This window comes from Nitrosomonas sp. Nm132, from assembly GCF_900100485.1.
Lineage (GTDB): Bacteria > Pseudomonadota > Gammaproteobacteria > Burkholderiales > Nitrosomonadaceae > Nitrosomonas.
Genome location: NZ_FNDH01000004.1, coordinates 115,344 through 155,868, shown reverse-complemented (window position 1 = coordinate 155,868; position 40,525 = coordinate 115,344). Strand labels below are relative to the sequence as shown.

Below are 40,525 nucleotides of genomic sequence, written 5' to 3'. Positions count from 1 at the left end.
ATGTTTCACCCCAATTTTTTCAAAATCGGAATGATCGCTAACGATTGATCTGGAATTCAAATCATGGACACACATAAATGACGACGATCCACTGTGAATCCACGTTTCAATAAGTTATGCAGCAGATCAATAATCGACATAAATTTATCCTTCCAGGTTATTATTTTAGAAAGAAATTTTATGCTCAGACCGGCTTGATCTTATTTTTATCTGAATTCCATCCAACAATATTGTTTTTTAATGATATTTTGTGGGGATACCTCAGGGACAGACCACTGTTTTACTGACAGGCAGAGGACTTACCGTAAGCTGTCCGTTATGAACTGGAATCGGGGCTAGTGGATGAAATCCGGCGGGCAACGCATGGCACAACGCGCTGGGCAATGAACGCTTCGCGGCGCAGGTATCGGCGGTCTTGGGGCAACGGGCAGCACTCGGCAAGTCTGGACGGCCGCGCAAGGTTGTAGAACCAGAATCCAGTCATCTGTTTCTCACATAACTGGAAACCGTAGTCTGTCCTCTATTCTGTTATGGCATGTGATCATAAAAGTCTCATCTGTCAGCTATAATTCTTGTGTGGCAGCATTCAGCACCAGGAACACAAAGTCTGCTTCCCTCTACCACGCAAATTCACGCTACCTGTTTTGCTTCGGCCTGGCGGTGTAACCTGGGCCGCCTGGGGCAATCGTAAGAATGAAGGGTAGAGGCAATTTCCCAATAGTAGCTGGGCATATTTAGATTCTATCAAGACCAGCAAATAGAGCGGCTTTGATTCCTTTCATGGAAAAAGATCACAGTGCACACTTTCCTGGATTAAAACAAATAAACTATTAAATAAAATTTTTTACCAATGACCGAGATTATGTAATGAGAAAAATCCTTTTTGCTGTTTGTAGTTGTTTAATACTATCTTCCTGTACATGGGTTAAGGTTACTTCGAAAGGTGAAGGCGTGCGTTTGGTGCAATCAGCCAGAGCAGTCGAGCCATGCAAAAAACTAGGAAGAGTTGAAACTAAAGTAGTCAGTAAAATAGTTCTTAACCGTGATCCAGAAAAAGTTGCAGGTGAACTTGCGGATCTTGCGCGTAATGAAGCGGCTTTGATTAACGGCGATACGATTGTTCCTGTTTCAGGGATTAATGAGGGAAGACGCAGCTTCAATGTCTACCAATGTTTTCCAGCTAGAACGTAATGATTGACACATTAATATCGATAATGTGTGGCGGTAACAATAAGAATAATAGGGGACAGACCATGGTTTTACTGGCAGACAAAGGGCTTGCCGCAAGCTGTTCCGTTATGAATTGGAGCCAGGTCTCTGGCAGATGAAATCCGGCGAGCGGCGAATGGCACAACACGCTGGGTAATGAACGTTTCGCAGCGCACGTATCGGCGGCCTTGAGGCGACGGGCAGCGCCCGGCAAGTCTGGACGGCCACGCAAGGTTGTAGAACCAGAATCCAGTCATCTGTTTCTCACATAACCGAAAACCGTGGTCTGTTCCTTATTCTGTCCGATGAATAGGATATAGAAACCTGTTTCTGAGCAATAACTCAATATCTTATAACATTATGACTGGTAGAAAAATATTTTCGTTCAAGAGCAACGACTTAGGTGTTCTAACGTTTGAATTGAGCGGCCTGCGCGGCCTTTCGCGCAGGTCCGCTCGAATGATGGGTTGGGCGGCATGCCGTCATTTCATCGCCCATAGGTCCAGAGCACCATATCGATCCTTCTCGGCGTCCATGCAGAAGTACCAAATGATTGGTTGTTTTCGTTCGCCTTTCGAGTGAGGATGCCGACCAGTAGGACGCCATCGGAGATGCTCAAATTTTCCGGATTCATCCTGGCAAGAACCGCTGCTTCGGGGAGGCCAGGAACCAACCGAAGCGCCTTCACAACAAACTGATCGACCGTTGCGAAGTGCTCGGGGTACATCAGTGAAAGTAAGCCAGATGCGCCGGCCGTTCCCAAGCCGCGAATTTTCTTCGCTGTTGTTATCCCTCTCCGAATGTCATTGCGATCGAGGCTCAGCAACTGTTGCCGCAAACTTTCCAGTTCATTGATTTCGCCACCGTCGAGGTACTTCCTAAGCTGAATGGTGGTAGTTGCGTACCGATTAGGAGCGGTGTATTTCCAGCGGAAGTACTCGTCGTGAAGAAAATTGTACCAACCCTGAGGCGTGAGGCTACAAAGCCTATTCACATCCAGCGCATCAAGCGCTCGCTCAAGTTCAACATTTCGCGGCTGAACAAATTGCCAGTAGCGCTCAAGCGAACGCTCCCACGCTTCGGATTCAGAGGACCGCCACAGATCAGCGATATTCATTGTGGGAGCGAAGGTGTCGGACACGGTAGGCTTCATGACGTCCAACGCCCGCGTAAAAGGCGCGAGCTTGCGAGTGTCCTATTTGACGCGTTTGTTAGCTGTCTTATCACCGAAATTTCTCCAGAAATTCTTGTAACGCTTTCTGAGGGTCATCTTCTTTTGAAGCAATCATATTAATACCCCACTGATCCAGTATTGCCTCTTGTATTGGATTTGGCCTATGGGTGAAAACATACGATCGAGGCTGGACGCCACCGCCATTATTAGTTTTCCACAGTTTGGCTAATTTATAGAATAAAAATCTCAGATTTACGTCGGCTAAGCTGTAACCAACAAATAAAACTGATTTACCAAGAACATCAGACCTAAGCTTTATGTCCAAAGGAGTTTCAAATTCAAGCCTTTCGTAATAGCTAGATTCATCCAAGACAATCGTATCGTCGTTATCGAAGTCACCATGAAATTTTATAATCTGCGTAACACCATCCTTTATTAAAGGAATATCAGATACACCTGCTATTTTTGTAAATCGCTTTTTATATAGTTCAAACGATTTTTCAATCCACCGATCATAGTTAGTTGTGTAGATAATCGGAAACTTTGAGTTAGCAATCAACTTGTGGATTTCCGAGCTAGCCAAGTTAACCTTATCTGAGTGCCAATTTGTATCCATCCAACTTCTGAGTGGACCGATACTACCTTTTTTAACTCGGTAGTATTCCGCCAAAGCTAAGCTTTCCCCAAATGACTTATATATTTCGGGGTCGTATCCGAGTTCTTTCGCAATATGATCAATTAACTCTGACCAAGTTGGGAGCCCAAGGTTTTTGGATACCCCAGCACCAACGAATAAGATTACGTTTCTTTCTCGATAGGAAGTAATTAGCTCATTCATTACAAGACCTCCCTCAACAAGAAGTCTCGAAACCTATCAAAAGCAATTTTCCTCATGGATATTTCGTTTTTCTTTTCACCCAGTTCAGCGAAAGTTTTGTCATACCCTTTTGGGATAAACACACAATCCCATTGGAAATCTCTATTCCCTCTCGGTTCGGCGGCGATATTCCCTTCTACTTCACCTTCAAAGACATGAATTTTCTTTGAATCACAAAAAGCAATAACCGTTTTTGCTGTTAATTCAGTATCGTCAAGACTGCCAAGCAGTTTTGAAAAGTTATCCGCTTTCAATTTATCCCAGAAAACCTGCGTTAGTCCGCCAGGAAACCCTTGCAAGCTACTAATATAAAGCCCTGTGTGCTCGATAAAAACAGGTCTCCCAATCATGTTAAAAGCCTTCAAAACCTTATCCCTGACAATGTCCTGGATGTCTTCGGTTTGAATCTCATGAATCTTTAAAGAAACATCCACTATTGAAACGCCTATGTCACCGAGAATTGCCTCAACTTCTCTGGCTTTGTGGGGATTCTTCGTGACAAATCTTATTTCCATTATCTCGCTCGATGTGCGATTTGACAGCTAACTAGAATTAGACGTCTGAAATGACGCAATCTATCACGTCAGAAACGAAATCTATTACGGTAAAGATCACGATATCTCCATAAGTTTTATGAAATTAGATTGATTTGGTTGCCATCATAACAAACCCTGCTATATCCACAAATATGTTGAATCAATCACGTCATTAGCATCAGGAATAAGACAAAGTCAGATTCATCATTCCTTTATTCTGCCAGCCGGCATCACAGGTTCTCAATCGGCACAGGCGCCATCTCTTCGGCCAGTTCAAACTTGAAGATGCGCGAGTAGAAATAGAACTCTGCCTCGAGCGCACGCTTGTTGTTCTCTGCTTTGACGAAACCATGCTGTTCTCCTGCAAAGGTGACATAAGCCACCGGCAATCCGCGGGTGCGCAGGGCGTCAAACATCATCTGTGATTGATTGGGCGGCACAATGGGATCATCGAGCCCCTGGATGAGGATCAGCGGGCAAGCGAGTTGCTCGATGTGATGAATGGGCGAGCGGGCGAGGTAAAGGTCGCGCCGTTCTGGATAAGCGCCAACCAGACCATCCAGGTAGCGCGACTCGAACTTGTGCGTGTCTCGCGCCAGCGCCTCCAGATCGCTGACCCCATAGTAACTGGCTCCCGCCCTGAACAGTTTAAAGAAGGTGAGCGCGCATAGGGTCGCATAGCCGCCCGCACTGCCGCCGGTGATGGCCAGCCGGCTGCCATCCACTACCCCTTGGCTCACCAGATGGCGCGCGCCGTTGACACAATCAGCGACATCTGCGATGCCCCATTGACCTTTGAGTCGCTCACGATAGGCGCGGCCATAGCCGGTGCTGCCTGCATAATTCACGTCCAGTACGGCAAAGCCGCGCGTCGTCCAATACTGAATGCTGTAACGAAAAACCGGTAGAGTAACGCCCGTTGGTCCGCCATGACTCATGACCAATAGCGGTGGCAGCTCCTCCGGCATGCCGATAAAGTCTCGATTTTTTGGTGGATAGAAGAATCCATGCGCGGTAAAGCCCTCATCTGTCGGAAACTCAAGGGGCTGAGCAATCGAGCAATAGCTAGGATCGAGCGTGATCTCCTGCACACGCCGCACAACCTTGATTTGTTCGGTCACCAAATCAAACTGTACCAAAGCGACAGGTTCAGTTGCAGAGCCGGCGATGAAAAAGACCTGTCCGGGTACGACGCGTACATTGCTGATGACGGTGCAGGGAAGATCAAACGGCTGAAAATTCAGGGTGCGCGTATCGAGGGAGGCCAGATGGTAATAGCCCTTTTGGGAATACGCGCAGATTAACTTGTCGGCTGATGCAAACCCAAAGGTAGACATCCCGAATTTCCACTGCGGCTCACCAAATTCAGCCTCCATCGGACACAGCGCTTCCACAGATCCGTTCTGTTCTTGCCAGCGATAGAGATTCCACCAACCTGTTCGGTCCGAGATAAAATACAGCATGCCATCGGGCGACCACTGCGGCTGGAATATCGATTCGGCTTTTCCCCCGGCCACCAAAGTGCGCCGACCCAGTGAACCATCCGCCAGCCATTCCGCGACCCACAGCTCAGTGCCATCCCATGGCATGTTGGGGTGGTTCCATGCCAGCCAGGCTAGCCGGGTGCCTTCCGGATTGAGGCGCGGCGTGGCGTAAAAGTCATTGCCAGAAACCAGAAGCTGCCCTTCGTCGTTACCTGTTGTGCGGATACTCACCAGTGCATTGACCGGCTGGGAAGCACCGGTGGTATGATCTTCGCGCACCACGATGATCCTGCCATGAGCCTCATCCAGGATCGCATCGGCGTAGCGCATGCCTGGCAGGCGGGTAAACAGCTCTGGTTCGGCGCCCGGCACTTGCCGATACATCTGTTGATCCGCGAAGTTGGAAAAATAGATCCCCCCACCCGCAGCGAGGTAGTCACCCCCACCGTACTCATGTACTCGAGTACGCACATTGTAGCCAGCAGGCGTTAGATCCATTGCCTGCTGATCGGATGAGCGGCAGACTATCACAGTGCGCCCGTCTGGGCGAGATTCGCTCCAATACAGCCTATCTCCATCCAGTTGGATGCCTCTAAGGCCAACAGATTTGGCAAACACATCATCCGCTGTGATAGGGGATTTCCAGGAACCATAAGTAGCCATCTGAGATGCCATTGTTGTTTCCTCTCGCTCAAGTGTGCATCGTTACGTTTATGGGGTGGCTGTCCGAGAAAGGGGGCGCTACCCTAAATTATTTTTTATTCTTTGGGCGTCCTGAGGGGCAGGATGCTTCATTGTTTATTTAAATGGGATTCCACCAGCAGTAAATCATCGGCCTTATCGACATCAATACCCGCTTCTGCAAAGGGGAGCCTGATCGCTTGTATCCTCACCCCGGTTCTTGCCGAAATATTTTTCAGCGCTTGCGTCAGCGTTAAATACCCAAACAGGTAACTCAATACGGCTCGCCAGCCAAGGACCCGGGCAATCAGTCGCCAAGGCTGCTTGCGTTGATCTTCAGCCCTTCGCCAAAATGAAATCAGCTCGCGGCCTTGATGATTAAAGGTATACAGGTTACAACCACAAAAATCCCCATCGCGTAAGCGTATGACTGTTTTCTTGCGATTGGGGAAAGCGGCTTTGATAATTTCATGATCGATCACACCCACCGTCACATCGCAATCAGCCGCACTCGATGCGCGCAGAAAATACCGCACAATTTCTGGCGTGAGTAACGCGTGGTCGGCTGTGGTCAGCAAAACGCGGGTCTGCTCATCCACTCTCGCCAGACCTTTTTCAGCACTGCGGCTAGGCGACGGCTCATTGGCGATCCAGGCGACCTGTCCGCTTTCGATACGCCTGACGAGCTCCGGGCATTGAGGCAGAAGCGCTTTAGGCGGGCCGCATAATAGGGTCGGTTGACTCATATGCGTCGCTGCCAATGCATCCAGCACACGAATAATCATCGGCGTGCCGCCAACAGGGGCAAATGCTTTACAGGTAACGCCTGCTTTGCTGGCAACCGCATCGTTTGTTGTGCGATCTGCAGCGAGCACTACAGCAGCATAGGATGTCTCTTGATTCACGCTCTCCCCCCAGTAATGAAGTGTTTTTTCATAAAGCCGGCATCGCTCCTATTCCATGCTGCCATTTAAGAAGCTGAATATTTCATCAAGTGTTTCATGGCAACAAGTTTTTATAAGGACCTACCCGATAATTAAGGTAGAGTATATGCTTGAAGCCATGTTATCAACTGTTACACAGCGGGGTCTACATGGAACGGCACCCTGAAGCACATACCACCCTGAAATGGCACGACTGCAGGATCGCGCTTGCGACCGAGTATAACAGCTCCTTTCGCTGGACTGCTCGCATGTACGGAAAGATACAGAGCCGAAGGCCATCTAATCGGCTGCATGCATGAAACTGCTGCTCATCTTTTCCCGTAGCGATCCGTGGCGCAGCGCGCTGGTGCTCGCAGCATTGGTCCTGGCTGCAGCGGTGGAAGGTTTTGGGTTTTCCACGCTGCTTCCGCTGCTGAGCCTCGCCAGTAACCAGCCGGCCACCGAACACTCAGCGCTCGGCCAGATAATGGGACCCTTGTTGTCGTATGCAGGGCTCCATCCGTCCACACCCGTTCTGCTGCTGGTCATTCTCGCAGCGTTGCTGATTAAGTCAGCGCTGTTGCTCGTCGCCAACCGCCAGGTCGGCTACACCGTCGCACAAGTTGCTACCGACCTTCGCCTGCGTTTGCTGCGCTCCCTGCTCAGCACGCGCTGGGCGTACTTCACGAGTCAGCCCGTCGGGGCGCTTGCCAACGCCTTCGCTGCAGAGGCCGCGCGCGCATCGCAAGCCTATTTGGCGGGCGTCACGATGGTATCGCAACTGATCATCGTCGCTGCCTACGCGATTGTCGCTGCCATGACTTCCTCGTCAGCGACTGCGGTGGCGATTTCGCTCGGCATCATCACCGTCTTGATCCTCAGTCACCTCGTCCGCATAACACGGGCTGCAGGCGCCCAGCAAACGGCACTACAGAAGGATGTCATCACCCGTCTCATCGACGTCTTTCGCGGCGTCAAGTTCGTCAAGGTCATGGGACGCGAACCGATCGTCGCACCGATGCTCATAAGCGAAACCGAACAGCTGAATGCCGCCCTGCGCCGTCAGGTGATCACCAAAGAAGCTGTCGCAGCGCTCCAGGATATGGCGCTCATGTCCTACGTCGCTGTCAGTGTGTATGTATGCATCGTCGTGCTCGGCCTCGACATTTCGCTGGTGTTCATGCTCGCGCTGGTGTTCATTCGCATGCTGACGAGCCTCAACAAAGCGCAGCGGCAGTACCAGGACATGGCCGAGAAAGAGAGCGCATACTGGTCACTGCTCTCAACCGTCGAAGCGGCCGAGGCCGAGCGCGAGATGATCACGGGCAACAAGACGCCGCACCTTTCACGTGGCATAGTATTGCACGATGTGCTCTTCGCTCACGACACGCACAAGGTCCTCGATGGCGTATCCCTTAACATTCCGGCCGGCAAACTCACCGTGCTCGTCGGCCCATCCGGCTCCGGCAAGACCACGATCATCGACCTGCTCGCCCGCCTGGCCAACCCGCAGTCAGGCGAGATCTCTGTGGACGACGTGCCACTCAGCGAGCTGGATGCAACCGCATGGCGGCGCATGATCGGTTATGTCCCGCAGGAAACGGTGTTGTTCAATGAGAGCATCGCGTTGAACGTATCGCTCGGTGATCCCGAAATCCGTCGCGCGGACATCGAAGAAGCGTTGCAGCGCTGCGGCGCGTGGCCATTCATCGAATGCCTGCCGCAAGGCATCGACAGCAGCGTCGGTGAGCTTGGCGCCAAATTCTCGGGGGGCGAGCGCCAGCGCATCGCGATCGCACGCGCGCTGGTGCGTCGTCCACAGCTCCTTATTCTCGACGAGCCAACTTCGATGCTGGATACCGCCAGCGAGAAAGCGATATGGCAGATGGTGGCGGGCCTGCGCGGCCCGGTGACAATTCTCGCGGTGTCGCACCAGCACACCCCGCTCGCCCTGGCTGACCACGCCTACCAGCTTGAGCACGGTCATGCCGTGGTGCTCCGCCCCGGCGAAGCGCTACGAGCCGCGACTTGAGCTGCGAGCACACGCAGGTACGCATCGACGCCGGGATCGATGCGGAAATACTCAGCCCGGCGCAGAAGCTTCGTACGATCCGGTGGCGCTGCGAGAACCGTGAGAATCGCTGAGGCCAGCACGTGGTCGTCATGAACCGGTACCAAGGGGCCGATCACGCCATCTTCGAGAATCTCGCGCGGTCCGCTCGGACAGTCTGTCGACACCACCGGACAACCGCATGCTAGCGCCTCGATCAGTACGCCAGGCAATCCCTCCCACGCCGAGGACAAAACGAGCATCGTTGCCTTCGACATCCACGCGAACGGATTGTCGGTATGACCCAGAAAAGCGACATCAGCATCGAGGCCGAGCTCGCGCACGAGTTTCTCGAGCTTGCCGCGTTGACGTCCTTCTCCGAGGATCACCAGATGCGCTGCACGTCCTGCGTGGATCCGCGCAAAGGCACGGATCAGCGTCGGGTAGTCTTTCTGTACGGTCAGACGCCCCACAGCAAGGATAAGCGGCACGTGAGCATCGGCGGCCCACGCATGATCAACCGGCTGCGCGGCAAGGCGTGCAATATAAGGGCCAACCACGGGGTTGTAGATCGTGGTCACGCGCTCGTCAGGCAGGCCGGTAAGACGCTGCACGTCGCGCGCGACGCCTTTGGATACCGCGATAATGTGGTCTGCCCACGGATAAACGACACCCAGCGTGTACCGCAGTAACCGACGGATCGCTTGCTGGAACAAGGGCCATTCATGGAGGTTAGCCGAGGGATAATTGCTCGCGCGCAGAACAAGGGGCACGTTCGTCTTGGAGAAACGGCGTGCAAAGAGGGCGACCAGATTGACATGACTCGCTCCCGACAGCAGCACATCCGGCTGCTCGTTCCGGAGATAGTGCGCCAACGCCGGAATGGCGCTGGCGGTGAGCAGTCCACGCAGGTTGATACGGCGATTGAGCCGCTCGAACAGGTGATGCCAGCCTTGCTCGAGCGTAATCACGCGCACGCCGGAGTGCAAAGTAACCCCGGCACTCCCGTTGGTGGAGACAACCACGAGATCCACCGCATGCCCCCTTGCGGCGAAGCCGTTGGCGAGCGTGAGGGCGCGATGTTGTGCGCCGCCACCGCGCAGAGAGTAGATGAACAGGGCGATCCTCACCTCAGTCTCCCTGCCTGAGCGCACTGACGCGGCGGAGAACTGCGAGATAGCGTTCTACGGCGGCATCGAAGCCGAACTCCGCTGCGCGTGCGACGGATCGCTCACGCTGCGCAGGTGCTGATAATGCCGCTGCGATCGCAGCGGCCAGCGCCGCGTCGTCTCCTACCGGAACCAGATGCCCGAATGCGCCGTCGGCGAGAATTTCGCGCGGACCGCTCGGGCAGTCCGTGCTCACGACCGTGCAGCCGCAGGCAAGCGCCTCGAGCAGCACGTTGCTTAGTCCCTCCCAGGCCGATGCCAATACGAAGACCGACACCCGCGCCATCCACGCGAAGGGATTCTCGACAAAACCGGGCAGGTAGGCATCGGCTTCGACACCCAGATTTTTAATGAGCCGCTCGAGGCGCGCACGCTCTTCGCCTTCGCCCAGGATCACCAGGCGCACCTCGCGATGCGCACGCACGCGCGCGAAGGCCCGCACGAGCGTAGGATAGTCCTTCTGCCGTTTGAGCTTGCCGACCGCGAGCACGACGGGAGGCGCGCCAACGGCCAGCCATGGGTGCTCGACCGTCTCACGCGACTGGCGAGTCACTCGCTCGAGATCGAGCGGATTATAGATGGAGAATACGCGTTTCCCGGGAATGCCGGTCACCGTTATGAGGTCATCGGCCACGCCCCGTGAGATGGCGATGACTGCCTGCGCCCCGCCATAGGCACGCGCGATCAGCCAGCGCAGCAGTTTCGCGACGAGCGCGCCCCACTTTACGGTCGCCTTCGTGAGGTTAAGATTGGCGGTGATCACGGTGGGCGTGTGGGTGCGCGACAGCGTACGCCCCCACAGCGCCGCCAGGTTAGCGGGAATCGACGTAGCGAGCAGGACGTCAGGACGTGTCGTCGCAAGATATCGGGCCAGGGCAAACAAACTACTTATCACCCACAGTCCCTTGATGCGCCGGATTACCGGCAAGCGGGAGGCACAGGGTTCGAGCGCGAGCAATCGTATGCCGGGTGCGACCGCAGTACGGAACGGGCCTTCAGCATGCACGACGATGAGGTCGACCGCGCAGCCGCGTTCCACGAAGCCCCGCGCAAGCAGCAAGCTGCGCCGTTGCGCGCCACCGCCAGCCAGGCCGGATAAAAATACCGCGACGTGCAGAGATTCACCTGTGCCCATGACCATGAGTCCCCCTTATCTCCCCGGTGCTGGCGCGTTGAACGTATGTGGCGAAGCAGCGCATGGGCTTGAAGCTATCGCTGGGCGATTCCTGGAAATCAAATCCCATAGTGTCTCCGGTACCAGGCCACGAAACGGGGTAACCCTTGATCAATCGTTGTCGTTGCACGCCAGCCGAAATCGCGCTGCAGTGGCGTAGTGTCGACGTAAGTAGTCAGCACATCGCCCGGTTGCATCGGCAACAGATTCATTCTTGGGGCGCGGCCCAGCGTCTGGGCCAGTACTTCGATAAAGCGCAGAAGGGGCTCGGGCTGGTGGTTGCCGATGTTGTAGAGCGCATGGGGAACACCCTCCACCGCCGCTGCAGGGCGATCCAGCACGGCCAGCATGCCGGCCACAGCATCATCGATGTAAGTAAAATCGCGCTGCAACTGACCGTGGTTGTAAACATCAATCGGCTCACCCGCCAGGATCGCACGCGTGAGTTTGAAGGCTGCCATGTCGGGCCGTCCCCACGGGCCATACACCGTAAAAAAACGCAAACCCGTCGCCGCCACGCCAAACTGACGTGCGTAAACCAGCGCCATCAATTCGTTGGCGCGCTTAGAAGCCGCATACAGGCTCACAGGCGCGTCCACACGGTCTTCGACCGAGAACGGCGTCTTACTGTTGGCCCCATACACGCTGGAGCTCGAAGCATACACCAAATGCGTGAACGCCCCTTCGCGCTGCAGATAGCGTGCCCCTTCCAGCACGTTGAGAAAACCGCTCAAGTTAGCATCGATGTAAGCGTGCGGATGTGTCATCGAACAGCGCACGCCTACTTGCGCCGCCAGATGAACGATGCGTGCGGGGCGCAGCCGTGCGAGCAACGCAGGGAATGCCTCTCGATCGGTAATGTCCACACGCTCAAACGCAAAGCCTGGATGGCCCTGTAACTGCGCGAGCCGCGCTTGTTTAAGCGCGGGATCGTAGTAATCGTTGAGGTTGTCCAGCCCCACGACCTGCTCGCCGCGCCCCAGCAGCGCCTGAGCCAGGTGCATGCCAATAAAACCTGCGGCGCCGGTGACGATGACGGGGGCGGACATGATGCCGTGACTAGGGACGGCGTCCCCGCCCCATACCGAAATATTGCAACCCGCTCGCACGCACGAAAGCGGGATTGTAAAGGTTGCGACCGTCAAACAGGGCTTTGCTTTTCAGCGTGGCGGCAAGCCATTCAAAGTCGGGACTGCGGAATTCCAGCCATTCCGTGATGACAGCAAGCACGTCGGCGCCATGACAGGCTTCGCGCGCTGAAGCGGTGAATGCTATGTCCTGAGTGGTCTTGAATATCCGGCGGGCGTTGTCGGTAGCGGCTGGATCGTAGGCGCGCACGCGCGCGCCAGATCGGGTGAGTCGATCGATCAGCGCGAGGCTGGGGGCTTCGCGCATGTCGTCCGTATTGGCTTTGAAAGCCAAGCCCCACAGCGCAATGGTTTTCCCTTGCACATCGCCACCAAAAAATGTTTTGATTTTTTCAAACAGCATGCCGCGCTGCCGTTCGTTGACTTTAATCGCTGCGCGCAGCAAGAGAGCAGGCTCTGCGATGTCATCAGCGATGCGCGCCAGCGCGCGCAGATCTTTGGGAAAGCACGAACCGCCAAAACCCACGCCGGCGTACAGAAAGTGCGGGCCAATGCGTGGATCGGCGCCTATACCATAGCGCACTTCTTCGATATCCACCCCCAGCCGGTCGGCCATATTGGCCATCTCGTTCATGAATGAAATGCGCAGAGCCAGCATGGCGTTAGCCGCGTATTTGGTGAACTCGGCCGAACGCACGTCCATCACCAGCAGCCGGTCGCGGTTACGGTTGAAAGGGGTGTAGAGCGCACTCAGCGTTTCAGCGGATGTTGCATCCTTGACGCCCACCACGATACGGTCGGGGCGCATGAAATCGTCGACGGCAGCGCCTTCTTTAAGGAATTCAGGATTTGAGGCGGTACTCACCTTGGCGTTTGAACCACGCAACTCGAGTTCCTTTTGCAAGGCGGCCAGCACCTGGTCATTGGTACCCACGGGCACGGTAGACTTGACGACCACCAGCGTGTCTCGCTCGATTTTTTGACCCAGGGTGCGCGCACAGGACAGTACACCCGACAAATCAGCCGATCCGTCTTCACTGGAGGGTGTACCCACGGCGATGAAGATGAGCGACGCATGGGCCGCTGCCTCGTCATAGCTCATTGAAAATTGCAGGCGCCCCGCAGTGCTATTGCGCGCGACGATGGCGTCAAGCCCCGGTTCGCGTAGGAAAATTTCACCGCGCCGGAGACACTCGATTTTTTTGGAATCGACATCGATACACAACACGTCGTTTCCCACATCGGCGAAACAAGCGCCAGTAACCAGTCCGACATAACCTGCACCTATGACGGTAACTCTCATGCATTTTCCTTTTTAAGGATTCAATTCCGGCGCCTTCTGAATTGGGCGGGAATTCAATTATCAGCAAATTGGCATGGCAACCGACTTCAATAATATACCCAACCAAGTGAAATATTCGTAAAGCTGGCTATATTGTCCAAAACGCTTTTAAATGATTCACCCAGCCTGCTATTTCACAAACATGACCGTCGCCACTTCATGCCCGCGCACAGCCATTTTGATCTCTCCTTTTTGCCCTGTTTTGAGTGGGCTGATTGTTTGCTCAGCCAGATTCACGCGTTCAGCTTTTTTGAATTCGCGCCATGGCGTGATGGTAACTTCAATATCTTCGTCGCAAAGGTTATATCCGCGCACGAGCCAGCCGCGGCCGTCATCCGTCTCTTTTACCGCGCTGATCAGAAAAGAGGGATGGTCTATGTCGACAAAGGAACCTGCGGAAGAAAGCGGCCCGCTGTGGACATCTGTTGAGACCGCGCGTAATGGGGTATCAAAACTCCATGCCTGCTGAAAATGGTTCTGATGCAAAATGATTGAATAATGGAAATCCCATTCACCCAGCATTTGTGCCTTGGGGGTTTCAAGGAAGGGACCAGCGTGTCCAATGCGTGTGGAAAAATCATCGCGTGACAGCCAGCCGACGCAGCGCAGCAGGGTAATAGCGATTTCATGGCGTGATGTCACTTCCACTTCGGGCAGGCCGCGGTTGGCGATGACCATATCAGCGACAGAGGTAAATGCGCGTTGATGTGTTTCGGGGCGCGGCTCTTCCACCCACGTTGAATCATGAACAGGAATGCCTATTTTTCGTTTGACGATCTCAAAGTGACCATCATATTGGGCAAATTTAATATTTTCTGCGTTTTCTGCGCAGGCAGGAAAATGAACCCGCAAGCGGTGATCCTTGGCACGGTTATCCAGCCTCGTATGGATATCCACACGTGGAACGCCAGTGGTAAGCGTGAGGGTCGTCGCAATGGGAAGCTCCACCCTCTCGCTTGAGCGGGATTGCCTGTCTGCGCTTAGACCTGAGGGAATGTTCAGCACAAGAGAGACCGTCATGGTCTGTTGAAGAGAACCACGTACGATGCTGACATCGCGCAAGACAGGCAGATTCTGTATACCGTCTACCACGGGCGGAGAGAAATTGTATTCGTCGCCGCAGTCGCCGCCATCTACAAAACGGTTCAAACCGCGATACATTTTTCCTGCTGCCTTGTCAGTAACAGTAAATGTCCGGTCGCTCAATTCCAACTCAACGGAAAAGAGGGCGTTTTCGATCACGTAGGGCAGGCGGCATTTTGGCTTGGAATAGCGCGCTATGCGTTTCTGCACGAAAGGTAAAGAAACCAGCGGCGCAAGCAGACGCATGACAAGCGGAACCTTGATTTCAGCGGGAATACTCTCCTTTGCGCGAAGGTAGAAAGTCTTCCATCCCAAAGCAGGGACAGCGTTCGCGATAAAGGTGACATTTGCAGATCCGGCGGCACGCGCATGGATGTGGAAGGTCTCGATGCTGGAATCATGAATGTATTCCTGAAGCGCCTGCACGCTGCTATTCCAGACCTCTGCTTTAGGGAGCGCGCTTTCGGCACAGATGGCTTCGATACGCACGGTTGCACCGTCGCGCTCAAGGTGGATATCCTGTATGGCCAGATTACCGACGCGTCCTTCGTGCACCATTCCAAGCAGGCTGCCGAACTTCTCATGCGGCACACGAACATTGATCAAATCAGTAGTGTTTGCGCTGGCTGATTGGTGTGGCACGATATTCCCCGCTTCGTCAACAATCTCGAAATCAGAGATGCTTGCTGGCAGGATAATGCTTACACTTACGACGTCGGTACGGGAAAAAGAGAGCGGATTAAAGACCACGATGGAGGGTAGATCAGGGTTAACGGATGATGACCTATGGTCGGTTTTGATTACAGATGCCAGCGCTTCGAGACTCTGTTGTGTGATCTCTTCACCGATCTGTTCCACCTGATCGAAGCGCGCTTTCATCTCTTCGTGCACCTGGTCAATGGAACAGCCGCAAATCGAATCGTGAGGATGACACGCCATCAGCAATTGCCATGCTTGACGGACAATGGGCGCGGGTTTGCTAACCATGGTCATGAGTGAAGCGAACAAACTCAATGGCTCGGCCCATTTCTCCAGTAAATGCTCACAGGCGTGATTGCGTTGCTTGATCCACATCCGCGTGGACAACACGCCAGGCAATAGCGGGGAACGTTTGGAAGAGCGTAATTCGCCGATGATGACGGGGATTTCTGATTTCCGATCTGCGATTTCAGTCTGAATTTCTTTGAAATAAGCAGGCAAAGTTGAATGCATCACGCCGTATTCTTCGAGATGTGCATTCGCAGTTTGAATGGCTTGGGCTGTTTCTCCCTGTGGTTCCATGTGATCCGTGCCATACATAACCAGCAAATGCGAGGTAACGGAGTGCGGCGCAAGCGAATCTGCGGCCTGTTTGATTTGCTCAGTAAACTGCATGGGATGATCCGCGTTAAGGCTTGCGCCATTGCTGTAAGAGTCGCGAAGGTACATCATCAGCACACGCGAACCATCCGGAGATTGCCACCAGAACTCGGCAGGCTGATCATCCAGTCCGCGCCACAGGCAGGCGTTATTTATCCCGAATCCGCACAGGATTTGCGGCATTTGCCCGATGTGGCCGAAGGAATCCGGCATGTAACCGATCATCATTTTCTGGCCAAACTTGCGCGCTTCGCGGTCGCCTGCCAGCAGGTTGCGAATATGCGCTTCGGGGCTCACGAGAAACATATCGGGCAGGATATGCCAGGGGCCGATCAAAACACGACCCTTGCGGATATGCTCCTTCAGGGTATCTTCCGCTTCGGGTCGCATGAGCAGGTAATCGTCAAGCGCGATCGTCTGCCCATCGAGCATGAAGTATTTGTAATTGCCATCTTTGGCAAGGATATCGAGCAAGCCGTCCACGAGGTGAACCAGTCTGAGGCGGAACTGCTGAAAGGTGCGATACCATTCGCGGTCCCAGTGGGTATGGCAGATGACATGAATCGTTTTCATTGCAATCTTACCTTTTGTTTGACCAAACTTTGAGCTTGTCCCATGATGACGGGAGAAAGGGGGATCGGCAAGCGATTCTGCAGCGACTTCGCGGAACGCATTAATCAAGTATGACCCTATATGAAATTAAAGTGCGCTTTAGCTCACATATAGGCTAATATTTTTATAGGATAATAATCTCAAAGAAACGTCATCGCAGGGAGAAGAAAATGAAGGACAGAAGACATCCGGATAAAATCATTGCGTTTGTGATGGCGGGAGGCGAAGGTAAACGTTTGAACCCACTCTCGGCGGACCGTTGCAAACCTGCTGTCCCGTTTGGTGCGCGCTATCGGATTGTGGATTTCGTTTTAAGCAACCTGATCAATTCAGGAATAAATTCTGTTTACCTTTTAGTCCAGTACAAATCACAAGAACTCATTGAACACATCCGCAAGGCCTGGGTGATTTCTCCCTTGCTTCCGAGCCAGTTTGTCACGGTGGTGCCACCGGAAATGCACACGGAAACCCTGCAATTTAAAGGTACCGCGGACGCTGTTTATCAGAGCCTCAGGCTCATCGAACTCCATCAACCCGATATTGTCGCCGTGTTTGGCGCTGATCACATCTATCGGATGGATATCAACCAGATGGTATGGTTCCATAAAGAACATCACGCTGATGTCACTATCGCGGCCTTACCGGTACCCTTGGAGCAGGCCTCGAGCTTCGGCATTATTGGCACGGAAACGGATGGAAAAGTAAACGCGTTTCAAGAAAAACCCCAGCTGCCCAAACCTATGCCCTCTGATCCCGGCCGGGCCTATGCCTCCATGGGAAATTATTTATTCAATACCGGAGTGTTGGTAGAAGCATTACGCGAAGCCCACCGCCTTGGCGAGACCGATTTCGGCAACCATGTGTTACCGCGTTTGATGACCAGCCGGCGTTTATATGCGTATGACTTTTCCAGTAATGAAATACCCGGTATCAAGCCTCACGAGGAAGTGGGTTACTGGCGTGATGTCGGGACTATTGACGCTTATTTTGACGCGCATAAGGATGTAATGGGAGAACATCCCCGTTTCGATGCATTTAATCCGCAATGGCCCATCTTTTCCAGTAATTATCAAGGACCGGTGGCAAGGATTCTGGGCGGTGAGATTGAAAATAGCTTGTTTGGGGCAGCCTGCATCGTCCACAAAAACACGCGCATCCGTAATTGTATCGTACGCCGCGAAGCCGTGGTGGAAGAGGGTGCGGAACTGGAGGATTGCATCATCATGGACTATGTCCGGATAGGACGCCATGCCCGGCTGCGGCGTGTCATCGTCGACCGTCATAACACCATCGAAGCCAACACACAACTTGGCTATGATCGTGAAGCGGATCGCCAGAAGTACGTTGTCACATCCGGCGGAACCGTGGTGGTGCCCATGGGCAAGATCAGCTTTTTTGCACGTGATTCACGTGGCCGGGGGCCGGGTTATGCTGAATGATATTCTAAATTCAACCGGCAAAATAGGACGATATTTCACACGAGCCTATCAGTAAAAAATTTTAGTCAGAATCAAAAAAGGGAATAAGGGTTGATCCTGTGGGATTCCTATTGCTTCTCTTAGTGCGTAATTCTATTGCCGTAGAGTGCCAAAATAAACGAAGCGCATTGCACTGGTATTTTTCATTCGGCGCAATAACGATTGTGCCCGGGTGAATACGAAATTCACCCCTACGGCCTGTTTTTCTTGAAATCTTCCGGATCGATGTTCATCACCCGACAGAGCGCGAGCTGTTCTTCCGTTAACGCTTCGTTATTGTTTCCTTCCGGGGGTTTCCCGCCGGTCTGGGTTTGGGTCAGGGCGGTGATCGGCTGGACTGAAGCCAGGTACTGCTTGAGCGATTCCAGGTTTTCGCATCCCAGCTTGCACGCTCGATCTTTTCCGCGCGCAGGCTGGCAACCTCAATCTGCAAGGCTTTCATGGTGGCGACTGGCACAAATTTGGCTGGATCGGGGTGACTGGCTGCCGCTTTGAGGGAGGCAATTTCACTGTTGAGGCTTTGCACCCGCGCGACCAGATTAAAATCAGCCTTGGTGGCAATCGCAGGATTGCTGCCTTTCAACTGGTCGATGGCTTTCTGCAGCTCGGTGACCACTTCATCGACCGTCACCGGCATGTTGAGCAGCCAGCGCAATTGCTCAAGCAATTCGTTCATAGATAATTTCTCCATGTTAAGAAGTTGATATTGGGAAGCGGCAACGGCATCCATGCCATCGAGCGCCGGGTTGTTGGTCAGCGCGGCATGCCGCAGCCGCAAAACCTTCCCGGTCTTCTTGTGATAAGCAAAAACAGGGGAGATGTATTTGTACTCGCCGCCTTCGATCATTTGGGTGGCGCGTTCCGTCCATTCCATATCGATGGCATAGAGGCCGGATTCACGCCACGCCAGCCTGCCGAACCATCCCGCAGCCGGAGCGGATTGGCCGTTTTGGGCGGCAAGCAGGGTTTGGTGTTCATAGTCCACCACGGTACGGTTTGAGCGTGCTTCAAACTCAGCGATGATTTGCGTTGCCAGGGCGGCGTCGATAAACCAATGCGGCACATCATGTGGACGGCCGTGGTCGCGCGGAATTGCTCGGCAGGGAATAGCTGGATTTCATTCGCGGCGGTGACCGATATAGCGCACGCAGCGATGCCGTGAGTGGGATTAAATGATTGAGAGTATTTTCGATTCATGCCGCCATGGTACCGGCAGCATCGGGAGGGATTAAGGAGGTAGTGTTTCCTCCTTAGAACAGAGAGTTAACTGGAATCAGATTAGCACCTGATCGATAAGTCAGTCAAACGAGATCGATAAGTCAGTCAAACGAGAAGCATAAAGAGATGGGGCAGCTAGTGCTGCCATAATCTTCTCCAGAACTGTAGCTGCATATCGTTCCATTTGGGGTGATATACAGTTAGCAAACCTAATAAACTTTACAGTCTTGTTGTCGTTAATATCAAAAGTATGGAAGATATACGGAAACTATATAATTACTTGTTAGGCATAAAAAAATAATCAACTGGAGGGGTTATGGCGAACAATATAGATGAATTAAGAGATGCTCTGTCGAAAGTGGACATTGAGGAGCAAAGAGTGCTCCTAAAAAGATTCATAGAGTCCACCACCGAAGAAAGTGTTTTAGAAGGAATACGCATAGCCAATGAGTCAATTTCTCTTATTCACCAAGAATTTCTTGTCTCTAGTCACGTCAGGGAGTGACGAATATGCCAGCAAGAGCTGAAATACAACAAGAAATAGAATCCACCAGAAACTCCGCTCAAGACACTATCAGAAGGAGGTTCCTTCATGATTTGGCGGAATACACCGGTCGAGACACAATAATTTATATGTCGGGGTTCACGTCTATAAAATCTTCGATGCTTCCTCCTACACTGCAATCAATAACCGTTGAGGATATCCAAGGGTTTATGGCAGCGCTCAACGGATTGAAAAGAAAAGAGCTTGATCTCATCATTCATAGTCCCGGTGGTTCCTTGGAAGCTGCCGATCAAATAGTGCAATATTTGAGATCTAAATATGACCACATCCGGGCAATTATTCCACAGAATGCGATGTCAGCAGCCACAATGATTTCTTGTGCATGTGACGAAATTGTAATGGGCAAGCAAAGCGCAATTGGTCCTATTGATCCACAGATTACATTACCTGGGCCTCATGGCCAATTCACAGCACCAGCACAGTCTATTCTTGATGATTTTGAAAAAGCCAAGTCATCTATATTAGAAGATCCAAGAACGGCACCTCTTTGGATAACTCGTATAAACAGCCTGCCACCTGGAATACTAAATATATGCAATAACACAATAGCCAATTCAAAAACAAAAGTCGCTGAGTGGCTGGACAAATACATGTTCAAAGGCACAGCTGAGAAGAAAGGGAAAGAAATAGCAGAGTGGCTGGGTAGCGCAAGTGAACATAAAACACATGGCCGACCAATCGGTATTACTTTGGCTGATAGCAAGGGTCTTATAGTTAAAGCTCTAGAAGACGATCAAGATTTACAGGACAAAGTACTTTCGGTTTTCCATGCTTCTGCGGTCACATTAGATGTAACCCCAGTAGTTAAGTTTATCGAAAATCATATAGACAAAGGCTGGTTCTTAGACGTTGAAATTCAGCAACAACAAGCGGCAATGCCTAACAAACCCATTCAGCCGACGCGCTGGCCGCGCGCCTGATGGGTAGCGTTGTGCATAAGGAAAGGGCATCGTGACCTTCAACAAAAAAGCAATTTTTGGTGTGATTCTGGCCTTGCTCGTTGGTGGTCTAGGGAATGGCGTGTGGGAGTATGTGCTTAAACCTGTGTTCACTTGGAGCCTGGCTGGAATATTGAACATTGCCACCTTGGGGGTTCACGCATTCAAAGACGACCTTTATCGCGAGATTGCAAAAGGCTTCCACGAAGAGTCAAGCCTTTCTCTGGCAAATGCACTTTACTATTGGGTTGGATATGGAGTGGTCTTCGGTCTCTTCCTTCTTACGCGAAAAACAAAGGACATGGCATCTCGCATCGTAACTGCGAATCAAGACCTAGATAATCTTGAAGCAATCGTCGAAGGTCGTGCGGCTCCAAGTGAGCCCAAGGCAGATTTACAGGTGCGCATTTCTAATCTGCGCACAAGTACTTCAGAATTGGTACCTAAAGTCCAATTGATGCAAAAGGCAGTATATCTCCTATTTGCACTCGGCATTGCCTTCTTCGCATGGATGATCATTGGAAATGCTAAAGACCGATACATCAACTCTGCGATCGTTCATTACGAACAATCCATATCCATCGTCACGCCCATGGCTACCGACAAAGAACTAGCGGCATTTAAGTCTCGTTTTGCGCGGGTCGCGTCGAAAGGTGATTACGAGGCACTGATCTCTGACATTGCGCACGTCGGCGATCGTGATGATCTCAAAGTCCCTGATTTCAAAGCGTGGTGACCACATGCCCAACAAGGCGCTCAACCTGGACGCCCGAAAGCCAGCTTTGCTGGCTTTCGGGCGTCGGTTAGCTTTACGTTACATGGTTACAAATTCGAACTTGCAAAGGGTTCAATATAAAAATGAGAAAAAATACGGAATTATTTATTGGTTTAAGAAGATCAAATGGACAGATTGGTTACTTATCAGAGGGGCTAAAAATTCCTGAGTTCTTTGAACTCATATTGGAGCATGATAATCGAAACCCTGCTCTAGTGGATTTCGCTCCTGTCATTGAGAAATTGCACAATCTACATTGCAAGCAAAATGATGAGAAAACAAGAAACAAGTACAACTCCATCTATAATTATTGGCAAGATGCCAAGACGTACACAAAGGAATCCATCAAGCTGTCGAGAAGCGAACAGCTTTCTTGTGCGTCAAATGAATTGATTAACGAGCTCCAGATTAGACTTCGAGAGAAAAAGAAATGCTTCTATGCCTCTCAAAATGATCAGAAGTTAATCATTGATGGATTGAAAGAAGACTGCGACATGTACATTGATGTATTGCTATGTTTTATACATTCAAAAGCCTCTCTTGAAATTGAATCATTCAGACGTGACAACGTGCTTCGCGCCTATAGTGACTTTTTAGAAGAACTGCTATTCGAATTATTCTCCGAGGTTATTCAGTCGGGGCGAGACGGAGAATCATTCTTCAAGTATCTTGCATTTGAGTCGAATGGAGATCTTCAAACCTATTTGGAACTGATTCATCCAGGAAAGTCAGAAGATCAGTTTTTACTAAGCGTTATAAAAAACTCCAAGCGTAATCGGCACTGGGATGAAAGATTTAGCTATTATAACCAGGTGGTTATAGACTACGAGATTTTCAATCAGCATCATATTGAAATGGCAAGGATTTTAAGGGACTTGCTGTACAAAATTCGCTCCATTAGCAAGCTGTTGTCCTCGCTTAAAGAGAAAAATGTAGAGTGGGCGCCCAACGAAAGCACAGAGCACCTGTTCGCTTTGCTCGAGTAATAATCAATAATGCTGTGCACCCTGGTCAAATAGTCCTTGATGATGGACGGGATATTGCTCTAATTCCAACTCCCGATAGAAATGAAAATAATAATATCAATAATATGATTATATTACAGAGTGTTATGCTGCTTCATAATTACTGTTTCTATCTGTAATTGGAATAAGGCTATTCCATGTACTCAATTTCATTGCTGATGAGATGATTACTAAGCCTAAAGAGCTCGAATTGCTCTACGCCAACGCCGTGCCAGATGAAACGGATGAAAGAGAACAATGGGGTCAGATACCGTCTTGAATTGCAAGTGCTGAATGATATCGACGCTCAAAGATTCCTTTGATTCTTGATTTGCTTATACATTAATCGTTAATAAGCGTTAGTTAATGCCCGTAGCAAGATACGGGCCGCCATCTTGAATGGCGGCTTTGATTTCTCATTCGGCGCAATAATGATTGCGCCCTATCACTTGCTTTTTATGAAGCTGTTCGAACGACAGACTAGCGAACGCCGTGATCTCTTGTTTGAACATAGCGGCTGCTGAGAACACCCGCAAGAAGCGCCAGAGCAAACTTCCCTACCGCATCGAAATAGTGAAGATACCGCTTACTTGGTATTTTGATGGGTTCTCCAAGTTGGAACGAAAGGCCCGGAGCCTCAACACTCGCACGTTCATCTGCGATACCTCCTCGATGCAGAAGGCAGTTGCGTATGTAGTTAAGTTCAGCAAGTGAGTTACTGATCTCAGGAGATAGAGTGAATGAAATACAAAGAGTTGACATCAGGTGGCGATAGCCATCCGCAGCGGAACGATCTCTGCGCGTATGAGCTTCTAGACGCTTATACACACGGCGCGCATCTGTCACGGTAAGTGGCGATACCAATGACTGCGGCAATTTGACGCCGGCATCGGCAACCAATCGGAGGGCTGATGTATCTTTAGTGAGGATGAGAACAGCTGTGTCCTCCACCGCCACTTCAACAGCTACCCATATTCCAATGATTCCATGTCTGTTGATTGAGTCAAAATCTTCCTCTATTAACTCGCTTGCCCACCGGCCAAGACCGTTCCGCTGCTCAGAAATCAGCCTGTCAATCACCTCTACTTCTTTGTTAGCTGACTTAAGACGCTGACGTGCGATGTCAAGCAGCGGATCTAGGTGTGCAAGCGCGGCTATGGCACGTTGTAGCAACGACGCTACCCTGGTTTCCTCAGCGATTAAACTAATGCACTGCGTTGCAGGACCAATTATCCAATTGAGCGCATCTGAATTGGGGATAGTTGATTCACCCTTTTTCTCGATGCACATAATAGTACCTGACCAGATTTAGCTTGTTGTCGAGCTCAAAACACAGCGGCTGGGCGGTCGCGATAGAGAGCTTCATCACTTGCCTTTGCGAGAGGTTGGCGAGTTGCATCATCAGGGCGCGTAATAGATTCTTGTGCGAAACAATCAGTACCCGTTTCCCTTGCTGAATCTCCGGTAAAATCGTTTGTTGCCAGAGGGGCAACACGCGCTGCACGGTTTGTTCTATGCTTTCTGCCAGGGGCAGCAGCGATTTATCGATCCCTGCATAGCGTGCCTGATTGCCGGGAAAACGCGCATCACTCAGCTCAAGGGAAGGCGGCGCGGCGGCAAAGCAAACCTGTGTGCCCAGTACCGGCCAGATGCCAAATTGCCTGACCGCCTGCCAGCGGCGCAACCCCTCCAACGCACCATAATGACGCTCGTTCAGTCGCCAGTCTTGTCGAATGGGTATTCCCTCCAGCCCCATTGTCGCCAGCACAATCTTGAGGGTATCCGTCGCACGCTGCAGCTCCGAAGTAAAACAGATATCAAAGGTATAACCCGCTTCCTTCAGCAAACGGCCTGTTCGTTCCGCTTCCTGTTCACCTTTTGGGCTCAGCGTCACATCACTCCAACCGGTAAAATGCTTATCCTTATTCCAGACACTCTGCCCATGGCGTAAGAGGATAAGTCGTGTTATCGCCTGTTGCTCACTCATGGAGGATGTTCCTTGATCGTTTCTAACGGGTTGATGCGGCCGCTTCTTTCCAGATGCGTGTCAAGGCATCCCACAGTCCCTTGCGCACCGTTTGCAGATACAGGGTATTGTCGTTCAGCCCGCGCACAAGGCGTTGCTGCGCCTTGCCCAGGTTGTGATAAGGCAGACTCATGAAGAGATGATGCGTGGCGTGATAACGCAATCCCACCGGCGCCCACAGGCCCGTGATGAAATTTCCCGGGATATTGACTGAATCCAAGTACTGCTCAGCCAGTCCCAGGGTACGATCGCCCGGATTGCGATAAGCATGCGCCGCCAAGGTGCGCAATGAATTCAGGATGAAAATCAACACCGCAATGACATACCACAGCGCCAACGCCTGGTAAGGCAGAACGCCGAGGGCAACACTGGTAACAACCATCAGTGCAAACATAAACGTGGCGAATTCCTGTAAGCGCCAGTTGTGATCATTACGTACAGCGTTGGCTGCTCGTTTGTAATTGGGGTTAATCGTCAGAGAAGAGGCCCGCTCCCAGACCAGCTTACGCAATGGCGGAATCAAATAGGATAGCGGTGTCAGCAGCAGGAAACGGGCGACCAGCAGCAGCGGCAGCATGAATGACAGCAGCACATAACGCACCATCTCGCCAGGCCGTTGCGTTGCGAACGGCAGATATTCACCATCCTTGCTGGTGCCATACACATCGCGTTTGTGATGATCGTTATGGACACCATCATAAGTAAACGATGGAATCATCAGGGGAATACCGCAGATTAGATTCCACGCCAGACGAAATACTGTGAACGTTCCCTTCTTGAGATGAGCCAGTTCATGGACAAAGATTGCCGACCGATAAAAAGCCAATACGGCGACACTACATGCGAGAAGCTGCCAAATGGAGAAAAATGAGCTATGTAGCGCGATTACGAACGCAGTCCAACTCAGCGTAATATGAAACAGAAAATCCAGCCAATATATCCATGGATTCGGCGTCATCAGATCGCGCACGAGCGCATGGGCTTCGTGCAATGGAAAATCAGCAGGCAAATTGCTATCAGACATCTTATCTTGTTTATTCCCAGCAGGCCTTAATGTATTCAATGATCAGTTGGTTGGTCGCGCTATCAGTGTCATTGATTTGCCCGAAGTTAGGAACACCGGGCCAGCCGGCATCCACAAATGTTTGACCACTGAACTGCTTTGGATGGGCATAACGCGGAACTACGTGGAAATGCACATCTGGATCAACCATCATCAGCATCAGGTAGTTCAGCTTGTCGTAATTAAACGCTTTTTTCAGCGCAGACTCGATCTGCCCGGTCATCTGGTGCAACGCCACAAAACTCGCCGGGCTCAATTCAGAAAACGCCTGCACTGGTTCATGGGCGACAAGCACTAATGCGCCCAAGGTAAGTTGCGCAGGACGCAGCAGGACGCTCCAATGCGGACACTGGTGAATGATGGTAGCCGGGGCGCCAAATTTCTGCATGGTGCCATTAAAAACGGTTATCGCCATAAGCTAGATTGCGGTAGATGATACATTATCAGATACAGCGTTCTCCGCCTGGTTCGCTTTCTTCGATACCCCGCCCTGCAACGCAAACAACGTTTCACTTCTGCGCAAATCATCAATGAAATCAATTTCGCACCATTTGAATCCCTGCACGGAGCAAGCATTCACCAATCGTTGCTGAGCTAGCATATCAATGATGGTGAGATACCAGGATTTAAGCTTGGCCGGATCCCGCAAGGCACGTTCAACTGCATCCTGGAAAAGCTGGGCGCCCCGTCCATGAAAATGGATCAACCCGATGGATTCAGCATTCGTATGCTCTGCTGTCAGGACTTTACTGACATGCTTTACCCATCCATCAGCATCCAGCTGCACTTTCATGTCATCTTCATCGTATGCTTCCTTGAAGTCTACACAAAGCGTAATAGGCGCCCTCTCAGCTTCCAGCACACGCGACAATAAGCCAGCGTCAAAAAGGGTATCGCCATTCAGCAACAGAAAATTATCGGTCATCTCATCACGCGCAATCCAGCAACTGGCTAGATTATCCGCCACCTCAAAAAAAGGATTGAACCGTGTTTTGACTTGAGGATAATCGGCATAACGCTCCGCCAGTAATGCTTCCACCTTTCCAACCTGGAAACCAACAACCACCGTCACGTCCTCAATTCCCGCCTGCAACAAAGCATCGATCTGCCATGCGATCACGGGCTTGCCAAAAACGGGTAACAAGCACTTGGGGGTATTTTCAGTCAGGGGAAGTAATCGCCGACCCTGCCCCGCACTCAAAACAATGGCTTTAACAGGACCTAAGCTTTTATTGTCAGTCATAGCATCATTTGCCGCATTGTTTACCTTCTGATGATTTTTGCTGCGTAAAAATATTAATATCGGGAAGTTATTCTACTTGAAAACATCGGATTTTCCTTAATTTGATAGCAGTCTCGACCACTCAACGCAACAGCATTTTTCACAGGAATGAATCAAATCATCATCCCGTTCAAACGCTTCAGCTCTTCGGCGATTTTGCCAACGGCCTTCAGAAAATCATCGACTTGAGTCATGGTATTGCCATCGCCCAGGCTTACTCTTACCGCGCAACGCGCAAGCATGGGCTCAACCCCCATCGCTTCCAGCACGTGGCTCTGTCCCGGAGTCACACTGGAACAGGCCGCCCCGCTGGCTACCGCAAAACCCGCTTTGTCCAGGCGCACAACCAAAGTATCACCTTCGATCTCCGGCAGCGCAAAATAGCAGGTATTTGGTAAGCGCGACGCACCCAATCCGAAAATCGTCGCACCCATTTCTATTAACCCGCGTTCGAGGTAGTCACGCAATCCAGTCAAGCGTACGGACAGATCGTGCATGCGTGACCCGGCCAACTCACAGGCAACACCGAAACCAACGATCGCCGGCACATTCTCAGTACCCGAACGCAAGCCGTTTTCATGCCCTCCGCCATAAATAAGTGGCTTAAGTAGCAATCGCTTGTCGATGATCAATGCGGCTGCGCCCTTGGGCCCATAAATTTTATGAGCGGAAATAGTCATCGCATGCACTTTCAGTTCGGTGAAATCAACTGGAATTTTGCCGAACGCCTGAACTGCGTCGGTATGCATCCAGGCGCCTTGTGATCGGGCCATGTCCGCGATGGCAGCCACCTCCTGAATCACGCCGGTTTCATTGTTTGCCAGCATCACCGATACCATCGCTGGCTGGTCAGCCAAGGCGCTTGCTGCATCATCCAATCTCACCTGACCTAATTCATTCACTGCCAACTGGCGCAATTGCCATCGTTCGCTCGTTCTTCGCGCCAACTCCTGTGCTGGCCGCCTGATACAGGGATGCTCGATCGCGCTGACGGCCACGCGTGAAGGCTTCAAATAATCTGCCACCCCGCGGATGAAAAGATTGTTTGCCTCCGATCCGCCGCTCGTAAAGATGATCTGTGACGGCTGCACCCCAACAGCCTGCGCGACTTGCTCGCGTGCCTGATTGATCGCACGGCGCGCGACCATTCCATACGCATGACGGCTGGACGCATTGCCATAAGCCAGCCGGAAATACGGCAGCATGGCTTCCAATACGGTTTCATCGACTGCGGTGGTCGCATTATGATCAAAATAAGTTTGCGTCATTGATTTTCACTTTTTCCCAGAATGTTAGGCACTTTCATTCAGTGCCATTATTTTCCCGCTCATCAGATTTTTACTGAACACCCAATATTTCCATTGCTTTATGCAGGGTTTCCAGTGCTTCTTGATGCTTTCCCTTTTCATGTAAAGTTTCACCTTCAGCGCGCAACTTCCTGACCTCAGTTTCTTGAGCTTCAGTGATTGCCGGTTTTTTTGCCAAAGCCTCATCAATTTTTCTCATATCGATCGAACAGCGATACGCAAACGCCCCGCTACTAAATATGAGCAGGCATACCATCGCTATGAAATGACGCAATTTCATCTGAACCTCCTTTTATTCGGACTAACTGAACTGAATAAGACCGCCTCAATGAATAAAAGTTAATCTTGCAAGCATTACTTTAGATACTGAATGCTGGAGAACCAACACACATTAACCCGAATATTTCATAAATTCGCGTGATGATCACGCAGGATTTTGATTAATAGGGAAGTTTTGAGAAAGAGGGGTGTAGTGATTCATACACCCGACTGAGCAAAATCTTTCTTATTAATCAAAAGACAAGTGAGGGCACGTGCCAATTTATGAAATATTCGGGTTAAGAGAAGATTCCAAAAAATAAGCAAAAATCCGCTAAAAATATATTCGTTGATTTGCTCTTGTTAGGGCGCCCCCAAGCTTGTGATGAGAAATTCATCCAGTGACATGGCCCATTCCTTGCGGGTAAAAATGAAGCCTTCATTGTGCCCACCCTGCAATGCCAGAAATTGCTTCGGTTCGGATGCTGCCTGAAAGAGCGCCTGGCCGTGCGAAAACGGCACGATTTCATCTTGCGGACTATGCGCGACCAGCACCGGACAAGTAATAGACGGCAAATAGTCGATCGTACGGTATTGAAAACGGGACAGTAGGCGCACCGGCAGGAAAGGATACAATTCCGCTGCCAGATCGGGCACCGAAGTCAGTACGGATGCCAATACCAATGCAGCAGGTTTTTGCTGTGCAGCAAGCCATGCTGCGATGGCTCCACCCAGCGATTCACCGAATAGCACAATACGAGAAGGCGGAATCGCTTTTATCTCGGTCAAGTATCGCCATGCCGCCGATGCATCATGATAAGTGCCTGATTCTGATGGCGAGCCACTGCTTTTGCCATAACCACGGTAATCGAAAATGAACGTGCTATAACCCAGCCGATAAAACGTCAGCAAATAATCCATTCGATGGGAAATATTGCCTGCATTCCCGTGAAAGAAAAGAATGGTTCCCTTTGCAGCAGAGGGCGCAGGCACAAACCAGCCATGCAGGGTTTCATGATCACTCGTGGCAAGCTTCACCACTTCATAAGCAAGCCCATCCTGGGCAGGTGTAATGGCAATGTCACGTCCGGTTTGCGGAAAATAGATGAGATGCGATTGTGCGAAAAATACCAGTAGCAGCAATGCCGCATAGCTGGCTGCAATAAACATAACCAGTTTAAGTAACATGCGCATAATGACTAAGTTAACGTAGCATTCTTTAAGGAAGCAAAGTTTATCGAGAATCAATATTCTGATAATCAGCGCCTATCGGTATAATAGCGCATTATTATCTCTAGGATTACCAATGAATTTAGACCGCGTCGATTCAGGTCATGATCTCCCCAACGATTTCAATGTGATCATTGAAATCCCTATGAATTCTGATCCCATCAAATATGAAATGGACAAGAAAACAGGTGCTATGTTTGTAGACCGTTTCATGTCTACTTCCATGCATTATCCGTGTAATTATGGCTACATCCCCCATACCTTATCCGAAGATAAAGATCCAGTAGATGTCCTGGTCATTTCGCCGGTGCCCTTGATTACCGGTGTGGTTGTGCGCTGTAGACCACTCGGTGCATTGCATATGACTGATGAAGCCGGTGAAGATATCAAGCTGGTGGCAGTACCGATAGACAAATTATGCAGTCTTTACACGCAAATCAAATCTCTGGAAGACCTACCAGAATTCATGCGTGCGCAGATTGCGCATTTCTTCGCTCACTACAAAGATCTTGAAAAGAGCAAATGGGTCAAGATTGAAGGATGGGGGGGTATTGACGAAGCCAAGACAGAGATTATGGCAGGCGTCAAACGTTATAATTCAGCAAAAAATAAACCCAAGTTCTAACCCGAATATTACTGATCATTTGCTGCGTGAAGAAAGTAAATGATTACACTCGAAATATCAGTCAGTGGCCAGTGAGGTCACTGAAGCGTTTCTGAATAAGCCCAATCTTGCCGTTCCCGTGTAGGCGGGAACCCAAAAAGCGGACTTTCACTCAACGATTTTGAGAAGGTAAAAATTGCCGCTCTATATCCGCTATATCCGGACTTGCGTGAGATACCTTGCTTCTGTCCCTGATGGAATCCCTGAGTAGCAGCTTATTGCTACCACGTACTCCATACACTGAGCTTTACTCCTTAAACTTGCTATCGATATGCATCATTTTGATACGCCCATCCATCTAACCGGATTACGATGCAGCAGTCTGGGCTGTTGGGATGTAATCCTGTTCGTATATTTTGTCATTTTCCGGCAAAACCCAGACGACACATACGTTCTTGTTCGCCAGTGCGACTGCAGCAGCATTTTTGTTACGCTGCGTTATCAGCTTGCGCAGCCAGCTGTCCGGTTCGGCATCTTTCTCAGCAAAGCGGATATCCGCTCGCGCTAACGGGGAATTTAGGTTTATCTTAAGACGTTGAGTGGTTGATACTGCTCAGAACATTGGTTGATTTTCTGGATGATAGAAACATCGAGGCTGCCCTGATATTGCTTCGCTAGTTGACTTGATGAATTTCCGATATATGGGGCAATGTCTCCTTTATCGGGGATAGGTCGGATGTAGTCGCCATTCCACTGAATATCTGACAGGGCGTTTTTGTATTTCTTAGGAACCAGACCTATCAAGCCTGGCAGCTTCACAAATAACACCGTGGGGATACGGTACAGCATGGATTGAGAACTTTCCGGCGATTCTTGCACGTTTGGGCTGAATGGCGGGTTCGATATTCTTTGCAAATCAAGACTCAAACCATGAGACGCCGCCTTGCTCGCCATCCATTCAAGCGCTAAATCGGACAACCCAGTATTCGGATAGCCGCCACCAACGTTGGAATGCACCCCAGGAAACCACTTTTGTTCAAAGTTTGAAGAATTATGTCGTTTAATATTAGATTCCATAGGAGTCGGGAGAAACGGCAAGCGTCGCTCGTCAACTGCCAAAGCGTGGTAAGCGCTCTCGATAATGGAACTCAGCTGTGTATCATGGAATCCGATCTTAAATAACTTAGCAACGATCCAGCTAAAAACGATGCCAAACGGTGCACCCAATGCACCCACCGTATCAAAAACGCCCAGGAATCTGATTGTTTCGTTACCCCAAGTGTGTTGTTGCCTAAACGCCTCGGAAGCAGGCGCATTGGGATGCCACTTCGGGGATTTATCTTTATAAATAGCATACGCTTCGTTGATCCGATGCATTTTATCGCGTTTCAGAATACCACTGTTGCGAATCAAGCCGGCAAGGCTTCTGGCTGTATAGGCACCGCGACTGAAACCAAAGATATAAATGGCATCACCCGGTTCATAATTGCTGACCAGAAATCTGTAACCTTCCTTGATGTTATCCGAGATGCCGTAGCCGAATCCCCCACCTCTGATCCGCTCAGTACGACGTGTTCCAATTCCTCGCACATACTCAACAAGCTGCGGATTACCGCGGTTATCAGCGGGAAGAGTCGCCTCGAAGAGTTTGACCACATTCGTGGGGCAAGCTTGCCCATTTTCATTGCGTTGATCCTCGCGATTCCATGTTCCATCAAAAAATACAGCGAGTTTCTTCATAATCCTTACCCCCCCATAATTAAACTTAATGTTAAAAAGTTAATGGTGTATAGGAAAAATAAACACCCTGTTTGTTAGCCCGAATATTTCATAAATTCGCGTGATGATCACGCAGGATTTTGATTAATAGGGAAGTTTTGAGAAAGAGGGGTGTAGTGACTCATACACCCGACTGAGCAAAATCTTTCTTATTAATCAAAAGACAAGTGAGGACACGCGCCAATTTATGAAATATTCGGGTTAAAGTAAAATACGGATCAAACCAGCTTAGCTTTGTTGCAAGATGATGCTAGGAGGTAACAAGTAGGTAGGCAATAATGCATATGCATACAATTTTTATCCTTCGGCGCCAGGAACATCAATAAAAAGAGCCATATGATCTGGTTGCTGTGCTAATGATCCAAACACATTACAACCGCTATTCACACTAAAAAGATTAAAGGGAACGCGCCGCCGGATCCCAATAATGGATTTACTTCTGCCCAAACTAAACAATAAATGGCAAGGATGCGCGCTTTTTAGGACTATAAGGAATCAGCCGTATGAGCAGGCAGGGTGATTGTCGGGATAAGGCTGTAGCAGAGCGCTTCTTTGGAGGCTTGAAGCGGGAACGGGAACGCGGACAGTGACGCCATGACCAGACTCGGAGTAAAGCCAGACAGGATGTGCTGCAAAGGTCTCAATATATGTATGTCCTTCTTTTTATTCGAGTCACTATAGTTACTACCCAGAAGCAGTTAAAGATGAGCTAAGGGCTCATTTACCGCTACGGCGCACGCTATACGGCTTGTCCCGCAGCGTAACCCGAAGACCAGGCCCACTGGAAATTAAAGCCACCCAAATGACCAGTCACGTCGACAACCTCACCGATAAAAAACAGGCCAGGATGTTTTTTTGCTTCCATTGTTTGTGAAGAGAGGTCTTGGGTATCAATCCCGCCTACCGTAACTTCCGCCGTTCGATAGCCTTCAGTACCTGTCGGCCTGATATGCCAGTCATTGACAACACGGGCGACTGCTGCCAGTTTGGTATTAGACAGGCCGCCCAGCGGCCCATTGCACGCTTGCTCGTCGCAGACGCTTTGTGCAAGACGCCTGGGCAGAATTTCCGAAAGCGCGTTGCTCGCGTGCAGCTTTGGCTGGCTTTGTTTCCTGTCTTTGAGAAACTTGAAAATATCGGTACCAGGTACCAGATTAACGATAATTTGTTCACCATCCTGCCAGTAAGATGAAATCTGCAAGATGGAAGGGCCGCTCAAGCCCCGATGAGTGAACAGCAGCCCCTCGGCAAAAACTTGCTTTTTGTATCGGACATCCGCCTCAATGGAAACGCCGCTCAGCGTCTTGCACCGTTCCAGCAGCGCCCCGTCGAAGGTCAGTGGTACCAGCCCAGCCCGCGGCCTGATGACATTCAAGCCGAATTTCCTGGCCGTTTCATACCCGAAATGGGTTGCTCCGATTTTTGGGATCGAAAGGCCACCCGTCGCGATCACAAGCGAAGCGCAAGTCTGGTCACCCTTACTGGTCTTGATGCGATACCCCCCCGGAACAGCCTCGATATCAAGCACCCGCGTTTGCATTTCCAGTTTTACTCCCGACTGGTAAGCTTCTGTCAGCAGCATATTAATGATCTGCCTGGAGGAATCATCGCAAAACAACTGCCCCAGCTTTTTCTCATGAAAGGCAATACCGTGCTTGCGCACTAGCGCGATAAAATCCTGCGGAGTATATTGCTTGAGCGCTGATTTGCAGAAATGCGGATTCTGCGAAAGATAACACTGGGACTGCGCATATATATTGGTAAAGTTGCACCGCCCGCCGCCAGAAATGCGTATCTTCTCCGCAATTTTTGTCATGTGGTCGATCAGCCACACCCTCCGCCCGCGCTTTCCGGCTTCTATCGCACACATCAACCCGGCTGCGCCAGCGCCGATGATGATCACATCATAGCTATGAAACATGTTTTATTTTGTTGATTAAACCAGAATCTTTTTCTGTAACAGGAAACAGCGAACCACGCGTTCAGTCTGGATTGTGGAGGACCTCATACAAAGTTTTGTTCAGTTGAGCAGAAGCGCCGTTGCTAAGAGCTGATTCCGACCTGAGCGCACGCCTGTAAATACTCCCAGGCGATACCGCCTACATGCTTGCTTCCCTTCAGGGTCGCCATAACGCTGTTGTCGTCAATCTTCTTAATCATCAAAGCAAACGCATAGTCGGGCCCGGTGTAAGTACCGTGTTGACCATAGGGCAGAGCCTCAGGACTCAGATCGGCATAATCAAATACCGCATCTGGATTGGTAGGCGAGTTGCGTGCAAAAACACCCGGCAGGAACCTCATGTCATAAGCGTAAACCTCGGATGCATCAATGTCTGGATAGAGCCGATTGCTGAATTGCAACATGCGAATTGACCACCTGCTATCCGATTGCAGCCTGCTCACCACACAGCGTGCAAGCGCAGAATGATTTCCCGCCATCGGTTCTTCGTAAATCCAAGGCTTCTCTTTCGGTCCACTGACACTGGCACATGCAGATAAGAGTACGACTAAAATGACTATTACTTTTTTCATCACATCATTCTCCCCGAAAAATTGGTCAACATTGGGCGCTGCTTTCAGCTTCACTCATGGTTGAGTGTAATGCGCGTCTATAGGGTAAATACAAAACAGTTGATACAAAAATTGATCTGCGTTATCTTGCTCGATGACTTCCTCTCAGCGCACTTTTTTCCCCTGAAAGAAACCGAATTTCGTTATAGTCATCGCCGTGATAATCTCTGCATTGCAATACTCAAATTATTACATTTAACCCGAATATTTCATAAATTCGCGTGATGATCACGCAGGATTTTGATTAATAGGGAAGTTTTGAGAAAGAGTGGTGTAGTGATTCATACACCCGACTGAGCAAAATCTTTCTTATTAATCAAAAGGCAAGTGAGGACACGTGCCAATTTATAAAATATTCGGGTTAAATCTGCTTTAACTTCCTAAAGCCCCTGAATGTATTTACGCTCTATCAAGTAAATATTTATGTAGCACAAACCATTCGAATAAGATTTTCTTACTCCCCAAACAAAAATGCTCAGGTTTTTTATCCCTCAATCAAATCAAAGTTTTACCAAATTATTACAATGGCAAGCAAGAAAAGGCGGTTTAAAAGTAGCGCTGATCTGCATTGTGGTCGCGTTGGCGCTAACCTTTAATCGCTATTTGGGAGATTACCGCTTTGTATTATCAGTTTTGAAAAGCATTGAACTAAACGATCTCTCAAACATATTCCAGTCATCCATGCTGCATCATGCAAATGCTCAGCTGCACCGATTAATATTCTGGGCGTCCTCTATTATCTTGTTTTATTTTATTCTCCCATTGCTGGTAGTTGTGCTGGTTATAAAAGAAAAGCCCAGTGATTACGGCTTGGCACCTCATTACAGTTTCAGCAATTATAGGCCTTATCTTCTGATGATCATCAGTATGATCCCCATAATTGTTTATTTCTCGGGGACGGAAAGCTTCATGGCAGGTTATCCTTTTTATGATGTAGGGAAAACTGAGAAACTTTATCCGAGTTTTGTAATTTGGCAGATGTTTTACTTTCTTCAATTTATTGCGCTCGAATTTTTGTTCCGAGGATTTTTGTTGCACGGCACTAAACGAAAATTTGGAATTCATGCCATCTTTGTCATGACCATTCCCTATTGCATGATTCATTTTGGTAAACCGCTACCTGAAACGATTGGCGCAATTGTTGCCGGTGTCGTGCTGGGTGCGATGAGTCTGAAAAGCAAAAGTATCTGGCCAGGCGTGATGCTGCACTATGGTATCGCCATCATGATGGATTTATGTGTTTTATACCGCAAGGGAATACTATAAACCAGTCTGACTAAGGCAGTGCGGCAATGTTAAATACCTTGCATTCTAATTTAGCGGGGGTCAGCGGGACTTGGCAGCAATCATTCCGGGTTTTGCTTCCTTGTTAAGGAATGACCCCTTGCTACCGCCACAGCAAGCTCGTAACCCTTTTGCCCATAACTTCCTCGTTAAATACCACTTGGGCGATTGGGGTACCGGTACCGGCGATGCCGTAGCAAACATGCAGCGGTAATAGATGCTCTTCTCTGGGATGACAAAATCGAGCCGATGGCGCCTTTTCCCATTCAATCAATCGCTGCTCGCGCGCTTCAGGCGAAATCGCCTGGCTGGTGCATGTTTCGATCAGCCAGCTATCAAATGCATCGTTTTCTTTGTTGCTGTCAACATCCTGCGAGAAAAAAGCTTTCAAATTATGAAACGACATGCCTGATCCGATAATCAGGATATTTTTCTTTCGTAAAGACGCGATGGCTTTTCCAAGCGCAATATGCTTTCCGGGATCTAAATTCCTGAGTAATGATAGCTGGATGCAAGGAATCTGTGCTTGTGGATACATCAGTTTAAGCGGCACGAACAAGCCATGATCATAACCGCGCTGCTCATCCATTTTCACTGGCATACCGCTGGCTGCTATCAACTCAAACACCTCCTTCGCCAACTGGGGATAACCCGGTGCAGCGTACTGGATTTGATAAGCTTCCGCAGGAAACCCGTAGTAGTCATAGATAATTCCAGGATGACTGCCACTGATTATCGTCGCTTGATCTTCTTCCCAATGAGCGCTGATGACTAAAATCGCTGACGGTTCGCCCAGTTTGCTTATGATTTCCTTCAGAAAAGAAACCATCTTCTCATGCCTTTTATCACCCAAAATGGGTAACGGCCCGCCGCCATGAGGTAAATACAAAACGGGTGAAAACGTTTCAGATGCTTGGTTGACCATATAAAATTCCTAAGGGTAAAAAGCGCTCATGTTCTGCTAAGGGGAACATACCCCTCCTGGCTGCATCCCTCCTCTCCAAGCGGTTATACTCATCCAGCCTTTTCCCAGCGGGAGAAGGTATTGATGCCGAATTTTGAAGTACGATGAGTGTAATTAGCTTGATAATTTCCTGGCCACTTGTGCGACATGGGCTCCCTGGAAACGAGCGATTTTTATTTCGTTCTCTGACGGTTGACGGCTACCATCGCCGCCTGCAAGCGTACTCGCCCCATAGGGTGATCCGCCGGTAATTTCACTCATGTTCAGGATCTCCTGACACGAATAGGGAACACCCACGATAATCATGCCTTGATGTAACAAGGTGCTGTGGAACGAGGTGATCGTGGTTTCCTGCCCGCCGTGCTGGGTGGCTGTGGACGTGAATACACTGCCCACTTTGCCGATCAAGCTACCGTTGAGCCACAACCGGCCTGTCTGATCAAGAAAATTGCGCATCTGCGCACACATATTGCCGAAACGTGTTGGTGTGCCAAAGATAATGGCATCGTAGTGCGGCAGCTCGTCCACTGTCGCGATTGGCGCCGCCTGATCGAGCTTGGCGCCAGCCTTTCGTGCCACGTCTTCCGGCATCAACTCGGGCACGCGCTTGAGAGCGACCTCGGCGCCTTCCACGCTACGTGCGCCTTCAGCTACCGCTTTCGCCATGGTTTCGATGTGGCCATACATGCTGTAATAAAGAACGAGAACTTTTGCCATGGGGTATCTCCTGATTTTGTGTGATCGGGGAGTCAGTCACGTGAGCATTACATTTCCAGAATAACACAATCTATTACGGCAATACTCACGATATCTCTTTGGGTATTAAGGGTATTAGCCAACTTAGCTTTCATCATATTGTATTGCCCACTCATGTTTGGCAATTGGCCCTAAACGTTTTAAACAACAGATTGAAGTACTAGCCCGAATATTTCATAAATTCACGTGTCTTCACTTGTCTTTTGATTAATAAGAAAGATTTTGCTCAGCCGGGTGTATGAATCACTACACCCCTCCTTCTCAAAACTTCCCTATTAATCAGAATCCTGCGTGATGATCACGCGAATTTATGAAATATTCGGGCTAGCAGGACAGAAGGTTAGTTTCGGTAAAAACAAGAATCATGCTAAAGCCCGCTCATAAATTTGCTTGATGACTCTCATTATAAAAAAACCGCCCTAAGAGGGCGGTTAAAATATTTGTGTCATGTGTTTAGTGCTAGCCTTTTGAGCTTTTTTGCGCATCTTTGTCCGGCATAGAATCACGTTCCATCGACGCGCTTGGCGGATACTGGCCAGGTTTTGGTTCCATGCAGGCAGTTAGGAAGGACGTTGTTACTAAGAGGGCAGCTAATATGAGTGAAAGTTTCATTTTTGCAGTCTCCTATATAGAAAAAATAAAGATAATTCAAATAATTGGAGTCAGGGTGGCTTAATTATTTAACCCCAATTTTCTGATTGACTCCTGAAGCAGAACAGAAGCAACGGATCAAACCAATTCAGCTTCGCTGCACAATAATGCTAAGGGATAACAATTAGGCAGGCAATAATGCATTTGCATACAATTTTTATCCCTTAGTACCAGAAACATCGGGAAAGAATAGTCATGTAATCTTGCTGCTACGTTAAGGAATCAGGGTATTCACGCCTTCAAACAAACCGCAGGACACTATCTGGATAACGCCATTTCAAAGCGCGGTAGGCGCAGCAAATTGGGTAGAGCACTGCCAGCGTGATGGTAGCGGCGAGATAAGCCTGTCCAAGTCCGGCACGCTCCAGAAACAGGTTCAGCATGGCCAGCACGGCGAAATGTGCGAGGTAGAAGAAAAGCGCTGTTTGGCCAAATACCAAAATGGGACCATATTGACGGATACCGATCTTCGGCTGCAACCACAGCAGAGCCGCCAGTATGATCGCCATCAATCCCAGCTCCAGTGAAATATAGCTGATGCCCGGCGGATACTTGCTGACATGCAACCATTGAATAATCGAATAGTCTTCACGATACAACAACATATTGCCATAAGCATTGAAACCGCGCACGAGTAGGAAGCAAACCACGGCCAACGAACCTCCTATCAATAAGACACGCATCACTGACCAGGGATCTTTCGCGCGGGTTGTCAGCCAGTCGCCAAATACCCATCCCAGCATCATGATGGCGAGCCAGGGAATTGCCGGATAGAGCACCGTAAATGATTCACTGAACCAAGGAGCAAAAGTCAATGCCAGCCACAGCGGTACCTCGCCATGCGGTTGCCAGAACAAGACGGTAAAGGCTTCACCACCACAGAGCAGGATCAGCGCACTGGCTAACAGCACGCGCCTGTCCAGACGATAGAGCAGCGTCATCAGCATCAAGCTGACCCCGATTGCATACAACACTTGCAGATACAGCTTTCCACCCATGAACGAAAATACCACGATATCAAGCAATGCAATGAATGCGCCGCGGATCAGCAGATCACGATCAATGGCTTTGCTATGCATGCCTTTTTCACGACGCTGCATGATACTAAGTGCCATCGCTGTTCCTGTCAGGAACACAAAGGTAGGCGCGCTCAGATGCGTGATCCAGCGGGTAAAAAATTGCTCGACAACAAAACCTGAGCCGACCTCATGCGTGACGATACTATCGTTTGCGACGCGTCCCTGGTTGAAAAAAGCGGAAGCGTGGTCCAGCGCCATCAATATCATAACGATACCACGCAGCCAATCGATCGCTGCAATACGGTTCATCGGGCTCTGCCAAAGCCCATTAACCCGAATATTTCATAAATTGGCACGTGTCCTCACTTGTCTTTTGATTAATAAGAAAGATTTTGCTCAGTCGGGTGTATGAATCACTACACCCCTCCTTCTCAAAACTTCCCTATTAATCAAAATCCTGCGTGATCATCACGCGAATTCATGAAATATTCGGGTTAAATTCATTTTATCGAGACTCCCCCGCTTCGTCTGTTCAGGTCTTGGGTTTCCGTCCAAAACGTGAGGCATTGAGCGTGATGTCAGCACGCTCCCATGCTTTTTTGAAGCGAACTTCGATGAGTGCTGCCTGGTCATTTTTCTGTTGTGCGCGCAGTGCTTGCAGCAGACCATACAATGCCCAGCCGTTGTTGCGGTTGCGCCGTAGGTCTTCCCAATAAACCGTTTCCGCTTCAGCCGGACGTCCTGCCTCGAGCAAAATTGCCCCCAGCGCCAGACGCGGCGGAAAATGCCATTCGGCCGGTTCGGTATAAACCAGACCATCTTCCAGGCGGACAGCTTGATCGAGATGGGCGATCGCTTCAGTAAATTTTCCCTGAGCGGCAGCAATCTCGCCGGCCAATACCTCGGGTCCGATAGCCAGTACTGTGCGGGCTGTATTCTGTGAAAATAGCGGTGAGTCCAGGCTCGGCTCCTGCATAATCTTGCGCAATGAC

The 40,525-nt window shown here is 50.1% G+C and carries 33 protein-coding genes and 1 pseudogene (1 of these 34 running past the window's edge); 8 read left to right on the top strand and 26 right to left on the bottom strand.

The annotated features are described in order from the left end of the window. Positions 1-867: 867 nt before the first annotated feature. On the top strand, positions 868-1,191 hold the full coding sequence (locus BLP80_RS03145) for a DUF4156 domain-containing protein (protein ID WP_090540056.1): 324 nt from the start codon (positions 868-870) through the stop codon (positions 1,189-1,191). A gap of 505 nt (positions 1,192-1,696) precedes the next feature. Here BLP80_RS03145 and BLP80_RS03135 read toward each other — a convergent pair. The 5 genes from BLP80_RS03135 to BLP80_RS03115 all read right to left on the bottom strand — a co-directional run bounded on the left by BLP80_RS03135 (position 1,697) and on the right by BLP80_RS03115 (position 6,866). After that, complete coding sequence (locus tag BLP80_RS03135; RefSeq protein WP_143002218.1) at positions 1,697-2,362, bottom strand: hypothetical protein; 666 nt, start codon at positions 2,360-2,362, stop codon at positions 1,697-1,699. A gap of 70 nt (positions 2,363-2,432) precedes the next feature. After that, positions 2,433-3,221 (bottom strand): SIR2 family protein, encoded by a 789-nt coding sequence (locus tag BLP80_RS03130; protein WP_090540051.1) that lies wholly within the window; start codon positions 3,219-3,221, stop codon positions 2,433-2,435. After that, positions 3,221-3,775 (bottom strand): non-canonical purine NTP pyrophosphatase, encoded by a 555-nt coding sequence (locus tag BLP80_RS03125; protein ID WP_090540049.1) that lies wholly within the window; start codon positions 3,773-3,775, stop codon positions 3,221-3,223. Before BLP80_RS03125 ends, BLP80_RS03130 begins: the two co-directional genes overlap by 1 nt. A 251-nt stretch (positions 3,776-4,026) precedes the next feature. Further along, on the bottom strand, positions 4,027-5,955 hold the full coding sequence (locus BLP80_RS03120) for a S9 family peptidase (protein ID WP_090540047.1): 1,929 nt from the start codon (positions 5,953-5,955) through the stop codon (positions 4,027-4,029). 116 nt (positions 5,956-6,071) lie between these two features. Then, the gene (locus BLP80_RS03115) at positions 6,072-6,866 is read right to left on the bottom strand and encodes a nucleotidyltransferase family protein (RefSeq protein WP_090540045.1); all 795 of its coding nucleotides are present in this window, start codon (positions 6,864-6,866) and stop codon (positions 6,072-6,074) included. 334 nt (positions 6,867-7,200) lie between these two features. On the opposite strand from BLP80_RS03115, the gene BLP80_RS03110 reads away from it, so the two are divergent. After that, entirely contained in the window at positions 7,201-8,916 is a 1,716-nt protein-coding gene (locus tag BLP80_RS03110) for an ABC transporter ATP-binding protein (RefSeq protein WP_090540043.1), read from the top strand. On the opposite strand, the gene BLP80_RS03105 is transcribed toward BLP80_RS03110, so the two are convergent. The 5 genes from BLP80_RS03105 to BLP80_RS03085 all read right to left on the bottom strand — a co-directional run bounded on the left by BLP80_RS03105 (position 8,868) and on the right by BLP80_RS03085 (position 16,830). Then, positions 8,868-10,064 (bottom strand): glycosyltransferase, encoded by a 1,197-nt coding sequence (locus BLP80_RS03105; protein WP_218120357.1) that lies wholly within the window; start codon positions 10,062-10,064, stop codon positions 8,868-8,870. The genes BLP80_RS03110 and BLP80_RS03105 overlap by 49 nt on opposite strands. Before the next feature lies 1 nt (position 10,065). Continuing rightward, a complete protein-coding gene (locus tag BLP80_RS03100; RefSeq protein WP_218120356.1) occupies positions 10,066-11,244 on the bottom strand; it encodes a glycosyltransferase in 1,179 nt (392 codons plus the stop codon). Positions 11,245-11,336: 92 nt separating this feature from the next. Further along, positions 11,337-12,326 carry an NAD-dependent epimerase/dehydratase family protein gene (locus BLP80_RS03095; protein ID WP_090540039.1) on the bottom strand — a complete coding sequence of 330 codons (990 nt, stop codon included), beginning with the start codon at positions 12,324-12,326 and terminating at the stop codon, positions 11,337-11,339. Positions 12,327-12,336: 10 nt separating this feature from the next. Further along, the gene (locus BLP80_RS03090) at positions 12,337-13,668 is read right to left on the bottom strand and encodes a UDP-glucose dehydrogenase family protein (RefSeq protein ID WP_090540037.1); all 1,332 of its coding nucleotides are present in this window, start codon (positions 13,666-13,668) and stop codon (positions 12,337-12,339) included. A gap of 168 nt (positions 13,669-13,836) precedes the next feature. After that, a complete protein-coding gene (locus tag BLP80_RS03085; protein WP_090540035.1) occupies positions 13,837-16,830 on the bottom strand; it encodes an alpha-mannosidase in 2,994 nt (997 codons plus the stop codon). A 101-nt stretch (positions 16,831-16,931) separates the two neighbouring features. Here BLP80_RS03085 and BLP80_RS03080 point away from each other — a divergent pair, with 101 nt between their 5' ends. Next, entirely contained in the window at positions 16,932-18,200 is a 1,269-nt protein-coding gene (locus BLP80_RS03080; RefSeq protein ID WP_090540033.1) for a glucose-1-phosphate adenylyltransferase, read from the top strand. A 230-nt stretch (positions 18,201-18,430) separates the two neighbouring features. On the opposite strand, the pseudogene BLP80_RS03070 reads toward BLP80_RS03080, so the two are convergent. Beyond that, a pseudogene (locus tag BLP80_RS03070) lies at positions 18,431-19,302 on the bottom strand (phage protease). 665 nt (positions 19,303-19,967) lie between these two features. Here BLP80_RS03070 and BLP80_RS03060 point away from each other — a divergent pair. The 3 genes from BLP80_RS03060 (at position 19,968) to BLP80_RS03050 (ending at position 22,721) form a co-directional block, all read left to right on the top strand. After that, positions 19,968-20,942, top strand: a complete 975-nt coding sequence (locus BLP80_RS03060; RefSeq protein ID WP_090540028.1) for an SDH family Clp fold serine proteinase — start codon at positions 19,968-19,970, stop codon at positions 20,940-20,942. Positions 20,943-20,973: 31 nt separating this feature from the next. Beyond that, complete coding sequence (locus BLP80_RS03055) at positions 20,974-21,696, top strand: hypothetical protein (RefSeq protein WP_090540026.1); 723 nt, start codon at positions 20,974-20,976, stop codon at positions 21,694-21,696. A 122-nt stretch (positions 21,697-21,818) separates the two neighbouring features. After that, positions 21,819-22,721, top strand: a complete 903-nt coding sequence (locus BLP80_RS03050; protein WP_090540024.1) for a hypothetical protein — start codon at positions 21,819-21,821, stop codon at positions 22,719-22,721. 498 nt (positions 22,722-23,219) lie between these two features. Here the strand turns inward: BLP80_RS03050 and BLP80_RS03045 are convergent, their stop codons facing one another. The 8 genes from BLP80_RS03045 to BLP80_RS03010 all read right to left on the bottom strand — a co-directional run bounded on the left by BLP80_RS03045 (position 23,220) and on the right by BLP80_RS03010 (position 29,863). Beyond that, positions 23,220-24,029, bottom strand: a complete 810-nt coding sequence (locus BLP80_RS03045) for a hypothetical protein (RefSeq protein WP_090540022.1) — start codon at positions 24,027-24,029, stop codon at positions 23,220-23,222. Beyond that, positions 24,007-24,726: a 2,3-bisphosphoglycerate-dependent phosphoglycerate mutase gene (locus BLP80_RS03040; protein WP_090540020.1), complete on the bottom strand. Its 720-nt coding sequence runs from the start codon at positions 24,724-24,726 to the stop codon at positions 24,007-24,009. The genes BLP80_RS03045 and BLP80_RS03040 overlap by 23 nt, the downstream gene beginning before the upstream one ends. 22 nt (positions 24,727-24,748) lie before the next feature. Continuing rightward, positions 24,749-25,789: a fatty acid desaturase family protein gene (locus tag BLP80_RS03035; RefSeq protein ID WP_090540018.1), complete on the bottom strand. Its 1,041-nt coding sequence runs from the start codon at positions 25,787-25,789 to the stop codon at positions 24,749-24,751. A 10-nt stretch (positions 25,790-25,799) separates the two neighbouring features. Beyond that, a complete protein-coding gene (locus tag BLP80_RS03030) occupies positions 25,800-26,243 on the bottom strand; it encodes an HIT family protein (protein WP_090540017.1) in 444 nt (147 codons plus the stop codon). A gap of 3 nt (positions 26,244-26,246) precedes the next feature. Continuing rightward, positions 26,247-27,071 carry a phosphocholine cytidylyltransferase family protein gene (locus BLP80_RS03025; RefSeq protein ID WP_090540015.1) on the bottom strand — a complete coding sequence of 275 codons (825 nt, stop codon included), beginning with the start codon at positions 27,069-27,071 and terminating at the stop codon, positions 26,247-26,249. Positions 27,072-27,223: 152 nt separating this feature from the next. After that, on the bottom strand, positions 27,224-28,378 hold the full coding sequence (locus BLP80_RS03020; RefSeq protein ID WP_090540013.1) for a cysteine desulfurase family protein: 1,155 nt from the start codon (positions 28,376-28,378) through the stop codon (positions 27,224-27,226). A 70-nt stretch (positions 28,379-28,448) separates the two neighbouring features. Continuing rightward, complete coding sequence (locus BLP80_RS03015) at positions 28,449-28,697, bottom strand: hypothetical protein (RefSeq protein WP_090540011.1); 249 nt, start codon at positions 28,695-28,697, stop codon at positions 28,449-28,451. Positions 28,698-29,038: 341 nt separating this feature from the next. Continuing rightward, entirely contained in the window at positions 29,039-29,863 is an 825-nt protein-coding gene (locus BLP80_RS03010; protein WP_256324929.1) for an alpha/beta hydrolase, read from the bottom strand. Positions 29,864-29,981: 118 nt separating this feature from the next. Here BLP80_RS03010 and ppa point away from each other — a divergent pair, with 118 nt between their 5' ends. Beyond that, positions 29,982-30,530 (top strand): inorganic diphosphatase, encoded by a 549-nt coding sequence (gene ppa, locus BLP80_RS03005; RefSeq protein WP_090540006.1) that lies wholly within the window; start codon positions 29,982-29,984, stop codon positions 30,528-30,530. 561 nt (positions 30,531-31,091) lie between these two features. Here the strand turns inward: ppa and BLP80_RS02995 are convergent. The 3 genes from BLP80_RS02995 to BLP80_RS02985 all read right to left on the bottom strand — a co-directional run bounded on the left by BLP80_RS02995 (position 31,092) and on the right by BLP80_RS02985 (position 34,820). Further along, positions 31,092-32,249 carry a DUF2235 domain-containing protein gene (locus tag BLP80_RS02995; RefSeq protein WP_090540002.1) on the bottom strand — a complete coding sequence of 386 codons (1,158 nt, stop codon included), beginning with the start codon at positions 32,247-32,249 and terminating at the stop codon, positions 31,092-31,094. 778 nt (positions 32,250-33,027) lie between these two features. Further along, the gene (locus BLP80_RS02990; RefSeq protein ID WP_090540000.1) at positions 33,028-34,209 is read right to left on the bottom strand and encodes a BaiN/RdsA family NAD(P)/FAD-dependent oxidoreductase; all 1,182 of its coding nucleotides are present in this window, start codon (positions 34,207-34,209) and stop codon (positions 33,028-33,030) included. Between the two features lie 122 nt (positions 34,210-34,331). After that, positions 34,332-34,820 carry a hypothetical protein gene (locus BLP80_RS02985; RefSeq protein ID WP_143002217.1) on the bottom strand — a complete coding sequence of 163 codons (489 nt, stop codon included), beginning with the start codon at positions 34,818-34,820 and terminating at the stop codon, positions 34,332-34,334. 906 nt (positions 34,821-35,726) lie between these two features. On the opposite strand from BLP80_RS02985, the gene BLP80_RS15555 reads away from it, so the two are divergent. Continuing rightward, positions 35,727-36,125, top strand: coding sequence for a CPBP family intramembrane glutamic endopeptidase (locus tag BLP80_RS15555; RefSeq protein ID WP_176754246.1), 399 nt, complete (start codon positions 35,727-35,729; stop codon positions 36,123-36,125). Positions 36,126-36,246: 121 nt separating this feature from the next. Here BLP80_RS15555 and BLP80_RS02970 read toward each other — a convergent pair whose 3' ends face one another. The 4 genes from BLP80_RS02970 to BLP80_RS02955 all read right to left on the bottom strand — a co-directional run. Then, positions 36,247-37,068: a DODA-type extradiol aromatic ring-opening family dioxygenase gene (locus tag BLP80_RS02970; protein ID WP_090539991.1), complete on the bottom strand. Its 822-nt coding sequence runs from the start codon at positions 37,066-37,068 to the stop codon at positions 36,247-36,249. A 153-nt stretch (positions 37,069-37,221) separates the two neighbouring features. After that, positions 37,222-37,824: an NAD(P)H:quinone oxidoreductase gene (gene wrbA / locus BLP80_RS02965; protein WP_090539989.1), complete on the bottom strand. Its 603-nt coding sequence runs from the start codon at positions 37,822-37,824 to the stop codon at positions 37,222-37,224. Positions 37,825-38,753: 929 nt separating this feature from the next. Then, positions 38,754-39,842, bottom strand: coding sequence for an acetyltransferase domain-containing protein (locus tag BLP80_RS02960; protein ID WP_090539987.1), 1,089 nt, complete (start codon positions 39,840-39,842; stop codon positions 38,754-38,756). Positions 39,843-40,065: 223 nt separating this feature from the next. Next, positions 40,066-40,525 carry the 3' portion of a hypothetical protein gene (locus BLP80_RS02955; protein ID WP_090539983.1) on the bottom strand. The gene runs 1,289 nt beyond the window's last position, so 460 of the gene's 1,749 nt are visible here — the last part of the coding sequence; its start codon lies beyond the right edge, outside the window; it ends in the stop codon at positions 40,066-40,068.

Bases quoted from the DNA above. Each gene is read 5' to 3' on its own strand.
- BLP80_RS03145 (WP_090540056.1), top strand. From the start codon at position 868: ATGAGAAAAATCCTTTTTGCTGTTTGTAGTTGTTTAATACTATCTTCC.
- BLP80_RS03135 (WP_143002218.1), bottom strand. From the start codon at position 2,362: ATGAAGCCTACCGTGTCCGACACCTTCGCTCCCACAATGAATATCGCT.
- BLP80_RS03130 (WP_090540051.1), bottom strand. From the start codon at position 3,221: ATGAATGAGCTAATTACTTCCTATCGAGAAAGAAACGTAATCTTATTC.
- BLP80_RS03125 (WP_090540049.1), bottom strand. From the start codon at position 3,775: ATGGAAATAAGATTTGTCACGAAGAATCCCCACAAAGCCAGAGAAGTT.
- BLP80_RS03120 (WP_090540047.1), bottom strand. From the start codon at position 5,955: ATGGCATCTCAGATGGCTACTTATGGTTCCTGGAAATCCCCTATCACA.
- BLP80_RS03110 (WP_090540043.1), top strand. From the start codon at position 7,201: ATGAAACTGCTGCTCATCTTTTCCCGTAGCGATCCGTGGCGCAGCGCG.
- BLP80_RS03100 (WP_218120356.1), bottom strand. From the start codon at position 11,244: ATGGTCATGGGCACAGGTGAATCTCTGCACGTCGCGGTATTTTTATCC.
- BLP80_RS03095 (WP_090540039.1), bottom strand. From the start codon at position 12,326: ATGTCCGCCCCCGTCATCGTCACCGGCGCCGCAGGTTTTATTGGCATG.
- BLP80_RS03090 (WP_090540037.1), bottom strand. From the start codon at position 13,668: ATGAGAGTTACCGTCATAGGTGCAGGTTATGTCGGACTGGTTACTGGC.
- BLP80_RS03080 (WP_090540033.1), top strand. From the start codon at position 16,932: ATGAAGGACAGAAGACATCCGGATAAAATCATTGCGTTTGTGATGGCG.
- BLP80_RS03060 (WP_090540028.1), top strand. From the start codon at position 19,968: ATGCCAGCAAGAGCTGAAATACAACAAGAAATAGAATCCACCAGAAAC.
- BLP80_RS03050 (WP_090540024.1), top strand. From the start codon at position 21,819: ATGAGAAAAAATACGGAATTATTTATTGGTTTAAGAAGATCAAATGGA.
- BLP80_RS03045 (WP_090540022.1), bottom strand. From the start codon at position 24,029: ATGTGCATCGAGAAAAAGGGTGAATCAACTATCCCCAATTCAGATGCG.
- BLP80_RS03040 (WP_090540020.1), bottom strand. From the start codon at position 24,726: ATGAGTGAGCAACAGGCGATAACACGACTTATCCTCTTACGCCATGGG.
- BLP80_RS03035 (WP_090540018.1), bottom strand. From the start codon at position 25,789: ATGTCTGATAGCAATTTGCCTGCTGATTTTCCATTGCACGAAGCCCAT.
- BLP80_RS03030 (WP_090540017.1), bottom strand. From the start codon at position 26,243: ATGGCGATAACCGTTTTTAATGGCACCATGCAGAAATTTGGCGCCCCG.
- BLP80_RS03025 (WP_090540015.1), bottom strand. From the start codon at position 27,071: ATGACTGACAATAAAAGCTTAGGTCCTGTTAAAGCCATTGTTTTGAGT.
- BLP80_RS03020 (WP_090540013.1), bottom strand. From the start codon at position 28,378: ATGACGCAAACTTATTTTGATCATAATGCGACCACCGCAGTCGATGAA.
- BLP80_RS03015 (WP_090540011.1), bottom strand. From the start codon at position 28,697: ATGAAATTGCGTCATTTCATAGCGATGGTATGCCTGCTCATATTTAGT.
- BLP80_RS03010 (WP_256324929.1), bottom strand. From the start codon at position 29,863: ATGTTACTTAAACTGGTTATGTTTATTGCAGCCAGCTATGCGGCATTG.
- ppa (WP_090540006.1), top strand. From the start codon at position 29,982: ATGAATTTAGACCGCGTCGATTCAGGTCATGATCTCCCCAACGATTTC.
- BLP80_RS02995 (WP_090540002.1), bottom strand. From the start codon at position 32,249: ATGAAGAAACTCGCTGTATTTTTTGATGGAACATGGAATCGCGAGGAT.
- BLP80_RS02990 (WP_090540000.1), bottom strand. From the start codon at position 34,209: ATGTTTCATAGCTATGATGTGATCATCATCGGCGCTGGCGCAGCCGGG.
- BLP80_RS02985 (WP_143002217.1), bottom strand. From the start codon at position 34,820: ATGAAAAAAGTAATAGTCATTTTAGTCGTACTCTTATCTGCATGTGCC.
- BLP80_RS15555 (WP_176754246.1), top strand. From the start codon at position 35,727: ATGATCCCCATAATTGTTTATTTCTCGGGGACGGAAAGCTTCATGGCA.
- BLP80_RS02970 (WP_090539991.1), bottom strand. From the start codon at position 37,068: ATGGTCAACCAAGCATCTGAAACGTTTTCACCCGTTTTGTATTTACCT.
- wrbA (WP_090539989.1), bottom strand. From the start codon at position 37,824: ATGGCAAAAGTTCTCGTTCTTTATTACAGCATGTATGGCCACATCGAA.
- BLP80_RS02960 (WP_090539987.1), bottom strand. From the start codon at position 39,842: ATGAACCGTATTGCAGCGATCGATTGGCTGCGTGGTATCGTTATGATA.